The organism is Bradyrhizobium sp. S3.3.6 (assembly GCF_040546905.1).
GTDB lineage: Bacteria > Pseudomonadota > Alphaproteobacteria > Rhizobiales > Xanthobacteraceae > Bradyrhizobium > Bradyrhizobium cytisi.
In genome coordinates this window covers 228101-285359 of the sequence record NZ_JBEPOT010000009.1, presented here as the reverse complement: position 1 = coordinate 285359, position 57259 = coordinate 228101, and the positions used below count along the sequence as shown (strand labels likewise).

Below are 57259 nucleotides of genomic sequence, written 5' to 3'. Positions count from 1 at the left end.
GGTAGTAGAGCATGCCGTTATACTGCTCGACGACCGGCAGCACAGCCTTGCGCGAGGCCGAGGTCCAGCAGCCCATGATCGCCGCGACCTTGTCGTTGACGAGCAGCTTCTTGGCCTTTTCCGCGAAGGTCGGCCAGTCGCTGGCGCCGTCTTCCTGGATGAACTTGATCTTGCGGCCGAGCACGCCGCCGGCGGCGTTGATCTGCTCGATGGCGAGCTTTTCGGCTTCGATCGAGCCGGTTTCGGAGATGGCCATGGTGCCGGTAGCGGAGTGTAGGATGCCCACCGTCACCTCGGTATCGGTCACCGCGAGGCCGGTGGTGTTGATCGCCGAGGTCGCCGGGGTCTGCGCAAAGGACGCCCGCGGCAGCATCGTGATGGCCGGGACGGCAGCGATTCCCATCAATAGTTTGCGCCGGAGCGGCGACAAAAGGCCCTTGGTTTCTTCGTCTGACATGAGCACCCCACTGTTTGTTCGAGGACACGCGATTGGTACCGTGAGGATGGCTCGAATTTGTGCACTGCAAGCATACGCAAGATCGCGTATACTGCACCGCAAAATAGCGACGTAGGCTTTTGGTACGGGATTTGCGAGTTCACGAGAGGTTCGGACGAGTTCGGGAGTGGGGTGTAAGTGGCAGGGCGGCAGCGAATAGACCGCGTCAGGCGCCAGTACAATCAATGGGTCGCCAACCAGACGCTGGAAGACTACGCGCTGCGCTTCACCGCCAAAAGCGCACGACGCTGGTCCGCTGCTCGCGTCGCCAACACCGCGATTGGTGCGATCTCCTTCCTGGTGCTGGAGGCAATCGGCGGCACCATCACCCTCAACTACGGCGTTACCAACGCCGCAGCCGCAATCCTCGTCGTCTCCACCATCATCTTCTTCTGCGGCGTGCCGATTGCCTATTATGCAGCCAAGTGCGGCATCGACATTGACCTGCTCACGCGCGGCGCCGGCTTTGGCTATATCGGCTCGACAATCACCTCGCTGATCTACGCCTCCTTCACCTTCATCTTCTTCGCGATCGAGGCGGTGATCCTGGCAACCGCGCTGGAGATGTGCTTAGGCATCCCCCGCCCGATCGGCTACCTCATCAGCGCCGTCGCGATCATTCCGCTCGTGACCTACGGCATCACGCTGATCAGCCGCTTCCAGCTCTGGACACAGCCGCTCTGGGTCGTCCTGCACATCCTGCCTTTCGCCGCGATTGCATGGGCCAGCCCGCACTCCTTCACGGAATGGCACAAATTCGCCGGCGAGCACGGCGACCTCGGCGGCCATTTCGATCTGTTGCTGTTCGGCGTCGCATCCTCCGTGGTGTTCTCGCTGGTGGCGCAGATCGGCGAGCAGGTCGACTTCCTGCGATTTCTGCCGCGCGACCGCCGCACCTCCAGGGCCTCATGGTGGATCGCGCTGATGAGCGCGGGGCCGGGCTGGATCGTGCTCGGCGCGCTGAAGCTTCTGGCCGGCTCGTTCCTCGCCTTCTTCGCGCTGAGCCACGGCGTGCCACCCGAAGAGGCGGCCGAGCCCGCACATATGTATGTCGTGGCCTTTCGCTACGTGCTGTCGGACCCGGATCTCGCGCTGGCCTTGACCGGCTTCTTCGTGGTGCTGTCGCAGATCAAGATCAACGTCACCAACGCCTATGCCGGCTCGATCGCCTGGTCGAATTTCTTCTCGCGCCTGACGCACAGCCATCCCGGACGCGTGGTCTGGCTGGTGTTCAACGTGATGGTGGCGCTGCTGCTGATGGAGATCGGCGTCTACAAGGCGCTGGAGCAGACGCTCGCGCTCTACTCCAACGTCGCGATCGCCTGGGTCGGCGCGCTGGTGTCCGATCTCGTCATCAACAAGCCGCTCGGCCTGCGCCCGCCGCAGATGGAGTTCAAGCGGGCGCATCTCTACGATATCAATCCGGTCGGCGTCGGCGCGATGACGCTCGCGATCATCGTCTCGATCGCGGCATTCTACGGCCTGTTCGGCCCGACCATGAAGGCTCTCGCCGCCTTCGTCGCGCTGACGGTGGCCTTCGTCACCGCGCCGATCATTGCCTGGCTGACCGACGGAAAATTCTACATCGCGCGCAAGCCGAAGCGGAGCTGGGCCAATATCGAGGCGATCCAGTGCTGTATCTGCGAGCACAGTTTTGAACCGGAGGACATGACGTCCTGCCCTGCTTACGCCGGCCCGATCTGCTCCTTGTGCTGCTCGCTCGATGCACGCTGCCACGACCTCTGCAAACCGCACGCGCGGGCGCAGGTGCAATTTGCGGACGCGCTCGGCAAGATCCTGCCGCAGCCGATCTATGCGCGCATCAACTCGCAGTTCGGCCACTATATCGGCGTCTTCGTGGTCTCGGCGGGTCTCGTCGCGCTGGTGCTCGGGCTGATCTATCTGCAGACCTCGGCGAGCGTGCATGGCGAGAACGCGCTTGTCTCCAACGTGCTGTGGAAGGTGTTCTTCTCGCTCAGCATCATCATCGGCGTGGTCGCCTGGCTGTTCGTGCTGGCGCAGCAGAGCCGCCGCGCCGCGGAGGCCGAGACACGGCGGCAAACGACGCTGCTGATCCAGGAGATCGACGCGCACAAGCGCACCGATGCCGAGCTCCAGCGCGCCAAGGAGGTCGCCGAATCCGCCAATCTCGCCAAGAGCCGCTATGTGGTGGGGCTGAGCCATGAGCTGCGCTCGCCACTGAATGCGATCAGCGGCTATGCCCAGCTGCTGGAGCAGGATTCAACGCTCAACACCAAGCCGCGCGACCAGGTCCGCGTCGTCCGCCGCAGCGCCGATCATCTCTCCGGCCTGATCGACGGCATCCTGGACATCTCCAAGATCGAGGCGGGACGGCTTTATCTGTCGCGCGACGAGGTGCGGCTCAGCGAATTCCTCGATCAGCTCGTCGGCATGTTCCGGCTTCAAGCCGGCGCCAAAGGCATCGACTTCGTGTTCAGGCGTCCGGCGACATTGCCGACGGTGGTCTATGCCGACGAGAAGCGGCTGCGTCAGGTGTTGATCAACCTTCTCTCCAACGCCATCAAATTCACCCAGATCGGCAGCGTGCAGTTTATCGTGCACTACCGCAGTCCTGTTGCCGAATTCGAGGTGACCGATACCGGCCCCGGTATCCAGGGCGACGATCTCGAACGCATTTTTGCGCCGTTCGAGCGCGGCGCGCTTGGAGTCTCGCAACCGCATACGGGCACAGGACTGGGGCTCACCATCAGCCGGTTGCTCGCCGGCGTGATGGGCGGCGACATCAAGGTTGCGAGCACGGTCGGCCGCGGCAGCACCTTCAAGGTGAAGATGCTGCTGTCGGAGGTGACCAACCCCAGGCGCATCGCGCCGGTGGAGGCCCCGGTCTCCGGCTATCACGGCCAGCGCAAGACCATCCTCATCACCGACGACGACCCCGTGCATCGCGACCTCCTGCGCGAGGTTCTGACCCCGCTCGGCTTCATCCTGCTCAGCGCTGCCGACGGACCGGGCTGCCTCGCGCTGGCGCAGCATTGCCGGCCCGATCTGTTCCTGCTCGACATCTCGATGCCGGGCATGGATGGCTGGACCGTTGCGGAGCAACTGCGCGCAAACGGACATCATCAGGCGCGGATCCTGATGGTGTCGGCGAGCGCGCTGGAGGCGCATGGCGCACCGCTCGCACAGCCCTTCCACGACGGCTATCTGATGAAGCCGATCGACATCCCGCGGCTGCTGGAAACTATCCGCCAACTCCTCAAGATCGAATGGCAATATGGCTCCGACGAGATCGTCGTGCCGTTGTGGCACCCCGAAAGCGGCTCACGGCCACCGGTCAGGCACATCGAAGCGCTGATCGGGCTCGGCCAGATCGGCTACGTCAAGGGCATCCAGCTGAAGCTCGACGAGATCGGCAGCGAGCATCCGGAACATGCCGACTTCGTCGCCCAGATGCGATCGTTGGTCGATCGCTTCGATCTCGACCAGTACATGACCACATTGAAAACATTGCATGCTTATGAGCATTGAGACAAAAAAGCGCGACGTCGCGCTCGTTGTCGACGACTCTCCCGAAACGCTGCGGCTTCTCACCGATGCGCTCGACGGCGCCGGGATGACGGTGATGGTTGCGCTCGACGGCGCGAGCGCGATGCGCATCGTGGACCAGATCACGCCCGACATCGTGCTGCTCGACGCCGTGATGCCCGGCCTGGATGGCTTCGAAACCTGCCGGCGGCTCAAGCGCGACGCGGGCCTTGCCAATGTCCCCGTGATCTTCATGACGGGCCTCGCCGAGACCGAGCATATCGTGCGCGGGCTGGACGCCGGCGGCGTCGACTACGTGACCAAGCCGATCGTGATCGAGGAGATGCTGGCCCGCATCCGCGTCCATCTCGGCAATGCGCGGCTGACCCAGAGCGCGCGCACTGCACTCGACGTCTCCGGCCGTTTCCTGTTCGCGGCCAACCGCCTGGGCCACATCCTGTGGGCGACGCCGCAAGCGCAAAAGCTGCTGGCCGATCATCACGGCGCGCAGGCCGACGACTTCGTCCTGCCGGCGTCAATGCTGCAATGGTTGGAGCAGGCGAAAGGCAAGGGCAGCGCGAAGTCGCAGGCCGCTTCCCTGCCCGACAATCCGCAACTCCGGTTCTATTACATGGGCGAGACCGCGCCGAACGAGTTCCTACTGCGGCTGTCGAAGGAGTCCGGCACCGCGCTGCCGCCGGAGTTCACCAGCGAGCTCGGCCTCACCACCCGTGAGGGCGAGGTGCTGGTCTGGCTCAGCAAGGGCAAGACCAATCGCGACATCGCGCAGATCTTGGGCCTCAGCCCGCGCACCGTCGACAAGCATCTCGAGCAGATCTACGCCAAGCTGGGCGTAGAGAACCGGACCGCGGCGGCAGCGATCGCGACGAATGCGACAAGGAGGAATTCGTAGTTTCGCTAGGACGAGTTGGGGTGCTACCGCCCACAAATGCTGTCGTCCCGGACAAGCGCAGCGAAGCGGAGCATCGATCCGGGACCCATAGCCACGGGGAGATGTTTGGCGAAGGTTTGTAGTTGCGGGACGGTCACCACCCGCAACCGATAGATTCCGCGGTATGGGTCCCGGATCTGCGCTTACGCTTGTCCGGGACGATAGCGGTGTGTGTGGCAACCGCTACCGCCCCCCAACGAACAACAACCTCACCCATAAACAAACGCCCCGTCATCCAGATCTGTCTTCGGGATCTCGTCCTTCTCGGTCCAGTAGTCCTGGCTGTGCTGCCATTCCGGCTTGTCGCCGCGCTTCGGCAACAGCTTCATGTCGCGCATGATATAGCCGGGGTTGAAGTTTTCCGGATCGATCCACGGCAGTATCGGCATGTTGTGGTCTTCGGCGCGCAAGCTCACCTCGACCTTCTCGCTGCCCTTCGCCTTCATGTGGCCGAGCAGCCGGCAGACGAAGTCCGCAACGAGATCCACACGCAGCGTCCAGCTCGCGCGGAAATAGCCGAACACCCAGACCATATTCGGCACGCCTGTGAACATCATGCCGCGATAGGTCACGGTGTCGCCGAAGGCGAGCGGCTTGCCGTCGATCTCGAAGGCGATGTCGCCGAGTGCCGAGAGGTTGAAGCCGGTCGCGGTGACGATGACGTCGGCCGCCAGCAGCTTGCCGGATTTGAGCTGGATGCCGTTCTCGACGAAGCATTCGATCTCGTCGGTGACGACCGAGGCCTTGCCGCCGGCAATGCCCTTGAACAGATCGGCATCGGGAACGAAGGCGATGCGCTGCCGCCACGGGCGATAGCTCGGCGTGAAATGCGTCTCGACGTCGTAGTCCGGGCCGAGGACTGCGCTGATCTGGCCGATCAGCTCCTTCTTCACCTGCTCCGGCTTGGACAAGCAGAGCTTTGTGAACGCGTCCTGCTCGAACAGAATCTTGCGGCGGACGATCTCGTGAATCCAGGCTTCGTCGACCTGGAGCCGCCGCAATTCCTCCGCGATCTCGATGGCGTTGCGGCCCAGGCGGAAATAGGTCGGCGAGCGCTGCAGCATGGTGACATGCGCGCATGTATCTGCGATGTTCGGCACCAGCGTCGCAGCGGTCGCGCCCGAGCCGATCACGACGACCTTCTTGGCCTTGAGATCGATATCATCCGGCCAGGTCTGCGGATGGACAATGCGCCCCTTGAAGCGGTCCAGGCCCTTCCATTCCGGCGTGTAACCTTCGGAATGGCGATAATAGCCCTGACACATCCAGAGGAAATTGGCGGTGAAGGTCTTTGTCTCGCCGGTGTCGGTCGTCACCGCCTCGATGGTCCAGAGGTTCTGCTCGCTCGACCAGCTCGCCGAGTTGATCTTGTGCTTGTAGCGGATGTGGCGGGCGATATCGTTGTCGTCGATCACCTCGTTCATATAAGCGAGGATCTCCTCGGCGGTTGCAATCGGCGGCCCGACCCAGGGCTTGAAGCTGTAGCCGAAAGTATGGAGATCACTATCCGAGCGAATGCCGGGATAGCGATGCGTGCTCCAGGTCCCGCCGAACGTCGCCTGTGTCTCCAGGATGACGTAGCTCGTGCCGGGAAGCTGCTTCGTGACGTGATAGGCGCTCCCGATGCCGGAGATGCCGGCACCGACGATCAGCACGTCGAAATGTTCTGAAGCCTGTTTGGCCGTGGCGTGACTGCGAACAGCGACATTCATTGTTGCTTCTATGCCTTGTCTTTTTCAGGTCGCCCTTGATGGGCAACGCGTTTCCTCCGCGACGGGCATGGTCCCCAACCGCGCTTCCTCCGCAAAATGGCATAGATCAAGTCGCGATCAAACTACAACGCCGCGCCCCAGCTCCGCGCGGTCTGCAAGATCCAGTCGCGGTAGAGCGTCAGCGGCGTGACCCCGGTCAATCCGCCGCAGCCGGCGGCACCATTCGGTCCCGTCGACCAGCTGATGACACCGACCAGCACGGCACCGTTCGGCTTGTCCTCGAACACGGGGCCACCGGAATCGCCGGTGCAGGCGCCGATTCCGTCGCGAACACCGTTGGTTACGGGATCGACCAGGCGGATCTGGAGCGTGCCGGGCTGGCCCGTGGCAATGAGCGCAGCAACCCGCGTCGTGCCGCCGCTCTTGCCATCGCCGCGCACGGTGACGCCGATACCGGCGATGGTGAAGCGGCTGCCAACCGGGATTGGAATATTCGGCATACCGACCGGCACCGTCGATTTTCCCTTGAGTGGAATTTCCAGTTGCAGCAATGCAACGTCGGCCGTCGCGCGATGCGCCTGCATCGCCTGCATGTTGAAGCTGGGATGGATCGCGACAGTTCGCACATTCAGTAGCTGTGGCGCGCCATCGGGGCCATGATCAACGATCTTGTAGTCGGCGCCGGGCTGCACGCAGTGCGCGACGGTGAGCACCAGTTTCGGCGCAATCAGACTGCCGGTGCAGAAATTGCCGCGCGAGCCCACGATGGTAACGACTGCGCGCGCGACGCCGTCGGCTTGCGGCGTGCCGCCACCGACGATGGCATGAGCGGGCGTCGCGAGCGTCAGCGCGGCTACGGTGAGAATGACAAGCTTCTTCATGGGAACACGCCTTGGCGTCAGCATGGGTGCAGGCGCGGGATTGCTTCAGACTGGCCCTTGCCGATAGCGCATGCTAGCCCTCTTGGAAAGGAACTGACGAGGGCAGGATAGTGGCGATCGAGGCTGTGATCTTCGATTTTGGCGGCGTGTTGACGAGCTCGCCGTTCGAGGCGTTCGCGCGATACGAGACCGAGCGCGGCCTGCCCCTCGACATCATCCGGCGCACCAATGCCGCCAATCATCTGGAGAACGCCTGGGCCAAGTTCGAGCGCGCCGAAGTCGATATCGATACCTTCGACAAGCTGTTTGCCACGGAGTCGCGTGCACTCGGCGCAGAGGTGCGCGGGCGCGACGTGCTGCCGCTGGTCCAGGGCGATTTGCGTCCTGAAATGGTCGAGGCGCTGAAGCGCATCAAGGCACAATTCAAGACCGGCTGCATCACTAACAATCTGCCGGCCAACGCTATCGGCAGCATGACCGGGCGTTCACTCTACGTCGCCGAGGTCATGGTGCTGTTCGACCACGTCATCGAATCCGCCAAGATCGGCCTGCGCAAGCCCGACCCGCGCATTTACCAGCTGATGGTCGAGACGCTGAAGGTCGATCCGGAGAAATGCGTTTATCTGGACGACCTCGGCGTCAATTTGAAGCCCGCGCGCGAGATGGGCATGACCACGATCAAGGTCACGAGCGGCGCGCAGGCGATCAAAGACCTTGAAGCCGCAACCGGATTGAACCTGAGCTAGCGCGTCATTCTCCGTCATTGCGAGCGCAGCGAAGCAATCCAGAGTCTTTCCGCGGAGACGGTCTGGATTGCTTCGCTGCGCTCGCAATGACGACTGTGGCGAGAGGTCACCTAACCAAACCTACTCCGCCGCGGCGGCGATCCGCTCGGGGAAGGCGGCGGCGAGCGAAGCACGATCCGGCTTCAGCACGCCGCGCTCGGTGATGAGGCCGGTGACGAGACGCGCCGGGGTCACGTCGAAGGCGTAGTTCGCGACGGGCGAGCCCTCCGGCACGATGCGCACTGTCTCCAGCCGGCCATCGGCCGTGCGGCCGGTCATGTCGGTGACCTCAGCGCCGCTGCGCTGCTCGATCGGAATGTCGCGAATGCCGTCATTGACGGAGAAGTCGATCGTCGGCGACGGCAGCGCGACATAGAACGGCACGTCGTTGTCATGCGCGGCGAGCGCTTTCAGATAGGTGCCGATCTTGTTGCAGACGTCACCATTGGCGGCGACGCGGTCGGTGCCGACGATGGCGAGATCGACCATGCTGTGCTGCATCAGATGTCCGCCGGTATTGTCAGGAATCACCGTGTGCGGCACGCCATGATGCCCGAGCTCCCAGGCGGTAAGCGAGGCGCCCTGGTTGCGCGGCCGGGTCTCGTCGACCCAGACATGGATCTTGATGCCGCGCTCATGTGCGAGATAGATCGGTGCGGTCGCGGTGCCCCAGTCGACGGTAGCGAGCCAGCCGGCATTGCAATGGGTCAGCACGTTCACCACTTCGCCCGGCTTCTTCTTCGCGACGATCGCCTCGATCAATGCAAAACCGTTGGCGGCAATGCCGCGGTTGATCTCGACATCCTGCTCGACGATCTCGTCGGCGCGGGCGTAGGCTGCTTCCGCACGTTCCACCGGGTCGATCGGCGCGAGGGTCGCGCGCATCTCGTCCAGCGCCCATTTCAGATTGATCGCGGTCGGCCGCGCCACGACCAGCGTCTCGTAAGCGCGCGCCAGGCCGGCGTCGGAGGCGTCTTCGCGCATCGCAAGCGCCATGCCGTAAGCCGCCGTCGCGCCGATCAGCGGCGCACCACGCACCAGCATATCGCGAATCGCAACTGCCGCGTCTTCGCATGAGGTCAGCTTCGCAACGACAAACTCATGCGGCAGCCTGCGCTGGTCGATCGCGCCGACCGACCAGCCGTCGCGCTCGCGCCAGATGCTGCGGAAATTCTTGCCGTCGACCTTCATGGCATTTTGCCTTTCGTCTCAACCGCGCAGGATGCGCCCCGCCACCGCATCGAGCTTCTTCAGAATCTCGGGATCGCGCGCCTCGGGCGCGGTGATCAGCGCGGTGTCGAGCGCACGGTCCGAACCGATCGGGCATGGCTCGTGCTCGCGCGGAAAATCCTTGGCGAGGCGGGCCACCAGCGCCTTGGCCTTATCGGCGTTGGAGGTCAGCACGCGGATGATGTCCTGCACGGTGACGGCGTCGTGATCGGGATGCCAGCAATCGAAATCCGTCACCATCGCGACGGTCGCGTAGCAAATCTCGGCCTCGCGGGCGAGTTTCGCCTCGGGCATGTTGGTCATTCCGATCACCGAATAGCCCAGCGCCTTGTAGGTCATGCTTTCCGCATAGGTGGAGAATTGCGGCCCTTCCATGCAGACATAGGTGCCGCTGCGCGCGATCGCGATGCTCTCGGCCTCGGCCGCCGCGGCAAGGTGAATCCGCAGCCGCGGCGAGACCGGATGCGCCATCGAGACATGCGCGACGCAGCCCTTGCCGAAGAACGAGCTCTCGCGCTTGTGGGTGCGATCGACGAACTGGTCGACGAGAACGAAGATGCCGGGTGGCATCTCCTCCTTGAAGGAGCCGCAGGCCGACAGTGAGATCAGGTCGGTGACGCCGGCGCGCTTCAGCACGTCGATATTGGCGCGGTAGTTGATGTCGGAGGGCGACAGGCGGTGGCCCTTGTCATGACGCGGCAGGAACACGATCGGCAGGCCTGCGATGGTACCGCGCCGCACGGGCGCCGACGGCTCGCCCCAAGGGCTCTTGATCACCTCTTCGTGCGCGCCCTCGAGACCCGGCAAATCGTAGATGCCGGAGCCGCCGATGATGCCCAATACCGCCTGCGTCATGCCTGCTCCACCCCGTTCGCGACCCGCGACATGGTTAAGCTATGCCAGTTTTGCGGCAGTTTTGGAACGGGTGCTGTGGTCTTGCCGGGCCGAAAGAAGCCTGCGCCGAACTTAGGCCGCCGTCGCCGGCTGCAGCTGGGTGGCGACCATGCGTTCCAGCGTCTCGACGGACTGGAAATTCTCCGGCGTAATCTCGGTTTGCGGAATCGTGAAGTCGAACTCGGCTTCGACGCCGAGCATCAGATTGACCATGTCCATCGAGGTCAGGCCGGCATCGACGAGTTTCGTCGACGGCGTGACATTGGCGGTGAGCGCGTTCTGCGCGAGGATGCCCTTCACCAGCTTGGTGATGCGATTGCGCAAATCGGTATCGAAGGCCTGCATCGGCAAATTCCCATCTGTCTAAAAAAGGTCGGACCGGTTGCCGGGTACGATGGGCACGACGGGCCGGCCCCGCAATGGGCGTCACCATTACTTCGCGTTTCTTAGTAAACGATGAGTCAGATTGTCCGAAATTCCGGCTCCTTCCAAAACCCTAACACGACACCCGGACTTTCGGCGATGCAAACAACCGGGCCTTAACTGTTCGTTCGGAATTGCAGTTCGTTTACCTTCTATTTCATCGACGAATTTGAATTAAATCCGTAGCCTCCAATCACAAGCAAAGATGGTCGGATGATTGCGAACGGCATCGCAAATGATGCCTGCGGTCTCGAACGACGAAACGGAGGCGGACGAGCATGAACGTGCGTGAAGCAGTCCTGACTGTCGACGAGACCCAAGCGAGCCTTCTCGAAGGCCCCTCCTTGATCGAGCGTGCGGCTCGCACCGCCACCGTGGCAGCGGCCGACGCCGACGGCGTCGATCGCGACGCCCGCTTCCCCCACAAGGCTTTTGATATCGCCCGCGAGCAGAAGTTGCTGGGCGTTATGATCCCGGTCGAATTCGGTGGCTTCGGCGCCTCGATCTACGACGTCACCGACATCTGCTACACGCTCGGACGCGCGTGCGCTTCGACAGCGATGATCTACGCGATGCATACGACCAAGGTCGCCTGCGTGATCCGCCACGGTCACGGCATTCCCTGGATGGAAACCATGATGCGCCGGGTCGCCCGAGACCAGTGGCTGCTGGCCTCCTCCACCACCGAAGGCCGGAATGGCGGCAACATCCGCGCCAGCGCGGCCGCGGTCGACCACGCCGGCGACACCGTCTCGCTGGTGCGCGACGCCACCGTGATCTCCTACGGCGCCCAGGCCGACGGCCTCGTCACCATCGCACGCCGCGCCACCGAGGCCGCTGCTTCCGACCAGGTGCTGCTGGCGCTCGCCAAGGACGACTATTCGCTGAAGCAGACGCAGGGCTGGGAAACGCTCGGTATGCGCGGCACCTGCTCGACCGGCTTCGAGCTGAAGGTCGACTGCTCCGCCGACCGCGTATTCCCGGAAGCCTATGACAAGATCCACGCCCAGACCATGACGCCGTTCGCGCATCTGTGCTGGTCGTCGGCCTGGGCCGGCATTGCCGCTGCTTCGGTCACGCGTGCGCAGGCTTTCGTTCGCAAGGCGGCCCGCAGCTCCGGCGGTCAGATGCCGCCCGCGGCCGCGCACTTCACCGCCGCAAAAATGTCGCTGGCCAAACTGCGCGCATTGATATCGGCCAATCTCGACGCCTTCGCCCGCGCCGAGCATGACGAGCGCGCGCTCGGCTCGCTCGACTTGCAGTCCTCGATCACGCTGTTGAAGGTGCAGGCCTCCGAGCTTGCGGTCGAGACCGTGATGCATGCGATGCGCACCGCGGGCCTGTCCGGCTACCGTAACGACGGCGAGTTCACCATGGGCCGCCACCTGCGCGACGTGCTGTCGTCGCCGATCATGATCAACAACGACCGCATTCTCGCCAATGCCGCCACCTCGACCCTGATGAGCGGCATTCCGGCAAGCCTTCGAGACTGACAAGCCTTCTGACAAGTCTTCCCGACTGACGTGCTTTCGAGACCAACAAGAATAATTGCCGATAACAGGAAGTCGAACATGAACATTGCTGTTCTCCCCAACTCGCCCGAAACTGCACCGCAGATCGTCGATCCGCTCGATCATCTCGTCGAAAAGCTGTTCCATCGCATGGGCTCGGACGGCGTCTACGCCCGTACCGCGCTCTATGAGGGTATCGTCGAGAAGCTCGCCGCGCTGATCACCAGCAATCGCGAAGCCGGCACCGAGGTGATGCGCTTCCCGCCGGTGATGAGCCGCGCCCAGCTGGAGAAATCCGGCTACCTCAAGAGCTTTCCGAACCTGCTCGGCTGCGTCTGCGGCCTGCATGGCACCGAACGCGAGATCAACGCCGCGGTGAGCCGCTTCGATGCCGGTGGTGACTGGACTTCGTCGCTCTCGCCGGCCGACCTCGTGCTGTCGCCCGCGGCCTGCTATCCCGTGTATCCGATCGCAGCAAGCCGCGGCCAGCTGCCGAAGGGCGGCCTGCGCTTCGACGTCGCGGCCGACTGCTTCCGCCGCGAACCGTCAAAGCATCTCGACCGGCTGCAATCGTTCCGGATGCGCGAATATGTCTGCATCGGCACCCCCGATGACGTCGCCGATTTCCGCGAGCGCTGGATGGTGCGCGCGCAGGCAATCGCGACCGATCTCGGCCTGACCTTCCGCGTCGACTATGCCAGCGACCCCTTCTTCGGCCGCGTCGGCCAGATGAAGGCGGTGAGCCAGAAACAGCAGCAACTCAAGTTCGAGCTGCTCATCCCGCTGCGCTCCGAAGAGCAACCAACCGCCTGCATGAGCTTCAACTATCACCGCGAACATTTCGGCACGACCTGGGACATCCAGGACACCAATGGCGAGCCCGCGCACACCGGTTGCGTCGCCTTCGGCATGGACCGGCTCGCGGTCGCGATGTTCCACACCCACGGCACCGATCTCTCCGCGTGGCCCGCCAAGGTGCGGGACATTCTGGACATGCAGTCGCGGGTCGCGGCGGATGCCCACGGCGAAGGCTGGCGCTAAGGCAAGAGGCCGATCATTTCCACGGGTAAGACGAGCGTGATCCACACCAAGGTCCGATGTCGCGAGATCACCGAAGCCGACGTCGATGCGGTCGCGGACCTGTTGACGCGTGGCTTCGTCGGCCGCTCGCGCAATTACTGGATCCAGGGACTGCGCCGGCAGGCCTTCCGGCCGGTGCCGGACGGCTATCCGCGCTTCGGCTACATGCTCGACAATGACGGCACGCCGGTCGGCGTGCTGCTGCTGATATACACCACGCGCAAGGATCGCGAGGAGACCGCCATCCACTGCAATCTGTCGAGCTGGTACGTCGAGCCGGCCTACCGCAATTACGCGCCGCTGCTGACCAAGATCGCGCAGCGGCACAAGCACGTCACCTATCTCAACATCAGCCCGGCCGTCTGGACCTGGCCGATCATCGAGACGCAGGGCTTTCGCGCCTATTGCCGCGGCCTGTTCTTCTCGGTGCCGGCGTTGTCGCGCGCGCCGCGCTGGAGCAAGATCGAGGTCATCTCGCAGCACACCAAGCAGATCGAAGGGCTCTCCGACGAAGAGACCGAGCTGCTGACCCGGCACGCGCGCTACAATTGCCTCAGCCTGGTCTGCCGCACGCCGAAAGGAGTCTTCCCCTTCATCCTGCAACCGGTGCGCATCCGCCGCGGTTTCATCGCACCGCCGGCGATGCAGCTGATCTACTGCCGCAGTGCCGCCGAATATGCCGCCTGCGCCGGCCGCATTGGCCGGCTGCTGCTGCGGCTTGGCAAGATCTCGGTGATCGTCGATTCGAACGAGCCCATCCCCGGCCTTGTCGGTATTTATACCGAGCGCCGCGGCCGCAAATATTTCAGGGGTCCGCACCGCCCGCGACTGGCCGACCTCACGGATACGGAACTCGTGCTGTACGGGCCGTAGAAGCAGCGTCTGCTGCGCAGCCATCGCCAACTCAGGCTTGCAAGCACCTCAGCATCTCTCGCGCCCGAGGTCCGCACTCTCTCCATCACCGGTCACCCTCCGTAAACTACGGCGCTTAAGGGAATTTTCCCGCCTCTTCGCTACGCTCGGTGGCTGAATTACGTTGCGCTAAGTCTATTGCCACCGAGATCCACTGGTCCCATGACGTCGACCCGCGACAACGAGCTCGGTGCGCGCCGCGAGCAAGGCCAGCAGGCCCTGCTCTCGCTGAGCCAGCTTGCGCTCGACGGCATGGAACAAGGCGTCTGCGTTTACGATGCCGACAACCGGATCGTGCTGGTCAACCGCCGGTATATCGAGCTGTTCGGCATGTCGGCCGACATTGTCCGGCTCGGAACGCGCTACCGCGACGTGCTCGCCCACAGCGTGGCGCTCGGCAATATCCGGGCAAGTGACCTTGACGCGCTCTACGCTGCGCGGATCGCATTGATCGCGGCCGGCAAGCCATTCCATACGCGGCAGACACTCGCCAGCGGCCTGGTCATCACGCTCGAGCTGAAGCCGCTTCCCGACGGCGGCTGGATGACGATCTGTGACGATGTCAGCCGCCTCGCCCGGCTCGAGGTCGAGCTGCAACTTCAGACCGAGCGCAGCCAGCACGCGCTCGCCAACATGTCGCACGGCCTCATCATGTATGACGCCGACAGCCGCGTCGTCGTCTGCAACGAACGCTTCTTGCAATTCTACAACCTGGACCCTGAGGTCCTGAAGTCGGGCATCTCGCATAGCACGGCCATCGAGCACTGGCTGTCGCGCGGTAACACGGCGGATATGTCCGCAGACGAGTTCCGCGAGACCCGGATCAACGACGTCCGGACCAGGAGCCCGAAAACCGTTCTCGTGACGCGCTATGACGGCCGCAGGGTACAGGCCGTATCCAGATTCATGCCAGACGGCGGCTGGGTCACCGTGCATGAGGACGTCACTGAGCGGCTGCAGCACGAAGAGACGCTGAAGCAGCAAAATCTCATGCTGGATGCGGCGCTCGAAAACATGGCGCATGGCCTCGCGTTCTACGACAGCGACATGCGCCTGCGCATCTGCAACTCCACCTACCAGCAGATCTATCGGCTGTCGCCGGAGGATAGCAAGCCCGGCACGCATCTCGCCGAGCTGATCGAGCGCTCGATGACGAACGGCGCCTTCGCTTCCGAATACAGCCCGCAACAGCTCGTTGAAGCTGCCAGCGCGCGCATCGCGAACCGCGATTCCTCTCCGATGCGGAGGAGCATGTCGAACGGCACCGTGATCTCGGTTCGCTATTGCGCGCTGCCCGAGGGCGGCTTCGTCGCCACCTACGAGGACATCACCGAGCGCGAACGCGCGGTCGAGGAGCTGAGTGAGCAGTATCGCCGCTTCGACGCGGCGCTGAACAACATGAGCCAGGGCCTGTGCATGCTCGATGCGAGCCTCCACGTCATCGTCTGCAACCGCCGCTACATCGAGATGTACGGCCTGTCGCCCGACATTGTGAAGCCCGGCGTCTCGATGCGCGAGATCATGGAGCACAGCTGCGATCTCGGCATCCATCCGAACACCACCGCCGCCAAGATCTATGCCGACTATGTCGAGCGGCTGCGCGAGGGCGAGCACACGCTGCACCGCCATTTGAGCGACGGCCGCATCATCAAGCTCAACCACAAGCGGATGGAGCATGGCGGCTGGGTCGTCACCTATGAGGACGTCACCGAGCGTCATAAGGCCCAGGCCCGGGTCGCGCACATGGCGCAGCACGACTCCCTGACTGACTTGCCCAACCGCACGCTGTTCCGCGAGAAGATGGGCGAGGGGCTGAACCAGGTCGCGATCGCCGGCGGCGCCATGGCCGTGCTGTGCTTCGACCTCGACAATTTCAAGACCGTCAACGACCGGCTCGGCCACGCCGCCGGCGACCGGTTGCTGCGCTGGGTCGCGGCGCGGCTAAGGGAGAATGCCGGCGAGCACGACACCGTCGCCCGTCTCGGCGGCGACGAGTTCGCCGTGCTCCAGCGCGGACCGCAACCGCAATCGGCGGAGCGGCTGGCACGCCGCCTGGTCGAGATCATCGGTCATCCGCCGCCGCTGGAGAGCCAGTCGATCCATGTCGGCGTCTCCGTCGGCATCGCGATCGCGCCCGACCACGGCCTCGACGCCGACGAGCTGATGAAATGCGCCGATCTCGCGCTGTACCAGGCCAAGGCCAAGGGACGCGGCGCCTATCAGCTGTTCGAGCCCGAAATGGAAGAAGAGGCGCGCAGCCGGCACGCACTGGAGCACGATCTGCGCGGCGCGCTGGAAGCCAACCAGTTCCATCTGGTGTTCCAGCCGCAGGTGCGGCTCGACACCACCGAGCTGACCGGCTTCGAGGCGCTGCTGCGCTGGAAGCATCCCTCGCGCGGCTTCGTCTCGCCGGCCGAGTTCATTCCGATCGCCGAAGAGAACGGGCTGATCGTTCCGATCGGCGAATGGGTGCTGCGTACCGCTTGCGCCACTGCGGCCTCATGGCCGGATGTCACGGTCGCGGTCAATCTGTCGCCGGTGCAGTTCCGCTCGCGTGGACTGGTGGCGATGGTGACGAGCGCGCTTGCAGAAGCCGGCCTGCCGCCGCGGCGGCTCGAGCTCGAGGTCACCGAGACGGCGCTGCTCGATGACAGCGAAGCCACGATCGGGATCCTGCACCAGCTCCGCACCCTCGGCGTGCGCGTCAGCCTCGACGATTTCGGCGTCGGCTATTCGTCGCTGAGTTACTTGCGCAAATTTCCGTTCGACCGCATCAAGATCGACCGCTCCTTCGTCGGCACGCTCGGCGAGAGCCCGGAAAGCGCCGCGATCGTCCGCACCATCGCAAGCCTCGGCGCCGTGCTCGGCGTCGAGACGACGGCGGAAGGGGTCGAGACCATCGAGCAGCTCGACTTCGTCCGCGAATGCGGCTGCACGGCGGTGCAGGGCTATTATTTCGGCAAGCCCTGCCCGGCGGCTGAGGTGGGGCTTACCATCGAGACGCTGAACGCAGTCCGCCGCGTGGCGTGAGCCCTTTCTGCCTGTCCTCTCGCGAATATCGCGAAAACAACCCCATGCACAGTAGAACGGCATTGATTTCAAAGGGGAAATCATGGCGTTCGCGACGCCGCGGCAATCTACCTACGATATCTCACCCCGCCGCAGGCAGCGCGCTGTCCGGCGGCGCACCCCACGGGCGGTCAGCGGAGGCCAGCCCGATCAGGCGGCCCTGGATGTAGTCGCAGCCCCAGTCGCGCAGCATGTTGGCGGCCTCCTCGTCCTGCACCCATTCGGCGACGGTCTTGATGTCGAGGCGGCGGGCGAGATCGATCAAGGTCTGGACGAAGGCGCGGTCGTCGGCGGAATGCGTGATGTTCTGCACGAAGGCGCCGTCGATCTTGACGATGTCGACGCCGAGCTTGCGCAGATTGCGGAACGAGGTGTAGCCGGCGCCGAAATCGTCGATGGCGATGCGGCTGCCGAAATTCTTCAGCCGCGTGACGAAGCCGCGGACGTCGTCGATGTCCTGGATCGCCACCGTCTCGGTGATCTCGACGATCAGCCGCTCGGCGACGCCGGGATGGGCGTGCATCAGCGATTCGATTCCCGCCCACCAATCGGGGTCCATCGTGGTATCGGGCGAAATGTTGAGGCTGAGGCGGATGTCGGGCGCGGCCGCGAGCTCGGCGACCACGAGCTCGAGCACGCGGTGATCGACCAGGCGGATGAGGCCGAGCCGCTCGGCGACCGGAACGATGTCGGGCGCGAGCAGCACCTGGCCGCCGCCCTGATCCATCCGCACCAGGCATTCGTGGAACGCGCCCTCGCGCGTGGCAGCCGACACCACCGGCTCGTACGCGAGCTTGATGCGGCGCTCGTTGAGCGCGGTGACGATCTCGTCGGTGACGCGAATGTTGACGCGGCGCTGCGCGTCGCGCTCGGCATTCGGACGCCAAGCGGCGAACGAGCCGACGCGGCGGCGCTTGGCGGCATCCAGCGTCTCGTGGGCGCGGTTGATGGCCTCGTCGGTGTTGCGGGCATAGCGCGGCAGGCTGACGGCGCCGATCGAGACGGTGACCGAGACCGGGCCGGACTTGGTCGGCACCACCTCATCACGGACGCCGGCGAGGAAGCGCTCCGCGGCAACGTTCATGTCGTCGACGGTGCAGTTCTTCAGGATCAGGCCGAACTTGTTGCCGGAGAAGCGACCGAGCACGTCACCACCGCGCAAGCGCGTGCGAATGCGCTTGGCGACGTCGAGGATCACGGCATCGGCAACGTCGAAGCCAAAGGCGTCGTTGACGCGGGCAAGATGATCGATGCCGACCAGCATGAAGGCTGCCGTCGAGCGGAAGCGGCTCGTCTCCTCGATCGCCTCGGCCAGCGCCGCGATCAGGTGAGAGCGGTTGAGCTCGCCGGTCAGAGGATCAAGCCGGGCAAGCTTGGTCAGCTCCTCGTCACGGGCGTGCTGCTCATTGTTGATGCGGACAGAGCCGATCGCGCGCATCGGGCGGCCGTCGGCACCGGCGAACCAGCGGCCGGTCTCCTCGATCCAGACCACGGGATCGGAGGCGCTCAGGCGCACGCCATATTCGACCCGGTAGGGCGTGCCGTCGGTGCCGTGCACGGCGGAAGTCTGCGCCAGCGCCGCGCTCCGCAGCGTCTGCGCAGGCTCGATCAGCTTGGCGAACTCGGCGCCGGTCGCGAGCCGCTCGGGGGGAATGCCGGGGAAGATGGCGTCGGCCTGCTCGCCCCAGACGATGGCGTCGCTCGCGATATCCCAGACGAACACGGCCTGACCGAGAGCGGCCAGGATTTCAGAGGCTTGTGGCAATGCTGGAGTCAAAAGCGCCTCGTTTCGGGACAGCGGGGAGTCCTGAGTCGGCACAGAATACGGCCAGATTCGTCTCCGACCCTAGGCAAAGTTGATAAACAATTTGGAAACCACGTTTTGCGGGCCCCCGGAACCATATAGGCTCGACCGGCATAGGCCTTGCGAGACCATCACAGGCACAGCGCGCTTCGTCCCGAAACGCGACAATTGACCGGCCTGACGGTGTTACGATGGTGACGACTGATAGATCGGACGAAGCGGAGCGGACGGTGGGCACCGCAGTGGTGCCGCTGACCCCGACGCTGGAATGGGTCCACAAAGTCATCCCGCTGACGCGCCCCGATCCGAGCTTCGTCACCCAGCTGATCGCCAATGCCGAGCACCTGCCCCAGGCAAGCCGGCTGCGCCGCGGCTCCTCCGAGGACGCCCGCATGGCCTATGGCAAACGCCCGCTTCCCAGCGTCACCTCACGCACGCGTCAGGTGGCTTGAGATCGATTTGAAGTGAGACGGCCCTTCTTACCTCTCCCCGCTTGCGGGGAGAGGTCGGATCGCTCTTGCGATCCGGGTGAGGGGGTACAGGTCTCACGGCGATCTCATGCGTGGAGAGAGGCCCCTCACCCCAACCCTCTCCCCGTAAGAACGGGGCGAGGGAGCACACTGCCGCCGCAGTGAGATGCGGGCGAATCCAGAGAAATCAGCGCGGCTCTTCGGGCGAGGGCGGCGTACCGTTGCCCGGCTGCAAATGCGGCGAGGGAATTTCCGGCGACGATACGATGCCCGGCTTCGGCGCGGGGTGATCCATCAAGACGGATTCGGCGACCGATTGCGCCGAGGGCGCGGGCGGCGGTTCAGGCACGGGATTGAGCTTCGGCTCGAACACCGTCGCCGGCGGCGGCGCCTCGGCCTGGCGTTTGGCCTTGCGCGGCACCGCGACCGCCTCGGCGGCAACATAGGTGATGCGACGGCGCGCACGTTGGGCGATGCCGCCGAGGAAATCGGCCATCGCAAGCAGCACCAGCAGGAAGTAAGTGGAATTGCCGAATTTGGGCCACATCACGAATTCGGCCGCCGCCGCGCCGAACAGGATCAGCGACAGCAGATGATCCATCAGGAATTTCGCGCCGGGCCGAGCGCCCTTGACCACTTCGAGCAGCAGCAGCAACACGCCAAGCGCGAGCAGCAGATCGGCAAGCGTGACCGACCAGGTCTCGCCGGTGATCATCGGCACCTTGAACAGCACGTCCGAAAAGGACACGCTGGGCATCAGGAAGGCGATGATGTTGTAGACCGCGAGCGGAATCAGAAGCAGCGGGAAACCGACCATCGGCAAAGCGCCTTCTCGATCAAGATGTCCGGGCAAGACAACGCGACGGCGCAGCATACGCTCCGCCGCCGACACCGTCATATCTCATGGATTGGCCGAAATCAGGCAGGTCACGTCATCCTGATCGAGGATAACCCTGCCCGAGAAGAGTCTTTAGGACTCTTTCTTCTTCAGGACCTGACGGCCCTTGTACATTCCGGTCTTGAGGTCGAGATGATGCGGACGACGGAGCTCACCGGAGTCCTTGTCTTCCACATAGGTCGGCTTCTTGATGGCGTCTGCCGAGCGGCGCATGCCACGGCGCGACGGCGAAGTTTTTCGTCTCGGAACGGCCATTTCAATATCCTCTAGGGATTGGTGTCATCAGGGCATCGTCCGCTGGGGGACGGCTCAGCATCCAAACGGGGCGAGCGAAATGCCGATCAAGGCCGGGCTTATAGAGGAAGGCTGGCCGTAAAGCTAGGGTTCTGGGACGGAAAATACGCCCGAAAAGGGCCCGAAATCAGCGATTTTCCCGCCAGCAGGTCAAAAGCGAGGAGGCCTGTCCCCTTGCCACGTATGTCCCGGCCAGCCGCCGGACGCCCGGTCCCGGGGTCCTGGCGCTGCGTTTGACCGGATTCGGCAGGATCGAGGCCAAAAGGGCCGCTTCCCGGGGGGAGAGATTGCCGGCCGATTTGCCGAAGGCATAGGCGCTGCCCGTCTCGACCCCAAACTGGCCCTGCGGGCCGAACTCGGCGATGTTGAGGTAAATTTCCAGGATCCGGTGCTTGGGCAGGACCAGATCGATCCAGAGCGCCAGCGGGAATTCCAGCGCCTTGCGGACGAAATCCCGCCCCTGCCAAAGGAACAGGTTTTTCGCGACCTGCTGGGTGATGGTGGAGGCGCCGCGGAACGGCGTACCGTCCTCCTTGGCGTCGTCGATGGCCTCGCGCAGCGCGCCCCAGTCGATGCCGTGGTGCTTGCAGAAATGGGCGTCCTCGGCCGCCACCACCGCGCGCGGCAAATACGGCGACATCGCCGCCAGATCGATCCATTCCCGATGCATCGGCGCGCCCGTCAGGGAGCGCCAGGCCATCAGCGTCGAGACCGGATGGCCGCTGCGGTAGAACGGCGCGACCACATAGGGCGCGAAAGCCACGACCGCGAGCGCCAGCAGCAGGATTTTGACGATGCGCAAATCGACCTTTCCGGCGCAAAATGAAACGCGGCTCGCGGCCTCGGCATTAAGTCTGTGATAATTCGGGCGTTTTCCAGCACTTTTTAGGCCTTCCAAACGATTGACTGGGGCCGGCTCATAAAGGATTGTCCCGCCGAATTTTGGTTCTGGAGCCTTTCTTGATGACCGGCACGTCCCCGTCCGATTTCGCCAACCGCCTGGACAAGACCGCTGATGACACCGAAGCCCTGCTCGGGCGCCTGCTGTCGGACGACATCCTGCACGATGAGATCGCCCGTCCCAAGCGACTGATGGACGCAATGCGCTATTCGACCCTGAATGGCGGCAAGCGCCTGCGGCCGTTCCTGGTGGTCGAGAGCGCGGCCGTGTTCGGCGTTCCCCGCGAAGCGGCGCTGCTCGTGGGCGCGGCGCTCGAATGCATCCACTGCTATTCGCTGATCCATGACGATCTGCCGGCAATGGACAATTCGGACCTGCGCCGTGGCCGCCCCACCCTGCACAAGCAGACCGATGATGCCACCGCGATCCTCGCCGGCGACGGCCTTCTGACCATCGCCTTCGACATCGTCACCCGCGACGAGATCCATCGCGATGCCAATGTGCGGCTGCTGCTGACGCGGGCGCTGGCACGCTGCGCCGGCATCGGCGGCATGGTCGGCGGCCAGATCCTCGATCTCGCCGGTGAAGGCCGCTTTGGCGATCGTGAACCGGTCGATGTCGCGCGCATCCAGCAGATGAAGACCGGCGCGCTGCTGCGCTATGGCTGCATCGCCGGCGCGATTCTCGGTCAGGCCTCGAAGGCGGAATATCAGGCGCTCGACGATTACGGCCGCGCGCTCGGGGAAGCGTTCCAGATCGCCGACGATCTGCTCGACGTCGAAGGCGATGCGGCAGCGCTCGGCAAGCCCTCGGGCCAGGACGCAGCGCTCGGCAAGACCACTTTCGTCACCCAGCTCGGCATCGAAGGCGCAAAGCAGCGCGTGCGCGACCTGCTCGCGCGCGCCGACAGCGCCGTGTCGATCTTCGGCGATCGCGCCGCCGTGCTGCAAGCCGCCGCCCGCTTCGTCGCCGAACGCAAGAGCTGACGTTTGATTTTCCACCTCTCCCGCTTGCGGGAGAGGTGGCGCCGAAGGCGCGGGTGAGGGCTCTCTCCTCTTGGGGATTCTTGCTTGCGGAGACACCCTCTCCCCACCCCTCCCCCGCAAGCGGGGGAGGGAGCGCACCTGCGATTGCCGTTCAGGCTTCACCGGACGATCTGCATGGACAAAGAAGATCCCGTCCTCGCCCGCTTCCGCCAGATGTCGCGGCCGATGCGGCTCATCTACGCGCGGCCGCGGACGTTTATCTCGCTTGGTATCGGCATCCTCGTCTGCCTGCTGTTGCCGGGCTCGCTCCGGCTGACGACGCGGCTTGTGCTCGGCTGGGATGCGCTGATCGCGGTGTATCTCGTGCTGGTCTACAGCATGATGCTGTGCAACGACCACCAGCACATCCGCCGTAGCGCCGCGATGCAGGACGACGGCCGCTTCGTGATCCTGCTGGTGACGGCGATTGGCGCGTTTGCCAGTATCGCGGCGATCGTCGCGGAGCTCGGCGCCCACCGCGGCGCGGCGGAGCTGACCATCGCCATCAGCACCATCGCGCTATCCTGGGCCGCCGTGCACACGACCTTCGCGCTGCATTATGCCCACGACTATTACCGCCATCCGCCGGGCGGCTTGCAATTCCCGAGCGGCGACAAGGAAGACCACGCCGACTATTGGGACTTCGTCTATTTCTCGTTCGTGATCGGCATGACCGCGCAGGTCTCCGACGTCGGCATCACCGACAAGACCATCCGCCGCACCGCCACGGCGCACGGCATCGTGTCCTTCGTCTACAACACGGCCCTGCTGGCGCTGACGGTGAACATCGCAGCGAGCGCGATCGCGACATGACCCCCGCGACAGGGTCCCGGCTTCACCGCAGGGCTATCGCATATGGGAGCGATTTCTCTGTGGCCATCCTTCGAGACGCCCGCCGTTGGCGGGCCCTCAGGATGAGGACCGAGCGTGCGGCCGTAGTTTTGACGAGCACCGATGCCGCCTAGCCTCATCCTGAGGAGACCGCGAAGCGGTCGTCTCGAAGGACGAGGCGCGCACTCAGGTCGTGCAAAATGCCATATGCGATTGCCGGAACAATGTCGCGGGAAGCAGCCTCCTCAATTGCAGACCTCGGCATTGGCATCAACGTGAGGGCCGCCGCCGCCGCGATAGACGAGGTGGCAGCCGGGCCTGACAGGACGGCAGAGGAGATCGTTGCAGAAAATCTGGCCGCTGCCGCCTGAGGCGCGACCGGCGCCGGCCGCCGCGATGCCGCCCGCCGCTCCAGCGGCCGCGCCGCCGGACTGGCGACGCTGCCGTGCCGGACGATCATCGCCGTCGTCGCGCTTGGCGGTTGCAGGCTTGGCCGGCTTGCCGGCACGCTGCTTCTCGCACTCATTGTCGTCGTTCAGCGCATAACCGTCGCCGCAGACGATCCTGGTGCACTTGTCGCCGTCGGCCTTGAAGCCGTGATCGCAGACCAGCGGGCAAACGCGCGACTGTTTGGACTTGACCGTGTCGAGCGCATCGGTGCTCGCCACCTTCACGTCGAGCTTGGTGCCGGCATAGCGGTTGAACTGCGACAGCGACCGCTGCGCGGACGTGCTCCAGTTGCCGTCAGCCTGACCGGAGAAACAGCCGACGCGGCCAAGCTCGGTCTGGACCGAGCGGCTGAGATCGGCCGGGGTGGTCGCCGGTGTCAGCGAAGCGACATTGGTGCCGGCGGGGCTCGCCGTGCTGGCGGGCGCGGCGCCCGGCGCGGAAGCAGCGAGATTGACGCGCTGCTGCTCGGCAGCCGCAGCCTGCTGCTGCGCCTGCTCCTTGGCCTTCTGGGCGGCAAGCTGGGCCTGCTCGGCTGCTTTCGCGTCGGCCGCAGCCCTGGCCTGGGCGTCCTTCTGGGCGCCGAGCGCGGCGAGACGGTCGCGTTCGGCATCGGCCTGCTTCGTCTTCTCGATCGCCGCCGCATGAACCTGCTCGGCCTGGATCTTATCGAGCTGGAGCTTGGCAAGGTTCGCATAGAAGCCGTCCGGATGCTGGGCCAGGAAGGCCTCCCATGCCGGCTTGTTGCCGACCTGGAGCGCCAGCTCGTAGTCGCGGCGCATATCGGCCTGCGGATTCACCACGGGCGCGGGCGCCGTCGCAGTCACGAGCGTGGCCTTGACCGGCACCAGCGGCACGTCTTCGCCGCCGAGCGAACCGTAGACGAACGGCTCCTGCTTGTTGCCGGTCGACTTGAGCACGTCGTCGCGCACGAAGCCGAAGGCGCGGCGAACGTCGAGGCCCGGCGTCGTCAGATGCTTCGACAGCGCGATGGTGAATGGGCTGTTGGCGCCATCGCCGTCCTGCGCCGTGAAGCCGGCCTTGGCCGAATAGGCGATCAGCGTGTTGGAGCTGGTCGGCTCGACCTGGGCCAGACCACGACCGATGCCGCGCGAGGCGAGCGTGCGCTTCATGGTCCTGCCGAACGGATTGTCGCGGCAGGCATCGAGGATCACCAGGCGAAGCTGCTTCGCCGGCTCGACGGCGACCAGAACGCGATCGAGCGAGAGCGCCTCGTCATAGACGTCGGTGTCGCGCTCGAGCCTCGCATCGACCGGGATCAGATAATTGGAGCCTTCGACCTCGATGCCATGGCCGGCATAGTAGACGACGGCGATGTCGGCATCGCGGGTTGAATCAGCGAATTCGCGCAGCACACGCCGCGTGTCGAGCGCGGTCAGATCGTGGCGGGAATCGACGACATCGAAGCCGGCATCTTTCAGCGTCTTGGCCATCACCGCACCGTCGTTGACGGGGTTCGTGAGCGGGGGCGCGTGCTGATAGGCCGAGTTGGCGAGCACCAGCGCGACGCGCTTTCCGGCGAAGGCGGGCCCGGCGCCGAACATCAGCGCGACGGCGAGGAGAAGCGGGCAAAGTCTGGACAAATTGCGCATGACACCACTTCCAAAAATTCGGGGCAGCTCACACCCTCCGGGATAGTCTTAGCAAGGTCCGCCACGCGCGCTTGTGATGGAGGTCACGAGGGCAGCGGGGGCGACAGGCCGAGGCCCCCTTTTGTTAGTCGCGCCAGTGCGTTGGCGGTTCGCCGCCAAATCCGTGCGAGCCGGGTTGCCCCTAGGCATCCCCGGCATGCCCCCGGTACTGCGGGAGAGTGTCCGTGATCTCGTGCCACGGAGCCTTGGAGTCGACGAAAATATGGGCGGTCGGGCGGATCGAGGGGGCATCGACCAGGGTTCCCATGGCGACATGGACCCATTTGCCTTCGCGGACCCGGGAATAAAGCAGGGAGCCGCAGCGGGCGCAGTGCGCGTCATGGGTGGTGTCGTCCCCGTAGATCATCCGCTGGTCCTCGCCCCCGACGAGGCGGAGCCGGCTATACTCGATGCCCGCGAACGGCTTGAAGGCGGAACCGGTGGTCCGGCGGCAGTTCGAACAGTGGCAGTTCAGCGCATAGGAGAACGCATCCGCGACCTCGTAGCGGACGGCGCGGCAATAGCATTCGCCGGCAAGGATGCGAGCGTTCGGTTTTTCTGATCCGGTCATGACGATGCCCTCGCTCAAATAGCGCAGCAGACACCCATAGCGCAATTCGATGCGTACCACTAAGTTCGCGGCGCGCCATCATTCAGAGGGATGACCCATGAGCCCAAATCATTCGAGCGTCGAAGCCGTCGTGCAATCCTATTTCGACGGGCTTTACGAGGGCGACGCCGAAAAGCTCGGCGACGCCTTCCATCCATCTGCCGATCTGCGCTGGGTGGAAAAGGGCGAGCTGAAGATCCTGACCGTGCCGGACTGGCTCGCATGGGTACGCAAGCGCCCCTCTGCCAAGGCGGAAGGCAAGCCGCGCGAGGATTTCATCGTCACCATCGACCGTTCGGACGACAAGACCGCCTTCATCAAGGTCAAATGCCAATTGCCGCCGCGCTTCTTCACGGATTACCTGGTGGCGATGAAGCTCGCCGACGGCTGGCAGATCGTGTCGAAATCCTATCGGTATGATCTGAAGGAGTGAAGCTTTCGCTGCCTGAAATCAGGCACAATCGTCTCGCATTTCTCCGTCATTGCGAGCGCAGCGAAGCAATCCAGAATCCCGCCGCGGTGACAGACTGGATTGCTTCGCTACGCTCGCAATGACGGGCGCGGGTAGCGCGTACGTCGCATCCTTCCCACCTCTCCCCGCTCGAAAGTCCCGCATGCTGCTCGACCGCCGTTCCCTGCTCGCCTCGCTCTGCTGGATGGCCGCTGCTCCGGCTCTCGCCGCGGACGCACCGCCTGAGCTCGAATCCTATGAGCGCGAGAGCGGCGGACGGATCGGGGTCTATGCGGAGAACCTCGCCACTGGCGCAAAGCTCACCTGGCGGGCCGACGAGCGCTTCGTGATGTGCTCGACGTTCAAGGCTTCGCTCGCGGCTTGCGTGCTGGCGCGGGTCGATCGCGGCGAGGAACAGCTCGCCGCGATGATCCCTTATGGCAAGACCGACCTGCTGGAGTACGCGCCGGTCGCAAAGCAAAACCTCCCGGCCGGCGCGATGTCGGTCGCGGACATGTGCAAGGCGATCGTCGAGCTCAGCGACAACACCTGCGCCAATCTGCTGCTCGCGCGGATCGGCGGCCCCGCCGCACTCACGGCATTTTGGCGATCGATCGGCGACACCATTTCGCGGCTCGACCACGACGAGCCCGAGCTGAACCGCTCGCCGCCCGGCGATCCCCATGACACCACGACGCCGGCGGCGATGGCCGGCAATCTCAAGCGGCTGGTGACGGGCGAAGCGCTGTCGCCGGCGTCACGGGCCCAGCTCACCGACTGGATGGTGGGTTGCAAGACCGGCGCGAACCGGCTGCGCGGCGGCTTGCCGGCATCCTGGAAGATCGGCGACAAGACCGGCAACAACGGCAAGGATGCGTCGGGCGATATCGCGGTCGCCTGGCCCAAGCCGGATACGCCGATCCTGATCGCGGCCTATACCCAGGGCGGCACGCCGAATGCGCCGCAGATCGAGGCGGTGTTCGCCCGCATCGGGCGCATGGTGACTGAGCGATTGGCGTAAGCCGCCTCGCATTGACCTCTTGGCCGCTTCCGGGCCAAGACAGGGCATGATTGCAGCGCAATTCCAGACCTTCCTGATCCTGCTCGCCGTGCTGGCGGGCACGGCGCTGGTCGCCCGCCGTTTCAACATGGCGCCTGCCATTTTGCTGATGCTCTCCGGCGTCGGCCTCGCTTTCGTGCCGGGCATGCCGCCGGTGGAGCTGCCGCCGGAGCTGGTGCTGCTGATGGTGCTGCCGCCGCTGATCTACTCGGCGAGCGTCGCGATGAGCTGGCGCGAGTTCAGGAACAATTTGCGTCCGATCGTGCTGCTCGCGGTCGGCGCCGTGATCTTCACCGCGGCGATGGTCGCGGCGGCCACTCATTACGTGATCGGCCTGCCCTGGAGCATCGGCTTCCTTCTGGGGGCCATCGTCGCGCCGCCCGACGTGGTGGCGCCGCTCGCGATCGCGCGACGGCTGAACATGCCGCGCCGGCTGATGGTCATCCTCGAGGGCGAAGGCCTCGCCAACGACGCCACCGCGCTGATCCTCTATCGCTTCGCGCTCGCTGCGATCGTGGTCGGGCATTTCTCGCTGCCGCTGGCGGCCGGCGAATTTGCCCTTATCGTCGCCGGCGAGATCGCCTTCGGCATCGGCGTCGGCTGGCTCTCCCTCCGCTTCCGCAAATGGTCCTGCGATCCGCAGGTCGAGCTGACGCTGTCGCTGATCACGCCCTACGTGTCCTACTGGCTGCCCGAGCATGTCGGCGGCTCCGGCGTGATCGCCACCGTCGCCTGCGGTCTCTATGTGAGCTGGAACGGGCCGCTGCTGATTTCGGCGTCGACGCGCCTGCAAGGCATCTTCTTCTGGGACCTCATCATCTATTTGATCGAGGGCTTGCTGTTCCTGCTCACCGGCTTCCAGATGCGCGCGCTCTACGAGAAATCGAAAGCGTTCCCGCTCGACGACATCATGATCGCGACCGCCGTGGTCATGGTCATCATCGTTCTGGCGCGTTTCGCCTGGCTCTACCCCGCGACCTATCTGCCGCGGATGTTCAGCAAATCGCTGCGCGCGCGCGACCCGTCGCCGCCCTGGCAATGGCCGTTCGCGCTCGCGTTCACCGGCGTGCGCGGTGCGGTGTCGCTGGCCGCCGCGCTGGCGCTGCCGTTCACGCTGCCCAATGGCGCTGCCTTCCCGTATCGCGACCTGATCCTGTTCGTGGCCTTCGGCGTCATCTTCATCACCCTGATCGGCGTCGGCCTGACGCTGCCGCCGGTGGTACGCTGGCTCGGCATCGCGGAAGCCGGCCGCAACGAGCATGTCGCCGCGCACGAGGCCGAAATCGCGGCACGGCGCCAGGCGCTCGACGCGGCGCTGAAATCGCTGGACGCACTAACCGAAGGGAAAGAGGTCTCGGACGAGGTGATACGGCTGCTGCGCGCGCGCCACGACATCCGCGTCAACCAGCTGCCTGATTCACTCGATCCCACCCGCCACGACGTCTCCGCCGCCGGCACCGCACTGACCCGCGAACTGATCGTCGCAGAGCGCAAATTCATCCACGACCTCTTGCGCGACGGGCAGATCACCGACGAGACGCGACGGAGGATCGAGCGCGACCTGGATCTGGAGGAGGCGAGCCTGGCGAACCGGGAATATCAGGGGGCGCCGCTGTAGCTTCTCGTCATTGCGAGCGTAGCGAAGCAATCCAGACTGCCGCCGCGGAAAGATTCTGGATTGCTTCGCTACGCTCGCAATGACGGCGGAGCAAGCTACCGTTTCTCGCAATACGCCCGCATCGCGGTCACCACGGCCGTCGCAATCAGCTCCTGCCGCTCGGGCGAATTCATCGCCATCTCCTCGTCGCGGTTGATGATGGAGCCTGCTTCCAGCAGCACCGCGGCGCTTCGGGTCTGCGAGAGCACGACGAGGGCGTCATAGCGGTAGACGCCGACATCCTTGTCCAGCAATGGATGTCGGTAACGCCCCATCAGCGGCAGGCTGTATTGCGTCGCGTATTGCAGGCCCTTCTCCTTCAGCTCCCGGCCCAGCAACCGGGCGAAGGCGAGGCTCGCGCCAAAGCGCGGATTGCGCTCGGACACGAACAGTGAATGACCGCTGAAGCGGTCGCTGAAATGGCTGCTGGCGCCCTCGAATTCCCATTCCTCGAGCATCTTGTCCGGCACGGAATCATGGTGGATCGACAGGAATAAATCGGCATGCGCGGCGTTGGCGGTGCCGACACGCTTGAGCAGGCTCGCCCGCGCCTTGCCTTCGGTCACCAGCACGCGGGTCGCGGCAAAGCCTGCCGACGTCAAGCGCTCTCCGATCAGCCGCGCCAAATGCAGGTTAAAGCCGAATTCCACATCGTTGCGCGCGCTGGTCGCGCCCTGCGATTCCGAGGTGTGCCCGACATCGAGGATGATCTTGAATTTACGCGGCTCGCAGGTCTCCGGAACGAGTGAGGGTTTGATCGACGAAGGTTTGGGCTTCGCTCTCACGGCCTTTCGGGCAGGCGCGGTGCGCCCGGCGTCGACCGGCACGGGTGGGAGCGCGACGAGCGCCACCACAATCGCCGCGATGATGCCCCGCGCCCGTGACAAGCGTTACTCCGCTGCGGCGGCCCAGGAGCGGCGTAGCAACTCGCCCATGCCCGTTCCAGAGCCGGACTCGGTCAGGAATATATTGCCCTCGGCGCGGAGCATGGCTGATCCTCCCGAACATCTTAGGGAAGATTGGCGCGAGAGTGGGACAACGTCAACGCAAGAACAGCAGAGCTGTACCCGCCCTCATCGACATCACCTGACGGTGACGGCGACCGTGTATACCTTGCCATTATCCGGATCGGTGGGGTCTGCCGTCACGCGCCGATACGTGAAGGAGTCTTCACCGACGTACCCCTTCTTGGATTGATACACCACGCTGGTCAGCCGCACGGTCTTGGCCTCTCCGTTTCTCAATTTGCGCTGCCCGGTGCTCACTCGCGTCGTCACGGCGCCGCTCTTCGGCGGAGACACGACTTCAATGCTGACGGGCCAGACCTTGCCACTGCTGTCGACGCGCCAGTGTCCGCCACATTTGCAGATTTCCTTTGCCTCGCCGGATTTCACGACGAGCGACGTGTTCCCCCCGCCCGCATGGGCGCCACAAAGGATTCCGAAGAACAGGACGAGCCCCGCGATGATCTTGATCAAAAGGGCCGTCGGTAGGCGTACCGGGTAGGTTGTCATTTCATAAATCTCCAATGAAAAAATCTTAGAGTTACTGTATGCGATCGTTCCGGCTGGCGAGACCGACGCATTCGGCCCCGACTATCTCAATGTCCTCGCGACTCGAAATCCAACGTTGCTCACGCGTCCTTCGGACTGCACGCCGTAGCGGCTCCCGGCTTCGACGGCATCCGCCTTGCTGACCCAGGAGCCTCCCCTGAGGACACGCTGCTCGCACCGGCCTTTCAGCCAAGGGCTGCCGTCGGTCGGCGCACCCTCATAAGTGTCGTTGACGCAATCCTCGACCCACTCCCAGATATTGCCGTGCACCTGATAGAGGCCCCACGGATTTGGCTGGAAGGAATCGACCGGAGCCGTCTTTTGCCCGGAGGCACCCTTTGCATTCTTGTCCTGACTGGCCTTGTTATCGTAGTTGGCCTGCCCCCGAGAAACCGAGGCCCCCCACCAGAACGACGACGTCGTTCCCGCCCGTGTCACATATTCCCGCTCGGCTTCGCTCAACAGGCGGTACGTCTTGCCGGTGCGGGCCGACAGCCAGGCCACATAGCTCTTGGCATCCGACCAGGAAATGTTGATCGCCGGCCGCCTCCCACGCCCCCAACCGTTATCCCAGGGCTTATATCCGTTGCAGCCTCCATCGGCGACGCAGGCATCCCATTCCGCGAACGTGACAGCGTAACGTCCAACCGCGAATGAACGGGCGAACGTCACCTTGTGGCGAGACGATTCCGTGGCGCGCTTCGATCCGCCGTCGGATGATCCCATCATCAAAGTGCCTGGAGGGACCACAACCATATCCGGACACTTTTCGCATTCTCTGAAACTGGCCTTCTGCTTCAGAGCCGCCTCTTCCGAGTCGGACAAGGATTTGATGCCGAGCGCGGTCGATCCTTCGCGCAGCTGGCTTGAGTCCTGGGCCGGGAGCGTCGGGTTGGTGGAGGCCAGCTGCGTGCCTTGCAGCGCCTTGAGCCGATCTCGTGCTTCCGCCGATCGCGGGCTTTCCGGAAATTTGCTCAGGAACTCTTCGAGCATTGCCGGAGAGCGCCCATCCCTGATGGCATTCCAGACAATCTCATCAGTTGCGGGCGGGGTCGGAGCGCGCGCGGCAGCGGCGGCGGCCAACTCCTTCTTCAGCTCGTCACGACGTGATAGCGCGACGGTGACATGCGAACTCGTCGAGTATTTCGCTGAATACTCTTCGAAGATGGCGGGGTCGCGCGACTCCTTGATCGCGTTCCAGACAATCTCATCAGCCGGAGGCGGCGGCGGCACTTGAGCGGCCGCGATCTCCTTCTTCAGGTCATCCCTGCGCTGACGCGCATCCGCGATATGCGGGCTGGCCGAATATCTGCTCACGAATTCATCGAAGATCGCAGGATCACGAGACCCCTTGATCGCGGCCCAGACAATGTCGTCAGCGGCGGGGGGCGGCGGCGCTTGCGTGGCGGCAATCTGCTTTTTGAGCTCATCCCGGCGCGTCTGCGCGTCTGCCAGATGCGGGCTTGCCGGAAACTTGCTGGCGAAATCCTCGAAAATTGCCGGATAGGTCGAACCTTTGATGGCCTGCCAGACGACCTCGTCGGCGGTCGGAGGCGGCGGAATACGCGCGGCCGCGGCGGCGATCTGCTTCTGCAGTGCGTCCCGGCGCGATTGCGCCTCAGCTCCATGTTTGCTGGCCGGGAACTTGCTGAGAAAATCGTCGAAGATCGCGGGATAGTTCGAATCCCTGATCGCCGTCCAGACGATTTCGTCGGCAGTCGGCGGCGGTGGCACGCGCGCAGCAGCTGCGGCCTGCGCCTGCTTCAGCTCGTCGCGCCGCGATTGCGCCGCCTTCAGATGCGGGCTCGCCGGAAACTTCGCGATGAACTCGTCGAACACGCCGGGATAAGTTGAATCCTTCACGGCATTCCACACGACGTCATCCGTCGTTGGTGGCGGTGGAAGTTTCGGCGCATCGACAATCGAGATGACGGAGCCGCCCAACGATCCGTAGACGAACGGCTCCTGGTGGCGGTTGGTGACCTTCAGCACCTCGTCGCGAACCCGTCCGAACGCAATCCGCAGGTCCAGGCCGGGAGCAGCGATGTTGTGCAGCAGCGCGGCGGTGAAGGGACTGTTTTTCGCGTCGCCATCCAGCGCAACCGACCCGGCCTTCGCCGCGAAGGCAATGAGCGTGTCGGACACGGCGGGCTCGACTTTCGCCAATCCACGACCGATTGATCGAGAGGCCACGGTTCTCTTCATGGTCTTCAGGAACGGATTGTCCCGGCACGCGTCCAGGATGACGAGGCGAAGCCGCCTGGTGGGCTCAATCGATTTCAGAATACGATCGAGGGAGACGGCCTCATCCTCGATGTCGAAGTCGCGCGACAGCTTCGCGTCGACGGGGATGACGTAGTTTGCACCATCGACCTCGATGCCATGGCCGGCAAAATAGACGACGGCCACGTCGGCATCGCTTGCCAATTCCGTGAAATCGCTGATCGCGCGCCGCATCTCCGAAATTCCGAGATCGCGGCGGGCGTCGACCGCGGAAAATCCTGCGGATCTGAACAGGGTGGCGATCTCGGCGGCATCATTCTGGGGATTCGGAAGGCTCGGAACGTTCCGGTACGACGAATTGCCGATCACCAGAGCGACGCGCTTCTCGGCCAGCGCCTGACTTGCGAACCCGCAAAATACGAGCGCAAGAATGGTAGCCGCCGCCCAGCGCATAAAACTCCCCCCAAATCGCCCTTTGCGAGTATATCGCTGGTTGAAGCGCCCGCAAGCAGCAGCCTGAGCCCACATCATTCGACAGGGGCAGCGCCAAATCCGTGATTCAGATCACGTTGAGCGGGCGGCGACGGCTGGCCGTTCACACCGGCCGTTCCCCCTTCACCGTCACGCGTGTCCCTGAGCGCGTATGCGGCCAGTAGTCCCACATGGCGCGGTGCTGGGTGCAGCGGTTGTCCCAGAACGCGATGGCGTTCTCGGTCCAGCGGAAGCGGCACTGGAACAGCGGGTTTTCGGCGTGCTGGTAGAGATAGGCGAGCATCGCGTCGCTCTCGTCGCGCGGGACGCCGTTGACGTGGCGGGTGAAGCCGCGGTTGACATAGAGCGCCTTCCTGCCCGTGACCGGATGGGTGCGCACCACCGGGTGCTCGGCGTTCGGATAGGACGGGCGATCGGCGACGCCGTAATTGGCATAGAGCCCGCGATAGATCGGCTCGCCGTCATGCAGCGCGGTCAGGCCGTCGAGATAGGCCTTCATGCGATCCGACAGCGCCTCATAGGCCGCGTACATGCTGGCGAACAGCGTGTCGCCGCCGCGCGGCGGACACTGCTTGATGTAGAGGATCGAGCCCATCGGCGGCTCGAGATCGCAGGACACATCGGAGTGCCAGCCCTCGCCGTTGGCGCGCGGCGAGTTCGCATCCGCATAGATCTTCATCAGCGCCGGGTCTTCGTCCTCATGCGGCGCGGCCGGGTGAAAATGTAGCTCGCCGAACTTGCGGCCGAAGGCGAGATGCTGCTGCGGCGTGATGTGCTGGTCGCGGAAGAAGATGACCAGGTTTTCGGCGAGCGCGCGGTGGATCTCGTCGATCTGCCGGTTGGAACGGGCATCGTCGGAGACGAGCTTGCCGATATCGACGCCGGAGATCTCCGCGCCGATGATGGGGGTGAGCTTTTCGACCGCGATGGTCTCGTAAGGTGCGCCGTCATCAGCCGTGTGGCGGTAGCGCGGGCCCTGCTTGCCGGCGAGTGAGCTCATGGCGTGTCTCCCGATCGTCTTGATTGGGAGCATGGTAGCTCTTGGCGACAGAAGCGCAATCTGCGCCACAGATTCAACTCGTCGTCCCGGACAAGCGTAAGCGCAGATCCGGGACGACGGCGGAGTGTGGAGCGCTAGCGGAGCTGAATCACTCCGCCGCGGTCACCGGGGCCTTGGCGCCCTGGCCGTAACGCTGGTCGATATAGTCGATCACCAGCGCCTTGAAGTCGGCGGAGATCGTGGGCCCGCGCAGCGTGCGGAACTTCTTGCCGTCGACGAAGACCGGCGCGGCCGGCGCTTCGCCGGTGCCGGGGAGCGAGATGCCGATATTGGCGTGCTTGGACTCGCCGGGGCCGTTGACGATGCAGCCCATCACCGCGACGTTGAGTTCCTCGACGCCGGGATATTTCGTCTTCCAGCCCGGCATCTCATCGCGGATGAAATCCTGGATCGAGCGCGCCAGCTCCTGGAACGTGGTCGAGGTGGTGCGGCCGCAGCCGGGGCACGCTGCAACCAGCGGCACGAAGGTGCGGAAGCCCATGGTCTGCAGGAGCTCCTGGCCGACCTGCACCTCACGAGTGCGATCGCCGCCGGGCTCCGGCGTCAGCGAGATGCGGATGGTATCGCCGATGCCCTGCTGCAGCAGGATGCCGAGCGCGGCCGAGGACGCCACGATGCCCTTGGTGCCCATGCCGGCCTCGGTCAGGCCGAGATGGATGGCGTAGTCGGAACGGCTGGCGAGATCCTGATAGACCGCGATGAGATCCTGCACCGCCGAGACCTTTGCGGAGAGGATGATGCGATCCTTGGGCATGCCGAGCTCTTCGGCGCGCGCGGCCGAGAGCAGCGCCGACTGCACCATCGCCTCGCGCGTCACCGCGCGCACGTCGCGCGGATTGGCGGACGCGGCGTTCTCGTCCATCAGCTTGGTCAGCAGCTCCTGGTCGAGCGAGCCCCAATTGGCGCCGATGCGCACCGGCTTGCTGTTCTTGTTCGCGATCTCGATGATATCGGCGAACTGGGTGTCGCGCTTGTCCTTGAAGCCGACATTGCCGGGATTGATGCGGTACTTGGCCAGCGCCTCGGCGCAGGCCGGATAGGCCGCGAGCAGCTTGTGGCCGATATAGTGGAAGTCGCCGATCAAGGGCGTGGTGATGCCGCGCTTGGCCAGGCCGTCGCGGATATGCGGAACGGCTGCGGCAGCCTCCTCGCGGTCCACGGTGATGCGGACCATTTCGGAGCCGGCGCGCGCGAGCGCAGCGACCTGGGCAATGGTGCCGTCGATGTCGGCGGTGTCGGTGTTGGTCATCGACTGCACGACGATCGGCGCACCGCCGCCGACGGCGACATCGCCGACCTTGACCTGGGTGGTGCGATGGCGCGGCGCAGGGCCCGCGACGTCGGAATCGATGGTGTTTTCGAGCTTGTTCATGAGGTCCAAATATCAGGTTTTGGTGACGTTCAGCAATGCATCACGCGGCGCCACAGCCTCTCGGCTCGGACGGTTAACCAGAAAAAGCCCAGCAATTACAAGGAGGGCAGCAGCCCCGAAAGCCAGACTCAGGTGATCGTGCATGATGAAATAGCTACCCGCCACGCCAAACAAAGGGGTGATGAACGTAAAGGCCGACAATTTGCTGGCCGAATAGGCCTTCACCAGCGCGAACCAAAGCGTGAACGTGGTTCCCACCACCCAGATCGCCTGGAAAGCCATCAAGGCGAACGACAGCGGCGACGGGGTGTGGGTGATGGACTCGCCGGACAGCAGGGCAGCCGCGCCCAGGATCGGGATCGAGGTCGCGACCTGATAGCCGAGCGCCTTCTCCGGCGCGGCGAAGCGCAGCCGGGTGCCCTTGGCGACCAGCGTGGTCGCGGCCCAGAGCGAGGCACCGGCGACAATCATGAGGTCCCCGAGCAGAATGTGTGAATCGACATTGGCCTGCGGCACGCCGATCGCGAGCGCCACCCCGGCAAAGCTGATCGCCAACCCGAGCCATTGCGTGCTGCCGAGACGCTCGCCGAGCACCTGGTAGGAGCCGAGCGCGACAAAGAACGGCGCGGTGTAGAGGAACACGACCGCGCGGGAGGCCGAGGTCAAGCGCAGGCCCTGGAAGATCAGCACGAACTCGATGCCGAACATCAGCCCGGCGATCAGGCCAGGCTTCCACGTGCCGTCACGCTCGAAGAATTTGACGCCGCGCAGGCTGCCGATGATGAACAGGACCGGCAGCGCGCCGATCGAGCGGATCATCGCCTGCAGCATCGGCGGAATGTCCGGCAGCACCAGCTTCACCGCGATCTGGTTGAAGGCCCAGGTCAGGCACAGCATGAGCATGAGGGCGATGGCGCCGGCACTGAGGGGGCGCGCGGCGGACGGGTTGGATTGAGGTGAGGACATATCTTCCTGGAATCCGGCTTTGCGCCGTTGTTGCTTCAAGACGTTTTCTGACAATGGGTGCAGACGCCCGTGATCTCGACCACGGACAGCTTGGGCGCGAAGCCTGACGCGCGCGCCGCGGCGTTGAGCTCCCTGGCAAATGACCCTGACGGGATCTCGCCGACGAGACCGCAGCGCTCGCAGATCAGGAACGCGACCGCCGAGGTCGCGTCATGGTCGTGGGCGGCGCAGGCGAGATAGGCGTTGCGGCTCTCGATGCGGTGCACGAGGCCGTTCGCCATCAAAAATTCGAGAGCACGGTAGACCGTGATCGGCGCCGGTCGTGCCATCGATTTGGCGAGCTCGTCGATCACCTCATAGGCCCCGAGCGGGCGATGGCTGGAAAGCAGCGCGCCCAGCACCTGACGGCGTATCGGCGTGAATTTCTGCGCCCGCTGCTCGCAAACGGCTTCCGCATGCGCCAGCGCGTCCGCGGTGCAGCGGCCGTGATCGTGGTCGGGCGTCGGAAAGGCCGGTTTTGCGAGGGTCATTCGGCCCGCCTTCTAGCATTTCGGCCGCGGAACCCAAAGCACGACCGACGCCGCGGCGGCCAGCCATGCTTTTATTGCGGGACAGCATCGCTTTCCTCCGCCATGAAATAATCATAAGCTTGCTTATTATATTCAAGCTTATTGGAGCCAAGCTCATGACCCGCGGGTCTGTCGACCAGAACTTCCTGTTCACGCTCGGCGAGCTCTACCGCCTCTTGCGCGTCTATGCCGACAAGGAGGCCTCGCGCTTCGGCATCACCCGCGCGCAATGGGCCGTGCTGGCCAAGGTCGAGCGCAGCGAAGGCATGAAGCAGTCGGAACTCGCCGAACTCCTGGAGATGCAGCCGATCACGCTGACGCGGCTGATCGACAAGCTCTGCGACAGCGACTGGATCGAGCGCCGCAACGACGCCTCGGACCGCCGCGTCAAGCGCCTCTATCTGAAGAAGGCCGGCCGCACCCTGCTCGGCAAGATGAGCGGCCTGAAATCGGAACTCACGGCGAACGCGCTCGACGGCATCAGCCCGGCGGACGCTCACCGTCTCCTCACCCAACTCGAAACCATCAAGGAAAACGTGCGTACCGCGATCCAGACGTCCGGAGCGGAACAAGCGCGTAAGGAGCAGCGCTATGGCTGATCAGGTTCTCAAATTCCAGCCCGAGCAGAAGATCGACAGCGGTAAGCCGACCAAGAAGGCCGGCACCAACCCGCGCCGTCGCCTGGTCGCAGGCCTCCGCCGCTATCGCCGCTTCCTGCTGATGGTGGTGCTCCCGATCGTGGCTGTCATCGCCGGCCTGACTTTCTATCTCAATGGCGGCCGCTATGTCGGCACCGACGATGCCTATGTCGGCGCGCAGAAGGTGCTGGTGACGCCCGACATCTCCGGCAAGATCGAGAAGGTCGTCGTGAAAGAGGGCCAGCTGGTCAAGCAGGGCGACGTGTTGTTCGAGATCGATCCGGTGCCGTTCCGCCTCGCGGTGGACGAGGCCAGGGCGCAGGTGATGCAGGCGCAGTCGACCTATGACAACCTCCGCGCCAACATCAAGATCTACGGCGATATGCTCAACCTCGCGCAGCAGGGCGTCGACCTGAAGCAGCGCGACGTCGAGCGCAAGCAGGCGCTGGTCAAGAACAGCTTTGGCTCGCAGCTCGACCTCGACAACGCCTCGAACGCGCTGGTCACGTCGGGCTCGATCGCGCAATACGTCAAGCAGCAGATATCGACCGCCAAGACCCAACTGCTCGGCGACGCCGATTTGCCGCTGGAGAAATTCCCGCCTTACGCGCAGGCCAAATCCAAGCTCGACAATGCCGAGCGCAATCTCGACCACGCCGTGGTGCGAGCGCCGATGGGCGGCGTGGCGACGCAGGTGGAGCAGATCCAGCTCGGCCGCTACGTCTCCGCCGGCATGGCGGTGTTCTCCATCATCGACGTCGCCCATCCCTGGGTCGACGCCAATCCGAAGGAGAGCGACCTCACCCACGTCACCGAAGGCCAGCCGGTCACCCTCGAGGTCGACGCGTTCCCGAACCACGTCTTCAAGGGCAAGATCGGCTCGCTCTCGCCCGGCACCGGCGCGCAATTCGCGATCCTGCCGCCGCAGAATGCCACCGGCAACTTCGTCAAGGTGGTGCAGCGCGTGCCGGTCCGGATCTATTTCGACGAGAGCGACAACTACGTGAAGAAGCTGAAGGCCGGCATGAGCGTCTATGCCACCATCGACACCGGCCACCAGCGCTCGCTCGCCGGCCTGCTCGGCCTGTCGGCGACCGCGAGCCAAGATAAAGACAAGGACTGACCCTATGGCGGAGTCCAATCCCGCCCTGATGGTCCCCGGCCTGCGCCGGAACATGGTGACGATCTGCGCCATGACCGCGACCATCATGCAGGCGCTGGACACCACGATCGCCAACGTCGCTCTGCCGTACATGCAGGGCACGCTGTCGGCTTCCCAGGACCAGATCAACTGGGTGCTGACCTCCTACATCGTCGCCGCCGCGATCATGACGGCGCCGGTCGGCTGGATCTCCAACCGCTTCGGCCGCAAGCGCATCTTCATCATCTGCGCCGCCGGCTTCACCTTCGCCTCGGTGCTGTGCGGCCTCGCGCAGGACATCAACCAGATGGTGCTGTTCCGCCTGCTGCAAGGCGTGTTCGGCGCAGCCCTGGTGCCGCTGTCGCAGTCGGTGATGCTCGACTATTACACGCTCCAGGAACGCGCCAAGGCGATGTCGATCTGGGGCATGGGCGTGATGATGGGGCCGATCATGGGCCCCTCGCTCGGCGCCTGGCTGACCGAGACCTATTCCTGGCACTGGGTGTTCTTCGTCAACCTGCCGTTCGGCGCGATCACCGTGCTCGGGCTCGCCGTTTTCATGGACGAGACCGAGAAGAACCTCAGCCTCAAATTCGACTGGTTCGGCTTCGGCGCGCTGGCGATCGGGATCGGCGCACTTCAACTTGCGCTCGATCGCGGCGAACAGCTCGACTGGTTCGAGTCGGTCGAGATCGTGGCCGAGTTCGTGATCTCAGGGATCGCCTTCTATTACTTCTTCGCCCACTCGTTCACGACCTCGCGGCCGTTCATCCAGTTCGCGCTGTTCAAGGACCGCAACTTCCTCACCGGCTGCATCTTCATGACGGTGATGGGGCTCGTGCTTTACTCGACCATGGCGCTGGCCTCGCCCTACCTGCAAAACGTCATCGGCTATCCCATCATCACCGCCGGCGGACTCCTCGCGAGCCGCGGCTTCGGCACCTTCTTCGCGATGATGATGGTCGGCCGCATCATGCGCTACATCGAGGCGCGCACGCTGATTATCTCCGGCCTGACGCTGACCGCGGCCTCACTGTTCCAGATGACCGGATGGACCGACCAGACCCAGGTGCCGGAGATCGTCATCGTCAGCGTGATCCAGGGCTTCGGCTTCGGCCTCGTCTTCGTGCCGCTTTCGACGGTCGCGTTCCTGACGCTGCCAAACAGCTTGCGCACCGACGGCACCTCGATGCTGACGCTCTTGCGCAACGTCGCAAGCTCGGTCGGCATCTCCATCGTGATCGCCCAGCTGACCCAGGGCACGCGCAAGACCTACGCGATCCTGTCCGAGCACATCAACCCGTTCAACCACGCGCTCCAGATGCCCGACGTGAGCGGCATGATCAATCTCTCCACCGACTCCGGCCGCGCCATGGCCGACCGGATCGTCGGCCTCCAGGCGCAGATCATCGCCTTTGCGCGCGACTATCAGCTCGTGATGTTCTTCATCCTCTGCACCATTCCGCTCGCATTCATGATCGGCTCGAGCAAAGCCGCGCTGCGCAAGCAGGCGTCGGGACCGGAACATGCGGTGATGGAGTAGCAACAGGTGTCATGCGCCGGCTTGACCGGGGGCATCCAGTACGCCGCGGCTTCTCCGTATCCCACCAACGTCTCTGGAATACTGGGTCGCCCGGTCAAGCCGGGCGACGACAGCGAATCAGTAGCGCGAGCCTCTACAACAACTCCTCGCACCCCAGATCCTCGACCGCCATCATCACCCGCTCCAGATTGTTCCACCAGATCACCGGCGGGATGTTGATGGCCCATTGCCAGACCGGCTTGGTGATGTGCCAGAGCACCGACAGGCGATAGTCACGATCGAGCGTGCCGCGCGTGTATCCCGTGATGCCGCTTGTGAGCAACGTCTCATGATACAGATTGAGCAGTGAGCGTTCGAGCGCCTGCCGGCGTTCCGGATACCAATGAACCGCCATCATGTAAGCGAGGTCGTTGGTCGGTACGTTGATCCCCCACAGGTCGAAATCGAAGATGCGCACGGTATCGGCAACGCCAGTGCGCGGCAGGAAAAAATTCCAGGTGTGGGCATCGCCATGGGTGATGCTGAGATGACGGCGTGAATGGTAGCGCTCGGATAGCCGGGCCGACTGGTCGATCAGGCGGCGATAGAGAATACGCCGTTCTTCACTAAGGCGATCGCCAAGCAGATCGGCGAAACGGTCGTAATGGCCGGCAAAAGTCTCGATGTGGTGTGCGCTGTCTTCAGTGCTCGCCCAGGTGCCGACGGTGTCACCAAGGCTCGGATGGTCCCACCAGGCCGCATGCCAACGCGCGAGCGTGGAAACGATCGCGAATGTTTGCTCACGCGACGGCGGCAACGGCCATTGGGTTGCGATCTCATGGCTATCGGCGAGATCTTCGAGCAGGAGATGCCAGGTCTGGCCCTCCTCGTCGAAACGTCTGTCGAAACAGCGCGGCACCAACCCCGGCGGCGTGTTCGGTGCCAGCATCGTATAGAAGGCCACCTCGTGCCGACCGCCATCGGCGAGCGTCTTGGCAAAATCGGCATGCGACGTCTTGAGGATCAGTGATTGCGGTGCACCGGCTGATTCGCCGACATAGCGCAGGCCGAGCCGGGCGATGTGCGACACGACGGTGTCGCGCTCATGCAGCACCTTCACCTCGCGCACGGCGCCGGCGTCCAGCGCGCCGGCCTTGCGCAGTGCAGCGGTCAGGTAGCTGGGCTCAGCGACCGCCGGCAGTTGCGTGGATGTCATGAAGCGCCCCCCGGTGCATGCAGCCATACTGCATGATCACTCGGGGAAGCGCCAGCCGCATCGGCCGCCTGACGCGGCGGCCCGGCCTCACACGTCGAAGAACACCGTCTCGTTGTCGCCCTGCAGGCGCAGGTCGAGGCGATAGACCGGCTTGCCGGCCTCACGCACCGCGATCAGCGTGACGCGGCGGTCGGCCGGCACCAATGCCAGCACGGGATCGGCGGCGTTGCCGGCCTCGTCGCTGAAATAGATGCGGGTATAGAGATGCCGCAGCATGCCGCGCGCGAACACCGCCAGAACGATGTGCGGCGCCTGCGGCTTGCCGTCGGGATCGGGCACGACGCCCGGCTTGATGGTGTCGAAGGAGTAATTGCCGTCCTTGTCGGTGCCGCAGCGGGCGAAGCCGCGAAAGCTGGCGTTCGGCAATGCGTGCTTGTCCTGCGGATCGGCAAAGCGGCCCTGTGCATCGGCCTGCCAGATCTCCAGCATGGCATCCGGCACGACGACACCGTCGCCGTCAAACACCCGGCCCTCGATGCGGACACGGTCACCGGTGACATCGGGCGTCAGCGTCGAATTGGTGAACGCGTCGTTCCAGGCGTAGTCGCCGGTCGGCGTCAGGCCGTATTTGAAGAACGGGCCGACCGTTTGCGATGGCGTGATCCCATTGGGCTTCGCAGAATCCTGCACTTTAGTGGTTCTCCATGGGGGTGGCATCCTTGCCGCGCAGCACGATGTCGAAGCGATAGCACAGCGCCCATTCCGGCTTGGTATTCTCCAAGTCGAACGAGGAGACCATGCGCATCCGCGCCTTCTCGTCCGGCACCGAGTTGAAGATCGGATCGAACGGGAACAGCGGGTCACCCGGGAAATACATCTGCGTCACCAGGCGGGTGACGAAGGAATGGCCGAACACCGACAGATGGATATGAGCGGGACGCCAGGCGTTGTGGTGATTGCCCCAGGGATAGGCGCCCGGCTTGATGCTCACGAAGCGGTAATAGCCGGCGGCATCGCTCACGGTGCGGCCCGCTCCGGTGAAGTTCGGATCGAGCGGCGCGGGATGCTGATCACGGACATGGACGTAGCGGCCGCAGGCATTGGCCTGCCAGATCTCAACCAGCGAGTTCGGGACGCCGCGACCGTTCTCGTCGCGGACATGGCCGTGCACGATGATGCGCTCGCCGAGCGGCTCGCCCTTGTGCTGGGTGGTGAGGTCGTTGTCGCCGTCGCGCACGGTTTCGTGGCCGTAGACCGGACCGGTCAGTTCCGACAGCGTGTGGCGCATCGGGATCAAGGGCTTGCTCGGCGCGCGCTTGATCGAGCTCTTGTATTCGGGCGACAGTGGCAGCGGATGCGCCTTGTTGCTGTCGATGGGATAGATGAATGTCATGGGCGAACTCCTCCCCGGCCATTCTGGTCCGGCCGGTCAACGCTTGGGCCGATCATTATAGAATATAACTAATCTAGGGAAGCGGGTTTAGCGGCCTCCCTTGCCCGCTTATTTGATCGGCGGCCGCGGCAGCACGGCCTCCCCGGCCTCGAGCCGATAGGTGTGGTCGAGCGAATACCACGGCGTCGAAACGTCAGGCGCGGCCGGATGCGGCGTCTCGTGGCGCACGAACTTGCCGATCAGTGCTTGTGTCACGCCGAACTGCACGTCGCTGTCGATATGGGGGTCGTTGGGATCGTAGACCTGCGAGATCAGCACCTTGAACCCCGGCTTGAAGATCAGCGCGTGCAGATGCGCGGGGCGATAGGGGTGGCGGCTTTGCGCCTTCAGCAGGCGGCCGACGACACCGTCGGTCGGGATGGGATAGCCGACCATCATCACCGAGCGAAAGGCGAAGCGCCCGTCGACATCGGTCGTGAACTTGCCGCGCAGATTCATGTCGGCCTGTTCGGGATCCTGGTTCTCATAGAGCCCGACCGGCGAGGCGTGCCAGACATCGACCTCCGCGCCGGCGACGGGGCGGCCGTCCTTGTCGACGACACGGCCGTTGACGAACAACGGCGCACCAGGCGTTTCGGAGCGGACGATCGATCCGCCATTCTCCACCCGCGGCGAGTTCAGCCGCCAGAAAGGTCCGAGCAGCGACTGGTCGGTTTCGGTGTTGCCCTGATCGCCGTTATTGAGCAGGCAGACCAGCGGCGAGACGCCGAGCGAGCCCGCCATCAGCACGACTTCGTTATGCGTGTCGGTGGTCAGCTTGCCGAGTTCGGCGATGAGTGCGGTGGCGTCGCGGAATTCCTTCTCGGTCAGGCGCACGTCACGGACGAAGCCGTGCAGATGCTTGACCAGCGAGACCATGATCTGCCGCATCCGCGGATCGGACGTCCGCTCCATCACCGCCAGTGCGGCGGCCGTAACGTCCTGCTCGCGCTCGATGATCATGGCATGATCCTTTCACCTTGCGTCATGGCCGGGCTTGTCCCGGCCATCCACGACCTTCTTCTCGCGGCACCAAGAACGTGGATGCCCGGGACAAGCCCGGGCATGACGAGTCTGTGGCCCCGGCCCCGGGATGACGTCAGTTCAGCTTCTCGATCGCAACGGCAACACCCTGGCCGACGCCGACGCACATGGTGGCCAGCGCAAGCTTGCCGCCGCGCTTCTCCATGCCGTGGACGGCGGTGAGCGCGAGGCGCGCGCCGCTCATGCCCAGCGGATGGCCGAGCGCGATGGCGCCGCCATGCGGATTGACGAAATCGGCATCGTCGGCGACGCCGAGCTGGCGCATGCAGGCGATGCCCTGCGAGGCGAAAGCTTCGTTGAGCTCGATCAGGTCGAAGTCGGTGATCTTCTTGCCCAGACGCTCCATCAGCTTGCGTGTCGCGGGCACGGGGCCGATGCCCATGATGCGCGGCGGCACGCCGGCCGAGGCGAGGCCGAGAATGCGGGCGCGCGGCGTGAGGCCATGCTTCTTCACGGCAGCTTCCGAGGCCAGGATCAGCGCGGCCGCGCCGTCGTTGACGCCCGACGCATTGCCGGCCGTCACCGTGCCGGGATTGCGCACGATCGGCTTCAGCTTGGCCAGGCCTTCCAGCGTGGTCTCGGGACGCGGATGCTCGTCCTTGTCGACGGTAACAGGCCCGGCCTTGCCGCCGGGAATGGTGATCGGGATGATCTCTTCGGCGAAATAGCCGGCTGCGATCGCCTGACCGGCGCGCTGCTGCGAGCGGATGGCGAAGGCATCCTGGTCGGCGCGCGAGACCTGGAATTCCTCGGCGACGTTCTCGCCGGTCTCCGGCATCGCATCGACGCCATACTGCGCCTTGAGCAGCGGATTGATGAAGCGCCAGCCGATCGTGGTGTCGAAGATCTCGGCCGAGCGCGAGAAGGCTTCCTGCGCCTTGCCCATCACGAACGGCGCGCGGGTCATGGATTCCACGCCGCCGGCGATCGCAAGCTCGATCTCGCCGGAGCGGATGGCGCGGCCCGCCGCACCGACAGCATCGAGGCCGGAGGCGCAAAGCCGGTTCAGGGTCTGGCCGGGAACCGAGTCCGGGAGCCCCGCAAGCAGCAGCGCCATGCGCGCGACGTTGCGGTTGTCCTCGCCGGCCTGGTTGGCGCAGCCGAAGAAGACTTCGTCGACCTGCGCCCAATCGAGATTGGGGTGCTTGGCCATCAACGCCTTGATCGGGGCCGCCGCGAGGTCGTCGGCGCGCACCTTGGCAAGCGCGCCGCCGAAACGGCCGATCGGGGTCCGCACGGCATCGCAGATAAAGACGTCACGCATCGTTGTTCTCCCTGAATGCCGCGGTTCGGCCAGAATTCTTCAATGACGGCGGAGTTTTAGGAGGGCGCCCGCGGCAGGTCAATTGACGGTTTCGGGGGCGGCATATTCGACTGAATGCCATGAATCTCAGCCGTCATTCCGGGGCGCCCGGAGGGCGAGCCCGGAATCCATAACCACGAGCCGGGGTTATGGATTCCGGGCCTGCGCCTGGCGGCGCATCCCGGAATGACAACGGAAAATGTGGCAGCCGATTGCGCAGTGCGGACAACGTGGAAAACCTCACCTGTCCGGCCAAACCGGTAGGATGCCCGGGTGAAATTTTGTAGGTTGCACCGCTCATGACGATGCAACAGCCCATCCCCGCGCCAGAACCTGAATTCACGCCCGCGCCGCAGGCGGACGCCGCCGCGCGCGTCACGCCGATGATGGAACAGTACCTGGAGATCAAGGCGGCGCATCAGGGCCTCTTGCTGTTCTACCGGATGGGCGATTTCTACGAGCTGTTCTTCGAGGATGCCGAGATCGCCTCGAAGACGCTCGGCATCGTGCTGACCAAGCGTGGCAAGCATCAGGGCAACGACATCCCGATGTGCGGCGTGCCGGTCGAGCGCTCCGAGGATTATCTGCATCGCCTGATCAGCGCCGGCCACCGGGTTGCCGTGTGCGAGCAGACCGAGGATCCCGCCGCTGCCAAAGCGCGCGGCAACAAGAGTGTCGTGCGCCGCGGCGTTGTCCGGCTGGTCACGCCGGGCACGCTGACCGAGGACACGCTGCTCGATGCGCGCGCCAACAGCTATCTGCTGGCGATAGCGCGAGCGCGCTCGTCGGCCGGCGGCGACCGCTTTGGCCTCGCCTGGATCGATATCTCGACCGCCGAATTCACTGTCACGGAATGCTCCAGCGGGGAGCTCGCCGCGACGCTGGCGCGCATCAACCCGAACGAGGCCATCGTCACCGACGCGCTCTATAGCGACAACGAGCTCGGCCAAACCTTGCGCGAGCTGCCGGCGCTAACGCCGGTGACCCGCGACGTCTTCGATGGCGCCACCGCCGAAAAGCGCCTCTGCGACTACTTTGCCGTCGCGACCATGGACGGGCTGGCGCAACTGACGCGGCTGGAGGCCACGGCTGCTGCCGCCGCCGTCACCTATGTCGATCGCACCCAGGTCGGCAAGCACCCGCCGCTGTCGCCGCCCGCACGCGAAGCCTCGGGCGCGACCATGGCGATCGATCCCGCCACCCGCGCCAATCTCGAACTGACGCGAACGCTCGCGGGCGAACGCCGCGGCTCGCTGCTCGATGCGATCGACTGCACGGTGACCTCGGCCGGCTCGCGCCTGCTGGCGCAGCGGCTCGCAGCACCCTTGACCGATGCGCCGGCGATCGCGCGGCGGCTCGATGCTGTCAGCGCCTTCGTCGCGGATTCGGCCACGCGCGAGGACATCCGCAGCATCTTGCGCGGCGCGCCCGACATGTCGCGCGCGCTCGCCCGTCTCTCGGTCGGCCGCGGCGGGCCGCGCGATCTCGCTGGCTTACGCGACGGCATCATCGCCGCCGACCAGGTTCTGGCGCGGCTTTCCGAGCTCGACCAGCCGCCGCAGGAGATCGCCGCCGTGATGGCGGCGCTGAGGCGTCCCTCGCGCGAGCTCGCGGCCGAATTTGCCCGTGCGCTCGACGAGCAGCTGCCGCTGATCAAGCGCGATGGCGGCTTCGTTCGTGCCGGTTACGAGCCGGCCCTTGATGAAGCGAGAAACCTGCGCGACGCCTCCCGCCTCGTGGTCGCCGCGATGCAGGCCCGCTACGCCGACAACACTGGCGTCAAGGGCCTCAAGATCCGCCACAACAACGTGCTCGGCTATTTCGTCGAGGTCACCGCGCAGCACGGCGACAAGCTGATGTCGGCGCCACTGAACGCGACCTTCATCCATCGCCAGACGCTGGCGGGCCAGGTGCGCTTCACGACCTCCGAGCTTGGCGAGATCGAAGCCAAGATCGCCAATGCCGGCGACCGCGCGCTCGGGCTCGAGCTCGAAATCTTCGAGCGGCTCTGCGCGAGGGCGATCGAGATCAGCGACGATCTGCGCGCTGCGGCGCAAGGCTTTGCGCTGCTCGACGTTGCGACGTCGCTCGCCAAGCTCGCGGTCGATGAAAACTATGTGCGGCCCGAGGTCGATGGCTCGCTCGGCTTCGCCATCGAGGCCGGCCGCCATCCCGTGGTCGAGCAGGCGCTGAAGCGCAATGGCGAGCCGTTCATCGCCAATGCCTGCGATCTCTCGCCTGGCCCAGCGCAAAAATCCGGCCAGCTCTGGCTGCTGACCGGTCCGAACATGGCAGGTAAATCGACCTTCCTGCGCCAGAACGCATTGATTGCGCTGCTGGCGCAGATCGGCAGCTTCGTGCCGGCCGCACGCGCGCGGATCGGCATCATCGACCGGCTGTTCTCGCGCGTCGGCGCCGCCGACGATCTCGCGCGGGGCCGCTCCACCTTCATGGTGGAGATGGTCGAGACGGCTGCGATCCTCAACCAGGCCGGCGAGCGCGCTCTGGTGATCCTCGACGAGATCGGCCGCGGCACCGCCACCTTCGACGGCCTCTCCATTGCCTGGGCCGCGATCGAGCATCTGCACGAAAGCAACCGCTGCCGCACGCTGTTCGCGACGCACTATCACGAGCTGACCGCACTCTCGGCCAAGCTGCCGCGCATGTTCAACGCGACGGTGCGGGTGAAGGAGTGGCAGGGCAACGTCGTGTTCCTGCATGAGGTGCTGCCGGGCTCGGCCGATCGCTCCTACGGCATCCAGGTGGCAAAGCTCGCAGGCCTGCCGCCGGCCGTGATCACGCGCGCGAAATCGGTGCTGGCGAAGTTAGAGGCGCAAGACCGCGGCCAAACGGCTCGCGCCCTCGCCGACGATCTGCCGCTGTTCGCGGTGCCCTCGCGCGCCGCCGCGGAAGCCGCGCCGCCGACCGAGGCCGAGCTATTGATGGACGCTGTCAAGGCGCTGCACCCCGACGAGATGTCCCCGCGCGAGGCGCTGGACGCGCTGTATGCGCTGAAGGCCAAGCTGCCTAAGCAATGAAAGGTCTCGTAGGGTGGGCAAAGCGCAGCGTGCCCACCATGCAGCGACGAATTCGTGGAGGGATGGTGGGCACGGCGCGCAAAAAAAGCACGCCTTTGCCCACCCTACGAAACCACCGCCAGCGGCTTCCGTCGCCCGTTCCACCACAATGTTAAATTCCACACGATGCAGGTCGTGAGCGCGAGGCTGAGGCCCATCGCCGAGCCGAAATTGGCGGCACCGACATGCAGCACCGCAATCGCCATGCCGAACCCGAGCAGTCCCCAGGCCGAATTCGCGAGCACGGCGGCGGTCGGCGGACCGCCAATGCGCGGATGCAGGATCACCATCATGCTGGTGAAGACGATCGGATAGAGCGCGATGACGCCGGAGACGCGCGGGCCGACCCAGCCCGAGGTCGAGACCACGATCGCGACCAGCGTCGCCACCAACAAGGCGCGGAACGGAATGTCGTACCAGCGGCGCGTCACCAGCGGCATCTTCACGTGGCGGTACCGTGCAAGCAGCGGAATGCAGATGCCGAAGGCCACCAGGTTGACGGCGAGCCCGGCCGCGAGCGTCCAGTCGAACAGGCGAATGATCGAGGCGAGACCGATCCACACTGCGACCGCACACCCGACACTCACGGCAAAGCTGTGCCGTTGGGCCAGCACGACATAGGTCAACCCCAGGAAGATCGTCGCGGCGTTGACGGGAAGGCTCGACAACGCGCCCTGCGCGATGAAGGCGACGTCGTGGTCGATCGCGAGGAAGACGTAGGACGGGCCCGCCGAGATCGGCAGCGTCGCCACCAACGCACCAATCACCGGGCCGGAGCGCTCGGTGATGATCGATGCCGACACCACAAAGGCGGCCGCGACCGCCATGCGCAGGATTAGAAAGAGGATGTAAGACAGTTCGGCAGGCATTTTTTCTTCTTGCCCTCCCCCCAATGGGGAAGGTGGCAGCTACATCCGCTGCATCGACACCGAAACCTTCGGGCCGTTCTTGATGGTCTGATAGACCACGCAATAGCGCTCGGTGAGCTTGAGCAGGAGATCGAGCTTGTCCTGGGCTGCGTCGGTATCGACCTCGAAGCGCAGGCGGATCTCGGCGAAGCCGACCGGGGTCTCCTTGTCGACGCCGAGCGTGCCGCGAAAATCGAGATCGCCCTCGGCGTAGACGTTGCCGGTCTTGAGCGGCACCTCGATCGCGGTTGCGACCGACTTCAGCGTGACGCCGGCGCAGGCCACAAGCGCTTCCAGCAGCATGTCGCCGGAGCAGAGCTCGAGGCCCGAGCCGCCGGTGGCCGGATGCAGGCCAGCCATCGCGATGGCGCGGCCGGTCTCGACCTTGCAGGCGATGCCTTCGCTGTCGATCGAGCCCTTGGCCTTCAGCGTGATCATCGCAGTCTTGGGATCGGTCTTGTAGCGTTCCTTGATCGGGGCCTGCATCTGGCGCAGTTCTGCGGCGTCCATCTTGTTCTCTCCCGGAAAATTACCTCTCGATGTACCGGCTCAGAGAGAAAATGTCACCACCACATAGCCTGACCGGGACCCTGGGTTGCGTCACGGTCGGGCACGTTGCGGTCGAGCGAACGGTCGAGTGACGTCAGCACACTCCGCTTGAAATTCTCGAACAGCGGCGCATTGCGGTCGCGCGGCCGGCCCAGATTGATCTCGATCTGGTCGAACAGCCGGCCCGGCCGCGGCCGCATCACCAGAACGCGGTCGGCCAGCACCACGGCCTCATCGACGTCATGGGTGACGAGGATCAAGGTCGGTCGCGTGTCGGCCCAGAGGTCGAGCAGATGATCCTGCAGGTCGCGCCGGGTGAAGGCGTCGAGCGCGGAGAACGGCTCGTCGAGCAGGAGCACCTCGGGCTGCGGCACCAGCGCCCGCGCAATCGCGACGCGCTGCGCCTGCCCGCCGGAGAGCTCGCGCGGCCAGGCCTGCGCCTTGTCGGCGAGGCCGACGCGGGCGAGCGCGCGCGCCACCTTCTCGCGCCGCTCGGCGGCAGGCAGATCAGCGAGCCCAAAGCCGATATTGTCGGCGACGCTGAGCCAGGGCAGCAGCCGCGGCTCCTGGAAGATGATGCCGATCTTGGCGTGTGGCGCGGCGATCGCTTCGCTGTCGAGCGTCACCGTGCCGGAGCTGGCGCGGTCGAGGCCGGCGATGGCGCGGAGCAATGTTGATTTGCCGCAGCCGGAGCCGCCGATGATGGCGACGATCTCGCCCTGGCTGACCTCGGCCGAGAAACGCGCCAGCGCCTGCACGCCGTTGGGATAGGTCTTGCTGACCCGGTCGAGCGCCAGCATCGCTTAAGTTCCCTTGGTGCGCCCGAAGGCGTCCTGCCAGCGCAGGAAGGGTGCGGCCGCAACCTCGATCAGCCAGTCGGTGAGCTTGCCGAGGATGGCGAAGATCACGATCGCGGCGAGGATCTGCGCGGGCTTGCCGAGCTGCTGGCCGTCGAGCAGGAGATAGCCGAGGCCTTCGGACGCGCCGATCAATTCGGCCGCCACCACGAACATCCAGCCCAGACCAAGGCCAACACGCAAAGACACGACGTAAGCCGGCAGCACCGCCGGCAGCAGGATGCGGCGGATCATGGCAAACCCGGAGAGGCGGAAGGTGCGACCGACCTCGACGATCTTGCGATCGACGATGAGGATCGCGCCCATCACGCCGAGATAGACCGGGAAGAACACGCCGACCGCGATCAGCACGATCTTGGACGTCTCGAAAATGCCGAGCCAGAGGATGAACAACGGCACCCAGGCCAGCGAGGGAATTGCGCGTAGCGCCTGCACGGTCGGATCGAGCAGCCGCCGCGCCAGCGACCAATAGCCGGAGACGGCGCCGAGCAGCGTGCCGGCGATGACGCCGAAGGCGAAGCCGAGGCCGACACGCCACAGCGTCGCGGCGATGTGGCGGATCAGCTCGCCGGAGCGGGCGAGTTCGGCGATGGTGGCGAAGACGCGCGAGGGCGGCGGCACCAGCCGGCCATTGGACCAGCCGAGCCAGACCACGAGCTCCCAGCCGAGCGCGAGGATCAACGGCAGCAGCAGCCCCAGCATCGGCCGCGCGTAGCGCGACAGCCGCGAGGGCGCCGCGGCGCTCTCGGCCGGTTCCGAAGATTGCTGCAAAACTGGCGCGTCGGAGATCATGGCCGGTAGGAAGCGCGTCTTCTCTGAGATTGCAACACTACTCTTGCCACGCCCTCAGCCCATCGTCCCGGACAAGCGAGCGGAGCGAGCGCAGATCCGGGACGACGGCGGAGTTTGGTACGCCGCGCGCCCTCTTCCGCGAAAAACTAATTCGTCGGCAGCGGGACCTGGTCGTCGATCAGGGCATCCAACGTCGCCTCCACATCGACCTTGGCGTCGACGACGCCGGCCTGTTGCAGGGCAAGGCCCGCGGCAAGGATCGACTCGCGCTGGGGTGCGCCGATGCGGCTGTGGGTGAGCTCGGTGCGCTCCTTGAGCTGCTTGTCCACGACGGCGTCGGGAAGCTTTGTGACGGCGATGAACGTCTTCTTCAGCTCGTCGTAATTCGCCAGCGAATACTTCCGCGCCTCCTCGTAGACCGCGAGCACGCGGCGGGCAGCATCCGGATAGTCCTTCAAGAACTGCTCGCGCACATTGAGGATGCCCCAGGTGTTGGCGTCCGCCTTGCGATAGAACAGCTTTGCGCCCTCCTCGACCTCGGCCTGCGCCATCATCGGATCGAGACCGGCCCAGGCATCGACGTCGCCGCGGATCAGCGCGGTCTTGCCGTCGGCGTGCTGCAGCAGCACCGGGGTGATGTCCTTTTCGGTGAGACCCGCGCCGAGCAGCGCGCGCACCAGGAAGATGTGCGGATCGGTGCCGCGCGTCACCGCGACGCGCTTGCCCTTGAGGTCAGCCACGTCAGTGATCTTGGAATCCTTGCCCGTGACCAGCGCGGTCCACTCGGGGCGCGAATAGACATAGATCGATTTGATCGGGTTGCCGTTGATGCGCGCGACCAGAGCTGCCGAACCCGCGGTCGAGCCGAAATCGATCGAGCCGGCATTAAGGAATTCGAGCGCCTTGTTCGAGCCGGCCGACTGCACCCAGGTGATGGTGATGCCGTCCTTGGCGAATTCCTTCTCCAGCAGTCCCTTCTGCTTCAGGACCATCGACACCGGATTGTAGGTCGCCCAGTCGATGCGGATTTCCTTGAGCGGATCCGCCGCCTTTGCCGCGGGGGTCACAGCGAGTGCCACGGCTCCCGCCAACAGAATGCGTCGTGAAATCCGGATCATGCCCAGCTCCTTGAAATTTCATTGTTTTTCAATGAGTTATATCTAGAGGTCAACCAGAAAATCCCACCTTGAAAGCGCAACGGCCGAGAACAGCTTTGCCCAAAGCGGCCGTTTTCCAGCATGGAACGACTATTGCCAGAGAATGGCGGGTGACAGCGCCTGTCACCTCTTATATCCGGTGAGACATGGACAGCGTTGCGACCGAGCACAGGCCACAGGTGGATGATCGCTTCGACACCGCGCGGATCACCGCCGCGGTCGATGCGCTTGCCGAAAAGCATCGAGGCCGTGAGGACACGTTCCGCACCGCGACCGCGCAACTGCTCAAGGCCGAGCTGCTCGCCGCGCGCGCCGCTGCGCAGGCAATCCTGCTGAAGGACCGCCATGGCCGCCGCTGCGCCGAGCGGCTGTGCCACGTGCAGGACGAGATCATCCGCATCCTCTATTCAGCCGCGACCCGTCATCTCTATCGCTCGCCGATCCCGAGCGGCGCGGAGCGCATGGCGGTGGTCGCGACCGGCGGCTACGGCCGCGGCCTGATGGCCCCCGAATCCGACATCGATCTCCTGTTCATCCTGCCCTACAAGCAGACGGCCTGGGGCGAGCAGGTCGCCGAAGCCATTCTCTATTGCCTCTGGGACATGGGGTTGAAGGTCGGCCACGCCACGCGCTCGGTCGATGAATCGATCCGGCAGGCGCGCGGCGACATGACCATCCGCACCGCGATCCTGGAGACGCGCTTCCTCACCGGCGACCAGCCGCTCTATGACGAGCTCGTCGCACGCTTCGACAAGGAGGTGGTGCAGGGCACCGCGTCCGAATTCGTCACCGCGAAGCTCGCCGAGCGCGAGGAACGGCATCGCCGCGGCGGCCAGTCGCGCTATCTGGTCGAGCCCAACGTCAAGGACGGCAAGGGCGCGCTTCGCGACCTGCACACGCTGTTCTGGATCGCCAAATACGTCTATCGCGTCCGCGACACCGACGAGCTCGCCGAGCGCGGCGTGTTCGATGCGCAGGAATACCGCACCTTCCGGCGCTGCGCCGACTTCCTCTGGTCGGTGCGCTGCAATTTGCATTTCTACTCCGGCCGCGCCGAAGAGCGCCTCTCCTTCGATCTCCAGCGCGAGATCGCGGTCCGGCTCGGCTACACCTCGCATCCCGGCATGCAGGACGTCGAGCGCTTCATGAAGCACTACTTCCTGGTCGCCAAGGAAGTCGGCAACCTCACCGCCATCCTCTGTGCCAAGCTCGAGGACCAGCAGGCCAAGCCCGCACCGGTACTGAGCCGGATGATGGCGCGGCTGCGCCCCACGCCTGTGAAGCGGCGTGTGCCTGACAGCGATGACTTCATCGTCGACAACAACCGCATCAACGTCGCCGCGCCCGACGTCTTCAAGCACGATCCGGTCAATCTGATCCGCATCTTCCGCCTGGCGCAGAAGAACAACCTCGCCTTCCACCCGGACGCGATGCGCGACGTGACGCGCTCGCTCGGCCTGATCAACGCGCAGATGCGCGAGAACCCCGAGGCCAACCGGCTGTTCATGGAGATCCTGACCTCCGACAACGCCGAGATCGTGCTGCGGCGGATGAACGAGACCGGCGTGCTCGGCCACTTCATCCGCGCCTTCGGCAAGATCGTCTCGATGATGCAGTTCAACATGTATCATCACTATACCGTCGACGAGCATCTGATCCGCTGCGTCGGATTCCTCCAGGACATCGAGCGCGGCGGCGCCGAGGAATTTACGCTCGCCAGCGACCTGATGCGCAAAATTCGCCCCGAGCACCGTTCGGTGATCTACATCACGACGCTGCTGCACGACATCGCCAAGGGACGGCCCGAGGATCATTCGATCGCCGGCGCCAAAGTCGCGCGCCGGCTCTGCCCGCGGCTCGGCTTCAGCGCGGCCGACACCGAGCTCGTGGCCTGGCTGATCGAGGAGCATCTCACGATGTCCACGGTCGCGCAGTCGCGCGATCTTTCCGACCGCAAGACCATCGAGAATTTCGCCGCCGTGGTGCAGTCGGTCGAGCAGATGAAGCTGCTCACGATCCTGACCACAGCCGACATCCGCGGCGTCGGTCCGGGCGTGTGGAACGGTTGGAAGGCGCAGCTGCTGCGCTCGCTTTATTACGAGACCGAACCGGTGCTGACCGGCGGCTTCTCGGAGGTCGACCGCGGCAAGCGCCTCACGGCCGCCTACGCCGAATTCCGGCACGCCTTCGCCGAATGGCCGGCCGACGAGCTCGATGCCTATGTCGGCCGGCACTATCCGGCCTATTGGCTCAAGGTCGAGCTGCCGCGCAAGATTCGTCACGCCCGCTTTGTGCGGTCGAGCGAACAGGCCGGCCACAAGCTCGCGATCAATGTCGGCTTCGACGAGGTGCGCGGCGTCACCGAGCTCACCATCTTCGCCGCCGACCATCCCTGGCTGCTGTCGATCATTGCCGGCGCCTGCGCTTCGGCGGGTGCCAACATCGTCGACGCCCAGATCTACACCACGACCGACGGCCGCGCGCTGGACACGATCTCGATCTCCCGGGAATACGACCGTGACGAGGACGAGGGCCGGCGCGCCACGCGCATCGGCGAGATGATCGAGGACGTGCTGGAAGGCAAGCTGCGCCTACCCGAAGTCGTGGCGCGGCGCACCGTGCGCAGCAAGGCGCGGCCTTTCGTGATCGAGCCGGAAGTGACGATCAACAACCAGTGGTCCGACCGCTACACCGTGATCGAGGTATCCGGCCTCGACCGCCCCGGCCTGCTTTACGAGCTGACCACCGCGATCTCGAAGCTCAACCTCAACATCGCCTCGGCGCATGTCGCGACCTTCGGCGAGCGAGCCCGCGACGTGTTCTACGTCACCGACCTGCTCGGCGCGCAGATCAACGCCCCGACCCGCCAGGCCGCGATCAAGAGCGCGCTGACCCACGTGATGGCCGGCGACAAGGCGGTTCTGCCGGCGGCATAATTCGTCATTCCGGGGCGCCGCGCAGCGGCGAGCCCGGAATCCATTCATCGACACCGTCGGTGCGGCCCGATGGATTCCGGGTTCACGCTTCGCGCGCCCCGGAATGACGGTGGGAAGAGACCTAAACCTCCACGCCCTCATGCCTGAGCAGCCAACGCTTGCGCTCGAGGCCGCCGCCGTATTTCACCAGCGAACCATCGGCGCCGATCAGGCGGTGGCAGGGCAGCACGACGCTGATCGGGTTGGCGCCGTTGGCATGGCCGACGGCGCGAATGGCTTTTGGCTTGTCGATCTTTGCGGCGAGCGCGCCATAGCTCATCGTGGTGCCGACCGGGATTTTGGCGAGTGCGGTCCAGACCTTTTGCTGAAACGGTGTGCCTGCGACGCGCCATGCGATCGACGACAGCTGCGCAAGATTACCCGCAAAGTAATCCGACAGCGCGGCCTTCATCGCCACCGGCGCGGAACGCTCGCGCAGATCTACCGCGCCGTAATGCAGCCGCAGCAGCTCGCGCATGCGGTACCCGTAGTCGTCCCAGTCGAGCGCGCGCAACGCGCCGTCGGCATCGGTGACGAGCAACGCGATCCCGATCGGCGTCGCCAGCCGATCGAGGCCGAAGCGTTCAGGAGTCCTGGTTGATCGAGCGGCCATTGCGACACCGTTGCATCGAAACACACTTCGGACTTTCCATGCCGGCCATGCTAACGTCCACCCGAAAGCTGACGCTTTTGGGGGAGCTCAACTTGATCTGGATCGCCAATGTCCTGGTGGCGCTGGTCGCCGCACTGCACGCCTACTTCCTGATCCTGGAGATGTTCCTGTGGGACAAGCCGCTTGGCTTGAAGACGTTTCGCAATACGCCTGAGAAGGCCGAGATCACGAAAGTGCTGGCCGCCAAT

At 64.7% G+C, this 57259-nt stretch carries 49 protein-coding genes and 1 pseudogene (2 of these 50 cut by a window edge); 19 read left to right on the top strand and 31 right to left on the bottom strand.

What is annotated here, in order from left to right; translation table 11 throughout:
- A protein-coding gene (gene urtA, locus ABID59_RS25440; protein ID WP_148754350.1) for an urea ABC transporter substrate-binding protein crosses the window boundary here: on the bottom strand, positions 1-457 show its 5' portion. Its footprint begins 803 nt before the window's first position; only the first 457 of its 1260 coding nucleotides appear in the window; it begins with the start codon at positions 455-457; the stop codon falls past the left edge of the window.
- A 177-nt stretch (positions 458-634) separates the two neighbouring features.
- On the opposite strand from urtA, the gene ABID59_RS25435 reads away from it, so the two are divergent.
- Positions 635-4006, top strand: a complete 3372-nt coding sequence (locus ABID59_RS25435; RefSeq protein WP_354085193.1) for a hybrid sensor histidine kinase/response regulator — start codon at positions 635-637, stop codon at positions 4004-4006.
- The gene (locus ABID59_RS25430) at positions 3990-4916 is read left to right on the top strand and encodes a response regulator (RefSeq protein ID WP_502916829.1); all 927 of its coding nucleotides are present in this window, start codon (positions 3990-3992) and stop codon (positions 4914-4916) included. Before ABID59_RS25435 ends, ABID59_RS25430 begins: the two co-directional genes overlap by 17 nt.
- A 248-nt stretch (positions 4917-5164) precedes the next feature.
- On the opposite strand, the gene ABID59_RS25425 is transcribed toward ABID59_RS25430, so the two are convergent.
- Together ABID59_RS25425 and ABID59_RS25420 are read right to left on the bottom strand one after the other, a co-directional pair.
- Complete coding sequence (locus ABID59_RS25425; RefSeq protein WP_354085192.1) at positions 5165-6667, bottom strand: flavin-containing monooxygenase; 1503 nt, start codon at positions 6665-6667, stop codon at positions 5165-5167.
- A 122-nt stretch (positions 6668-6789) separates the two neighbouring features.
- Positions 6790-7548, bottom strand: coding sequence for a S1 family peptidase (locus tag ABID59_RS25420; protein ID WP_354085191.1), 759 nt, complete (start codon positions 7546-7548; stop codon positions 6790-6792).
- A gap of 110 nt (positions 7549-7658) precedes the next feature.
- Between ABID59_RS25420 and ABID59_RS25415 the strand changes: the two genes are divergently transcribed.
- Positions 7659-8294, top strand: coding sequence for an HAD-IA family hydrolase (locus tag ABID59_RS25415; RefSeq protein WP_354085190.1), 636 nt, complete (start codon positions 7659-7661; stop codon positions 8292-8294).
- Between the two features lie 120 nt (positions 8295-8414).
- Here ABID59_RS25415 and mtnA read toward each other — a convergent pair whose 3' ends face one another.
- The 3 genes from mtnA to ABID59_RS25400 all read right to left on the bottom strand — a co-directional run bounded on the left by mtnA (position 8415) and on the right by ABID59_RS25400 (position 10802).
- A complete protein-coding gene (mtnA, locus tag ABID59_RS25410; RefSeq protein WP_354085189.1) occupies positions 8415-9524 on the bottom strand; it encodes an S-methyl-5-thioribose-1-phosphate isomerase in 1110 nt (369 codons plus the stop codon).
- An 18-nt stretch (positions 9525-9542) separates the two neighbouring features.
- Entirely contained in the window at positions 9543-10418 is an 876-nt protein-coding gene (locus tag ABID59_RS25405) for an S-methyl-5'-thioadenosine phosphorylase (RefSeq protein WP_354085188.1), read from the bottom strand.
- A 111-nt stretch (positions 10419-10529) separates the two neighbouring features.
- Positions 10530-10802 (bottom strand): phosphopantetheine-binding protein, encoded by a 273-nt coding sequence (locus tag ABID59_RS25400; protein WP_148754344.1) that lies wholly within the window; start codon positions 10800-10802, stop codon positions 10530-10532.
- A 356-nt stretch (positions 10803-11158) separates the two neighbouring features.
- Between ABID59_RS25400 and ABID59_RS25395 the strand changes: the two genes are divergently transcribed.
- From ABID59_RS25395 to ABID59_RS25380, 4 genes are all read left to right on the top strand, one after another.
- Positions 11159-12373 (top strand): acyl-CoA dehydrogenase family protein, encoded by a 1215-nt coding sequence (locus ABID59_RS25395; RefSeq protein WP_354085187.1) that lies wholly within the window; start codon positions 11159-11161, stop codon positions 12371-12373.
- 78 nt (positions 12374-12451) lie between these two features.
- Positions 12452-13432: an amino acid--[acyl-carrier-protein] ligase gene (locus ABID59_RS25390; protein WP_354085186.1), complete on the top strand. Its 981-nt coding sequence runs from the start codon at positions 12452-12454 to the stop codon at positions 13430-13432.
- 36 nt (positions 13433-13468) lie between these two features.
- Entirely contained in the window at positions 13469-14344 is an 876-nt protein-coding gene (locus ABID59_RS25385) for a GNAT family N-acetyltransferase (protein ID WP_354085185.1), read from the top strand.
- A 201-nt stretch (positions 14345-14545) separates the two neighbouring features.
- Entirely contained in the window at positions 14546-17413 is a 2868-nt protein-coding gene (locus ABID59_RS25380) for a PAS-domain containing protein (RefSeq protein ID WP_354085184.1), read from the top strand.
- 121 nt (positions 17414-17534) lie between these two features.
- Here the strand turns inward: ABID59_RS25380 and ABID59_RS25375 are convergent, their stop codons facing one another.
- Entirely contained in the window at positions 17535-19229 is a 1695-nt protein-coding gene (locus ABID59_RS25375; protein WP_187435211.1) for a GGDEF domain-containing phosphodiesterase, read from the bottom strand.
- 218 nt (positions 19230-19447) lie between these two features.
- Here ABID59_RS25375 and ABID59_RS25370 point away from each other — a divergent pair, with 218 nt between their 5' ends.
- Positions 19448-19708, top strand: a complete 261-nt coding sequence (locus tag ABID59_RS25370; RefSeq protein ID WP_148754338.1) for a hypothetical protein — start codon at positions 19448-19450, stop codon at positions 19706-19708.
- A gap of 205 nt (positions 19709-19913) precedes the next feature.
- Here ABID59_RS25370 and ABID59_RS25365 read toward each other — a convergent pair whose 3' ends face one another.
- From ABID59_RS25365 to mtgA, 3 genes are all read right to left on the bottom strand, one after another.
- A complete protein-coding gene (locus ABID59_RS25365) occupies positions 19914-20543 on the bottom strand; it encodes a hypothetical protein (RefSeq protein WP_354031415.1) in 630 nt (209 codons plus the stop codon).
- A 153-nt stretch (positions 20544-20696) separates the two neighbouring features.
- Positions 20697-20879, bottom strand: coding sequence for a 50S ribosomal protein L32 (gene rpmF / locus ABID59_RS25360; protein ID WP_007598106.1), 183 nt, complete (start codon positions 20877-20879; stop codon positions 20697-20699).
- 166 nt (positions 20880-21045) lie between these two features.
- Positions 21046-21720, bottom strand: coding sequence for a monofunctional biosynthetic peptidoglycan transglycosylase (gene mtgA, locus ABID59_RS25355; protein ID WP_354031414.1), 675 nt, complete (start codon positions 21718-21720; stop codon positions 21046-21048).
- A 161-nt stretch (positions 21721-21881) separates the two neighbouring features.
- Between mtgA and ABID59_RS25350 the strand changes: the two genes are divergently transcribed.
- Positions 21882-22805, top strand: a complete 924-nt coding sequence (locus tag ABID59_RS25350; RefSeq protein WP_354085183.1) for a polyprenyl synthetase family protein — start codon at positions 21882-21884, stop codon at positions 22803-22805.
- 174 nt (positions 22806-22979) lie between these two features.
- A complete protein-coding gene (locus ABID59_RS25345) occupies positions 22980-23657 on the top strand; it encodes a DUF1345 domain-containing protein (RefSeq protein ID WP_354085182.1) in 678 nt (225 codons plus the stop codon).
- A 263-nt stretch (positions 23658-23920) separates the two neighbouring features.
- On the opposite strand, the gene ABID59_RS25340 is transcribed toward ABID59_RS25345, so the two are convergent.
- Complete coding sequence (locus ABID59_RS25340; protein ID WP_354085181.1) at positions 23921-25735, bottom strand: caspase family protein; 1815 nt, start codon at positions 25733-25735, stop codon at positions 23921-23923.
- A 181-nt stretch (positions 25736-25916) separates the two neighbouring features.
- The gene (locus ABID59_RS25335) at positions 25917-26345 is read right to left on the bottom strand and encodes a GFA family protein (RefSeq protein ID WP_354085208.1); all 429 of its coding nucleotides are present in this window, start codon (positions 26343-26345) and stop codon (positions 25917-25919) included.
- 97 nt (positions 26346-26442) lie between these two features.
- On the opposite strand from ABID59_RS25335, the gene ABID59_RS25330 reads away from it, so the two are divergent.
- The 3 genes from ABID59_RS25330 to ABID59_RS25320 all read left to right on the top strand — a co-directional run bounded on the left by ABID59_RS25330 (position 26443) and on the right by ABID59_RS25320 (position 29513).
- Positions 26443-26817: a nuclear transport factor 2 family protein gene (locus tag ABID59_RS25330; protein WP_148754332.1), complete on the top strand. Its 375-nt coding sequence runs from the start codon at positions 26443-26445 to the stop codon at positions 26815-26817.
- Between the two features lie 181 nt (positions 26818-26998).
- The gene (gene bla, locus ABID59_RS25325; RefSeq protein ID WP_354085180.1) at positions 26999-27856 is read left to right on the top strand and encodes a class A beta-lactamase; all 858 of its coding nucleotides are present in this window, start codon (positions 26999-27001) and stop codon (positions 27854-27856) included.
- 46 nt (positions 27857-27902) lie between these two features.
- The gene (locus ABID59_RS25320) at positions 27903-29513 is read left to right on the top strand and encodes a Na+/H+ antiporter (protein ID WP_354085179.1); all 1611 of its coding nucleotides are present in this window, start codon (positions 27903-27905) and stop codon (positions 29511-29513) included.
- Positions 29514-29608: 95 nt separating this feature from the next.
- Here the strand turns inward: ABID59_RS25320 and ABID59_RS25315 are convergent, their stop codons facing one another.
- From ABID59_RS25315 to ABID59_RS25280, 8 genes and pseudogenes are all read right to left on the bottom strand, one after another.
- A complete protein-coding gene (locus ABID59_RS25315) occupies positions 29609-30439 on the bottom strand; it encodes an N-acetylmuramoyl-L-alanine amidase family protein (protein WP_354085178.1) in 831 nt (276 codons plus the stop codon).
- Positions 30440-30634: 195 nt separating this feature from the next.
- A complete protein-coding gene (locus ABID59_RS25310) occupies positions 30635-31066 on the bottom strand; it encodes a hypothetical protein (protein ID WP_354031407.1) in 432 nt (143 codons plus the stop codon).
- Between the two features lie 81 nt (positions 31067-31147).
- A complete protein-coding gene (locus tag ABID59_RS25305) occupies positions 31148-32944 on the bottom strand; it encodes a formylglycine-generating enzyme family protein (protein ID WP_354085207.1) in 1797 nt (598 codons plus the stop codon).
- 168 nt (positions 32945-33112) lie between these two features.
- A pseudogene (locus ABID59_RS25300) lies at positions 33113-33781 on the bottom strand (caspase family protein); the annotation flags it as partial.
- Positions 33782-33923: 142 nt separating this feature from the next.
- Positions 33924-34820 carry a TauD/TfdA dioxygenase family protein gene (locus tag ABID59_RS25295; protein ID WP_354085177.1) on the bottom strand — a complete coding sequence of 299 codons (897 nt, stop codon included), beginning with the start codon at positions 34818-34820 and terminating at the stop codon, positions 33924-33926.
- Between the two features lie 148 nt (positions 34821-34968).
- On the bottom strand, positions 34969-36252 hold the full coding sequence (gene ispG / locus ABID59_RS25290; RefSeq protein ID WP_354085176.1) for a flavodoxin-dependent (E)-4-hydroxy-3-methylbut-2-enyl-diphosphate synthase: 1284 nt from the start codon (positions 36250-36252) through the stop codon (positions 34969-34971).
- A 12-nt stretch (positions 36253-36264) separates the two neighbouring features.
- Positions 36265-37218: a DMT family transporter gene (locus ABID59_RS25285; protein ID WP_148754326.1), complete on the bottom strand. Its 954-nt coding sequence runs from the start codon at positions 37216-37218 to the stop codon at positions 36265-36267.
- A gap of 35 nt (positions 37219-37253) precedes the next feature.
- Positions 37254-37748 carry a Fur family transcriptional regulator gene (locus tag ABID59_RS25280; RefSeq protein WP_148754325.1) on the bottom strand — a complete coding sequence of 165 codons (495 nt, stop codon included), beginning with the start codon at positions 37746-37748 and terminating at the stop codon, positions 37254-37256.
- A gap of 155 nt (positions 37749-37903) precedes the next feature.
- Here ABID59_RS25280 and ABID59_RS25275 point away from each other — a divergent pair, with 155 nt between their 5' ends.
- The 3 genes from ABID59_RS25275 to ABID59_RS25265 are packed head-to-tail and all read left to right on the top strand — an operon-like array spanning position 37904 to position 41109.
- A complete protein-coding gene (locus tag ABID59_RS25275) occupies positions 37904-38386 on the top strand; it encodes a MarR family winged helix-turn-helix transcriptional regulator (RefSeq protein ID WP_148754324.1) in 483 nt (160 codons plus the stop codon).
- Positions 38379-39548: an HlyD family secretion protein gene (locus ABID59_RS25270; RefSeq protein WP_354085175.1), complete on the top strand. Its 1170-nt coding sequence runs from the start codon at positions 38379-38381 to the stop codon at positions 39546-39548. The genes ABID59_RS25275 and ABID59_RS25270 overlap by 8 nt, the downstream gene beginning before the upstream one ends.
- A 4-nt stretch (positions 39549-39552) precedes the next feature.
- A complete protein-coding gene (locus ABID59_RS25265) occupies positions 39553-41109 on the top strand; it encodes an MDR family MFS transporter (protein WP_354085174.1) in 1557 nt (518 codons plus the stop codon).
- Between the two features lie 133 nt (positions 41110-41242).
- On the opposite strand, the gene ABID59_RS25260 is transcribed toward ABID59_RS25265, so the two are convergent.
- The 5 genes from ABID59_RS25260 to pcaF all read right to left on the bottom strand — a co-directional run bounded on the left by ABID59_RS25260 (position 41243) and on the right by pcaF (position 46044).
- Complete coding sequence (locus ABID59_RS25260; protein ID WP_354085173.1) at positions 41243-42304, bottom strand: phosphotransferase; 1062 nt, start codon at positions 42302-42304, stop codon at positions 41243-41245.
- 87 nt (positions 42305-42391) lie between these two features.
- Positions 42392-42994 carry a protocatechuate 3,4-dioxygenase subunit alpha gene (gene pcaG / locus ABID59_RS25255; RefSeq protein ID WP_354085172.1) on the bottom strand — a complete coding sequence of 201 codons (603 nt, stop codon included), beginning with the start codon at positions 42992-42994 and terminating at the stop codon, positions 42392-42394.
- Position 42995: 1 nt separating this feature from the next.
- Positions 42996-43697, bottom strand: a complete 702-nt coding sequence (gene pcaH, locus ABID59_RS25250; RefSeq protein ID WP_354085171.1) for a protocatechuate 3,4-dioxygenase subunit beta — start codon at positions 43695-43697, stop codon at positions 42996-42998.
- 108 nt (positions 43698-43805) lie between these two features.
- On the bottom strand, positions 43806-44699 hold the full coding sequence (locus ABID59_RS25245) for a dioxygenase family protein (RefSeq protein ID WP_354085170.1): 894 nt from the start codon (positions 44697-44699) through the stop codon (positions 43806-43808).
- A gap of 136 nt (positions 44700-44835) precedes the next feature.
- Positions 44836-46044: a 3-oxoadipyl-CoA thiolase gene (gene pcaF / locus ABID59_RS25240; protein WP_148754316.1), complete on the bottom strand. Its 1209-nt coding sequence runs from the start codon at positions 46042-46044 to the stop codon at positions 44836-44838.
- Between the two features lie 338 nt (positions 46045-46382).
- On the opposite strand from pcaF, the gene mutS reads away from it, so the two are divergent.
- Positions 46383-49121: a DNA mismatch repair protein MutS gene (gene mutS / locus ABID59_RS25235; protein WP_354085169.1), complete on the top strand. Its 2739-nt coding sequence runs from the start codon at positions 46383-46385 to the stop codon at positions 49119-49121.
- Between the two features lie 104 nt (positions 49122-49225).
- Here the strand turns inward: mutS and ABID59_RS25230 are convergent, their stop codons facing one another.
- The 5 genes from ABID59_RS25230 to ABID59_RS25210 all read right to left on the bottom strand — a co-directional run bounded on the left by ABID59_RS25230 (position 49226) and on the right by ABID59_RS25210 (position 53384).
- Positions 49226-50029, bottom strand: coding sequence for a hypothetical protein (locus ABID59_RS25230; RefSeq protein ID WP_354085168.1), 804 nt, complete (start codon positions 50027-50029; stop codon positions 49226-49228).
- Positions 50030-50068: 39 nt separating this feature from the next.
- Entirely contained in the window at positions 50069-50578 is a 510-nt protein-coding gene (locus ABID59_RS25225; RefSeq protein WP_354085167.1) for an OsmC family protein, read from the bottom strand.
- Between the two features lie 53 nt (positions 50579-50631).
- A complete protein-coding gene (locus tag ABID59_RS25220; RefSeq protein WP_354085166.1) occupies positions 50632-51417 on the bottom strand; it encodes an ABC transporter ATP-binding protein in 786 nt (261 codons plus the stop codon).
- Positions 51418-51420: 3 nt separating this feature from the next.
- Positions 51421-52266, bottom strand: coding sequence for an ABC transporter permease (locus ABID59_RS25215; protein ID WP_148754311.1), 846 nt, complete (start codon positions 52264-52266; stop codon positions 51421-51423).
- 146 nt (positions 52267-52412) lie between these two features.
- The gene (locus ABID59_RS25210; protein ID WP_354085165.1) at positions 52413-53384 is read right to left on the bottom strand and encodes an aliphatic sulfonate ABC transporter substrate-binding protein; all 972 of its coding nucleotides are present in this window, start codon (positions 53382-53384) and stop codon (positions 52413-52415) included.
- 185 nt (positions 53385-53569) lie between these two features.
- On the opposite strand from ABID59_RS25210, the gene ABID59_RS25205 reads away from it, so the two are divergent.
- On the top strand, positions 53570-56359 hold the full coding sequence (locus ABID59_RS25205; RefSeq protein ID WP_148754309.1) for a [protein-PII] uridylyltransferase: 2790 nt from the start codon (positions 53570-53572) through the stop codon (positions 56357-56359).
- A 121-nt stretch (positions 56360-56480) separates the two neighbouring features.
- On the opposite strand, the gene ABID59_RS25200 is transcribed toward ABID59_RS25205, so the two are convergent.
- Complete coding sequence (locus ABID59_RS25200; protein WP_354085164.1) at positions 56481-57011, bottom strand: methylated-DNA--[protein]-cysteine S-methyltransferase; 531 nt, start codon at positions 57009-57011, stop codon at positions 56481-56483.
- Positions 57012-57058: 47 nt separating this feature from the next.
- On the opposite strand from ABID59_RS25200, the gene ABID59_RS25195 reads away from it, so the two are divergent.
- Positions 57059-57259, top strand: partial view of a DUF1304 domain-containing protein gene (locus ABID59_RS25195; protein WP_354085206.1) — the 5' portion only. It continues 207 nt past the right edge of the window; the window shows 201 of its 408 coding nt (coding positions 1-201); its start codon is at positions 57059-57061; its stop codon lies beyond the right edge, outside the window.

What these genes read in the sequence shown, in the direction of transcription:
- ABID59_RS25430 (WP_502916829.1), top strand. Translation starts at nt 3,990, where the DNA reads ATGCTTATGAGCATTGAGACAAAAAAGCGCGACGTCGCGCTCGTTGTC.
- ABID59_RS25425 (WP_354085192.1), bottom strand. Translation starts at nt 6,667, where the DNA reads ATGAATGTCGCTGTTCGCAGTCACGCCACGGCCAAACAGGCTTCAGAA.
- ABID59_RS25420 (WP_354085191.1), bottom strand. Translation starts at nt 7,548, where the DNA reads ATGAAGAAGCTTGTCATTCTCACCGTAGCCGCGCTGACGCTCGCGACG.
- mtnA (WP_354085189.1), bottom strand. Translation starts at nt 9,524, where the DNA reads ATGAAGGTCGACGGCAAGAATTTCCGCAGCATCTGGCGCGAGCGCGAC.
- ABID59_RS25405 (WP_354085188.1), bottom strand. Translation starts at nt 10,418, where the DNA reads ATGACGCAGGCGGTATTGGGCATCATCGGCGGCTCCGGCATCTACGAT.
- ABID59_RS25400 (WP_148754344.1), bottom strand. Translation starts at nt 10,802, where the DNA reads ATGCAGGCCTTCGATACCGATTTGCGCAATCGCATCACCAAGCTGGTG.
- ABID59_RS25395 (WP_354085187.1), top strand. Translation starts at nt 11,159, where the DNA reads ATGAACGTGCGTGAAGCAGTCCTGACTGTCGACGAGACCCAAGCGAGC.
- ABID59_RS25390 (WP_354085186.1), top strand. Translation starts at nt 12,452, where the DNA reads ATGAACATTGCTGTTCTCCCCAACTCGCCCGAAACTGCACCGCAGATC.
- ABID59_RS25380 (WP_354085184.1), top strand. Translation starts at nt 14,546, where the DNA reads ATGACGTCGACCCGCGACAACGAGCTCGGTGCGCGCCGCGAGCAAGGC.
- ABID59_RS25370 (WP_148754338.1), top strand. Translation starts at nt 19,448, where the DNA reads ATGGTGACGACTGATAGATCGGACGAAGCGGAGCGGACGGTGGGCACC.
- ABID59_RS25365 (WP_354031415.1), bottom strand. Translation starts at nt 20,543, where the DNA reads ATGGTCGGTTTCCCGCTGCTTCTGATTCCGCTCGCGGTCTACAACATC.
- rpmF (WP_007598106.1), bottom strand. Translation starts at nt 20,879, where the DNA reads ATGGCCGTTCCGAGACGAAAAACTTCGCCGTCGCGCCGTGGCATGCGC.
- ABID59_RS25350 (WP_354085183.1), top strand. Translation starts at nt 21,882, where the DNA reads ATGACCGGCACGTCCCCGTCCGATTTCGCCAACCGCCTGGACAAGACC.
- ABID59_RS25345 (WP_354085182.1), top strand. Translation starts at nt 22,980, where the DNA reads ATGGACAAAGAAGATCCCGTCCTCGCCCGCTTCCGCCAGATGTCGCGG.
- ABID59_RS25340 (WP_354085181.1), bottom strand. Translation starts at nt 25,735, where the DNA reads ATGCGCAATTTGTCCAGACTTTGCCCGCTTCTCCTCGCCGTCGCGCTG.
- ABID59_RS25335 (WP_354085208.1), bottom strand. Translation starts at nt 26,345, where the DNA reads ATGACCGGATCAGAAAAACCGAACGCTCGCATCCTTGCCGGCGAATGC.
- ABID59_RS25330 (WP_148754332.1), top strand. Translation starts at nt 26,443, where the DNA reads ATGAGCCCAAATCATTCGAGCGTCGAAGCCGTCGTGCAATCCTATTTC.
- bla (WP_354085180.1), top strand. Translation starts at nt 26,999, where the DNA reads ATGCTGCTCGACCGCCGTTCCCTGCTCGCCTCGCTCTGCTGGATGGCC.
- ABID59_RS25320 (WP_354085179.1), top strand. Translation starts at nt 27,903, where the DNA reads ATGATTGCAGCGCAATTCCAGACCTTCCTGATCCTGCTCGCCGTGCTG.
- ABID59_RS25310 (WP_354031407.1), bottom strand. Translation starts at nt 31,066, where the DNA reads ATGACAACCTACCCGGTACGCCTACCGACGGCCCTTTTGATCAAGATC.
- ABID59_RS25295 (WP_354085177.1), bottom strand. Translation starts at nt 34,820, where the DNA reads ATGAGCTCACTCGCCGGCAAGCAGGGCCCGCGCTACCGCCACACGGCT.
- ispG (WP_354085176.1), bottom strand. Translation starts at nt 36,252, where the DNA reads ATGAACAAGCTCGAAAACACCATCGATTCCGACGTCGCGGGCCCTGCG.
- ABID59_RS25285 (WP_148754326.1), bottom strand. Translation starts at nt 37,218, where the DNA reads ATGTCCTCACCTCAATCCAACCCGTCCGCCGCGCGCCCCCTCAGTGCC.
- ABID59_RS25280 (WP_148754325.1), bottom strand. Translation starts at nt 37,748, where the DNA reads ATGACCCTCGCAAAACCGGCCTTTCCGACGCCCGACCACGATCACGGC.
- ABID59_RS25275 (WP_148754324.1), top strand. Translation starts at nt 37,904, where the DNA reads ATGACCCGCGGGTCTGTCGACCAGAACTTCCTGTTCACGCTCGGCGAG.
- ABID59_RS25270 (WP_354085175.1), top strand. Translation starts at nt 38,379, where the DNA reads ATGGCTGATCAGGTTCTCAAATTCCAGCCCGAGCAGAAGATCGACAGC.
- ABID59_RS25265 (WP_354085174.1), top strand. Translation starts at nt 39,553, where the DNA reads ATGGCGGAGTCCAATCCCGCCCTGATGGTCCCCGGCCTGCGCCGGAAC.
- ABID59_RS25260 (WP_354085173.1), bottom strand. Translation starts at nt 42,304, where the DNA reads ATGACATCCACGCAACTGCCGGCGGTCGCTGAGCCCAGCTACCTGACC.
- pcaH (WP_354085171.1), bottom strand. Translation starts at nt 43,697, where the DNA reads ATGACATTCATCTATCCCATCGACAGCAACAAGGCGCATCCGCTGCCA.
- ABID59_RS25245 (WP_354085170.1), bottom strand. Translation starts at nt 44,699, where the DNA reads ATGATCATCGAGCGCGAGCAGGACGTTACGGCCGCCGCACTGGCGGTG.
- pcaF (WP_148754316.1), bottom strand. Translation starts at nt 46,044, where the DNA reads ATGCGTGACGTCTTTATCTGCGATGCCGTGCGGACCCCGATCGGCCGT.
- mutS (WP_354085169.1), top strand. Translation starts at nt 46,383, where the DNA reads ATGACGATGCAACAGCCCATCCCCGCGCCAGAACCTGAATTCACGCCC.
- ABID59_RS25230 (WP_354085168.1), bottom strand. Translation starts at nt 50,029, where the DNA reads ATGCCTGCCGAACTGTCTTACATCCTCTTTCTAATCCTGCGCATGGCG.
- ABID59_RS25225 (WP_354085167.1), bottom strand. Translation starts at nt 50,578, where the DNA reads ATGGACGCCGCAGAACTGCGCCAGATGCAGGCCCCGATCAAGGAACGC.
- ABID59_RS25220 (WP_354085166.1), bottom strand. Translation starts at nt 51,417, where the DNA reads ATGCTGGCGCTCGACCGGGTCAGCAAGACCTATCCCAACGGCGTGCAG.
- ABID59_RS25215 (WP_148754311.1), bottom strand. Translation starts at nt 52,266, where the DNA reads ATGATCTCCGACGCGCCAGTTTTGCAGCAATCTTCGGAACCGGCCGAG.
- ABID59_RS25210 (WP_354085165.1), bottom strand. Translation starts at nt 53,384, where the DNA reads ATGATCCGGATTTCACGACGCATTCTGTTGGCGGGAGCCGTGGCACTC.
- ABID59_RS25205 (WP_148754309.1), top strand. Translation starts at nt 53,570, where the DNA reads ATGGACAGCGTTGCGACCGAGCACAGGCCACAGGTGGATGATCGCTTC.
- ABID59_RS25200 (WP_354085164.1), bottom strand. Translation starts at nt 57,011, where the DNA reads ATGGCCGCTCGATCAACCAGGACTCCTGAACGCTTCGGCCTCGATCGG.